The sequence below is a fragment of the Mycobacterium sp. BK086 genome (genome assembly GCA_004362315.1).
Classification (GTDB): domain Bacteria; phylum Actinomycetota; class Actinomycetes; order Mycobacteriales; family Mycobacteriaceae; genus Mycobacterium.
In genome coordinates this window covers 171,249-228,124 of sequence record SNWL01000009.1, presented here as the reverse complement: position 1 = coordinate 228,124, position 56,876 = coordinate 171,249, and the positions used below count along the sequence as shown (strand labels likewise).

Annotated in this window: 53 protein-coding genes (2 of these 53 cut by a window edge); 15 read left to right on the top strand and 38 right to left on the bottom strand. The window is 66.0% G+C overall.

The genetic code is table 11. The features are described 5' to 3' along the window. The 13 genes from EV580_RS30345 to EV580_RS30285 form a co-directional block, all read right to left on the bottom strand. On the bottom strand, positions 1–670 hold the 5' portion of the coding sequence (locus tag EV580_RS30345) for a hypothetical protein (RefSeq protein ID WP_133696352.1). It extends 53 nt beyond the left edge of the window; only the first 670 of its 723 coding nucleotides appear in the window; its start codon is at positions 668–670; its stop codon lies beyond the left edge, outside the window. Further along, the gene (locus EV580_RS30340) at positions 667–1,362 is read right to left on the bottom strand and encodes an Rv1363c family protein (protein ID WP_133696823.1); all 696 of its coding nucleotides are present in this window, start codon (positions 1,360–1,362) and stop codon (positions 667–669) included. The genes EV580_RS30345 and EV580_RS30340 overlap by 4 nt, the downstream gene beginning before the upstream one ends. A 307-nt stretch (positions 1,363–1,669) precedes the next feature. Further along, the gene (locus EV580_RS30335; RefSeq protein ID WP_133696350.1) at positions 1,670–3,115 is read right to left on the bottom strand and encodes a FadD3 family acyl-CoA ligase; all 1,446 of its coding nucleotides are present in this window, start codon (positions 3,113–3,115) and stop codon (positions 1,670–1,672) included. Continuing rightward, entirely contained in the window at positions 3,112–4,302 is a 1,191-nt protein-coding gene (locus tag EV580_RS30330; RefSeq protein ID WP_133696349.1) for an amidohydrolase family protein, read from the bottom strand. Before EV580_RS30330 ends, EV580_RS30335 begins: the two co-directional genes overlap by 4 nt. Positions 4,303–4,347: 45 nt before the next feature. Next, positions 4,348–6,735 (bottom strand): CaiB/BaiF CoA transferase family protein, encoded by a 2,388-nt coding sequence (locus EV580_RS30325; protein WP_133696347.1) that lies wholly within the window; start codon positions 6,733–6,735, stop codon positions 4,348–4,350. A gap of 2 nt (positions 6,736–6,737) precedes the next feature. Then, positions 6,738–7,733, bottom strand: coding sequence for an enoyl-CoA hydratase/isomerase family protein (locus EV580_RS30320; RefSeq protein ID WP_133696345.1), 996 nt, complete (start codon positions 7,731–7,733; stop codon positions 6,738–6,740). Further along, positions 7,726–8,874: a M24 family metallopeptidase gene (locus EV580_RS30315; protein ID WP_133696344.1), complete on the bottom strand. Its 1,149-nt coding sequence runs from the start codon at positions 8,872–8,874 to the stop codon at positions 7,726–7,728. The genes EV580_RS30320 and EV580_RS30315 overlap by 8 nt, the downstream gene beginning before the upstream one ends. Next, positions 8,864–10,132 carry a M24 family metallopeptidase gene (locus EV580_RS30310; protein WP_133696342.1) on the bottom strand — a complete coding sequence of 423 codons (1,269 nt, stop codon included), beginning with the start codon at positions 10,130–10,132 and terminating at the stop codon, positions 8,864–8,866. Before EV580_RS30310 ends, EV580_RS30315 begins: the two co-directional genes overlap by 11 nt. Further along, a complete protein-coding gene (locus EV580_RS30305; protein ID WP_133696340.1) occupies positions 10,129–11,295 on the bottom strand; it encodes an amidohydrolase family protein in 1,167 nt (388 codons plus the stop codon). The genes EV580_RS30310 and EV580_RS30305 overlap by 4 nt, the downstream gene beginning before the upstream one ends. A 35-nt stretch (positions 11,296–11,330) precedes the next feature. Beyond that, positions 11,331–12,569 (bottom strand): cytochrome P450, encoded by a 1,239-nt coding sequence (locus EV580_RS30300; RefSeq protein ID WP_133696339.1) that lies wholly within the window; start codon positions 12,567–12,569, stop codon positions 11,331–11,333. 3 nt (positions 12,570–12,572) lie between these two features. Next, positions 12,573–12,767 carry a ferredoxin gene (locus EV580_RS30295; RefSeq protein WP_133696337.1) on the bottom strand — a complete coding sequence of 65 codons (195 nt, stop codon included), beginning with the start codon at positions 12,765–12,767 and terminating at the stop codon, positions 12,573–12,575. Positions 12,768–12,772: 5 nt separating this feature from the next. Beyond that, positions 12,773–13,462, bottom strand: coding sequence for a TetR/AcrR family transcriptional regulator (locus EV580_RS30290; protein WP_370581591.1), 690 nt, complete (start codon positions 13,460–13,462; stop codon positions 12,773–12,775). A gap of 23 nt (positions 13,463–13,485) precedes the next feature. Further along, positions 13,486–14,301 carry an SDR family NAD(P)-dependent oxidoreductase gene (locus tag EV580_RS30285; protein WP_133696335.1) on the bottom strand — a complete coding sequence of 272 codons (816 nt, stop codon included), beginning with the start codon at positions 14,299–14,301 and terminating at the stop codon, positions 13,486–13,488. A gap of 353 nt (positions 14,302–14,654) precedes the next feature. On the opposite strand from EV580_RS30285, the gene EV580_RS30280 reads away from it, so the two are divergent. The 3 genes from EV580_RS30280 to EV580_RS30270 are packed head-to-tail and all read left to right on the top strand — an operon-like array spanning position 14,655 to position 18,899. Continuing rightward, on the top strand, positions 14,655–15,860 hold the full coding sequence (locus EV580_RS30280; protein ID WP_133696334.1) for a cytochrome P450: 1,206 nt from the start codon (positions 14,655–14,657) through the stop codon (positions 15,858–15,860). A gap of 34 nt (positions 15,861–15,894) precedes the next feature. Next, positions 15,895–16,734: a mycofactocin-coupled SDR family oxidoreductase gene (locus tag EV580_RS30275; protein WP_133696332.1), complete on the top strand. Its 840-nt coding sequence runs from the start codon at positions 15,895–15,897 to the stop codon at positions 16,732–16,734. Beyond that, the gene (locus tag EV580_RS30270; protein ID WP_133696330.1) at positions 16,722–18,899 is read left to right on the top strand and encodes a molybdopterin-containing oxidoreductase family protein; all 2,178 of its coding nucleotides are present in this window, start codon (positions 16,722–16,724) and stop codon (positions 18,897–18,899) included. Before EV580_RS30275 ends, EV580_RS30270 begins: the two co-directional genes overlap by 13 nt. Positions 18,900–19,010: 111 nt before the next feature. Here EV580_RS30270 and EV580_RS30265 read toward each other — a convergent pair whose 3' ends face one another. The 9 genes from EV580_RS30265 to EV580_RS30220 form a co-directional block, all read right to left on the bottom strand. Next, positions 19,011–20,315 (bottom strand): alpha/beta hydrolase fold domain-containing protein, encoded by a 1,305-nt coding sequence (locus EV580_RS30265; RefSeq protein WP_166654957.1) that lies wholly within the window; start codon positions 20,313–20,315, stop codon positions 19,011–19,013. A gap of 742 nt (positions 20,316–21,057) precedes the next feature. Beyond that, the gene (locus tag EV580_RS30255; RefSeq protein ID WP_133696327.1) at positions 21,058–21,885 is read right to left on the bottom strand and encodes an alpha/beta fold hydrolase; all 828 of its coding nucleotides are present in this window, start codon (positions 21,883–21,885) and stop codon (positions 21,058–21,060) included. Then, complete coding sequence (locus tag EV580_RS30250; RefSeq protein ID WP_221220304.1) at positions 21,882–22,862, bottom strand: cyclase family protein; 981 nt, start codon at positions 22,860–22,862, stop codon at positions 21,882–21,884. Before EV580_RS30250 ends, EV580_RS30255 begins: the two co-directional genes overlap by 4 nt. A gap of 14 nt (positions 22,863–22,876) precedes the next feature. Further along, positions 22,877–23,698, bottom strand: coding sequence for a coniferyl-alcohol dehydrogenase (locus EV580_RS30245; RefSeq protein ID WP_133696325.1), 822 nt, complete (start codon positions 23,696–23,698; stop codon positions 22,877–22,879). 2 nt (positions 23,699–23,700) lie between these two features. Beyond that, positions 23,701–25,005: an LLM class flavin-dependent oxidoreductase gene (locus EV580_RS30240; protein ID WP_133696324.1), complete on the bottom strand. Its 1,305-nt coding sequence runs from the start codon at positions 25,003–25,005 to the stop codon at positions 23,701–23,703. Next, positions 25,002–26,720 carry an FAD-binding protein gene (locus EV580_RS30235; protein WP_133696322.1) on the bottom strand — a complete coding sequence of 573 codons (1,719 nt, stop codon included), beginning with the start codon at positions 26,718–26,720 and terminating at the stop codon, positions 25,002–25,004. The genes EV580_RS30240 and EV580_RS30235 overlap by 4 nt, the downstream gene beginning before the upstream one ends. Next, complete coding sequence (locus EV580_RS30230) at positions 26,717–27,664, bottom strand: 3-carboxyethylcatechol 2,3-dioxygenase (RefSeq protein WP_133696320.1); 948 nt, start codon at positions 27,662–27,664, stop codon at positions 26,717–26,719. The genes EV580_RS30235 and EV580_RS30230 overlap by 4 nt, the downstream gene beginning before the upstream one ends. Further along, the gene (locus EV580_RS30225; protein ID WP_133696318.1) at positions 27,591–29,270 is read right to left on the bottom strand and encodes a bifunctional 3-(3-hydroxy-phenyl)propionate/3-hydroxycinnamic acid hydroxylase; all 1,680 of its coding nucleotides are present in this window, start codon (positions 29,268–29,270) and stop codon (positions 27,591–27,593) included. Before EV580_RS30225 ends, EV580_RS30230 begins: the two co-directional genes overlap by 74 nt. A 2-nt stretch (positions 29,271–29,272) precedes the next feature. Further along, complete coding sequence (locus EV580_RS30220; RefSeq protein ID WP_133696317.1) at positions 29,273–30,136, bottom strand: alpha/beta fold hydrolase; 864 nt, start codon at positions 30,134–30,136, stop codon at positions 29,273–29,275. Positions 30,137–30,307: 171 nt separating this feature from the next. On the opposite strand from EV580_RS30220, the gene EV580_RS30215 reads away from it, so the two are divergent. Both EV580_RS30215 and EV580_RS30210 read left to right on the top strand, forming a co-directional pair. Continuing rightward, positions 30,308–31,009 carry an IclR family transcriptional regulator gene (locus EV580_RS30215; protein ID WP_133696315.1) on the top strand — a complete coding sequence of 234 codons (702 nt, stop codon included), beginning with the start codon at positions 30,308–30,310 and terminating at the stop codon, positions 31,007–31,009. Between the two features lie 143 nt (positions 31,010–31,152). Then, the gene (locus tag EV580_RS30210; RefSeq protein ID WP_133696313.1) at positions 31,153–32,754 is read left to right on the top strand and encodes an FAD-dependent oxidoreductase; all 1,602 of its coding nucleotides are present in this window, start codon (positions 31,153–31,155) and stop codon (positions 32,752–32,754) included. Positions 32,755–32,804: 50 nt separating this feature from the next. On the opposite strand, the gene EV580_RS30205 is transcribed toward EV580_RS30210, so the two are convergent. Continuing rightward, on the bottom strand, positions 32,805–34,337 hold the full coding sequence (locus tag EV580_RS30205; protein WP_133696312.1) for an AMP-binding protein: 1,533 nt from the start codon (positions 34,335–34,337) through the stop codon (positions 32,805–32,807). A gap of 79 nt (positions 34,338–34,416) precedes the next feature. Here EV580_RS30205 and EV580_RS30200 point away from each other — a divergent pair, with 79 nt between their 5' ends. Continuing rightward, complete coding sequence (locus tag EV580_RS30200) at positions 34,417–35,133, top strand: enoyl-CoA hydratase/isomerase family protein (RefSeq protein ID WP_133696310.1); 717 nt, start codon at positions 34,417–34,419, stop codon at positions 35,131–35,133. 5 nt (positions 35,134–35,138) lie between these two features. On the opposite strand, the gene EV580_RS30195 is transcribed toward EV580_RS30200, so the two are convergent. The 6 genes from EV580_RS30195 to EV580_RS30170 are packed head-to-tail and all read right to left on the bottom strand — an operon-like array spanning position 35,139 to position 40,964. Next, positions 35,139–36,347: a DUF1214 domain-containing protein gene (locus EV580_RS30195; RefSeq protein ID WP_133696309.1), complete on the bottom strand. Its 1,209-nt coding sequence runs from the start codon at positions 36,345–36,347 to the stop codon at positions 35,139–35,141. Further along, positions 36,334–37,167, bottom strand: a complete 834-nt coding sequence (locus EV580_RS30190; RefSeq protein WP_502703950.1) for a sugar phosphate isomerase/epimerase family protein — start codon at positions 37,165–37,167, stop codon at positions 36,334–36,336. The genes EV580_RS30195 and EV580_RS30190 overlap by 14 nt, the downstream gene beginning before the upstream one ends. Before the next feature lie 2 nt (positions 37,168–37,169). Next, the gene (locus tag EV580_RS30185; protein ID WP_133696307.1) at positions 37,170–38,339 is read right to left on the bottom strand and encodes a sulfotransferase family protein; all 1,170 of its coding nucleotides are present in this window, start codon (positions 38,337–38,339) and stop codon (positions 37,170–37,172) included. Next, positions 38,336–39,463, bottom strand: coding sequence for an LLM class flavin-dependent oxidoreductase (locus tag EV580_RS30180; RefSeq protein WP_133696306.1), 1,128 nt, complete (start codon positions 39,461–39,463; stop codon positions 38,336–38,338). The genes EV580_RS30185 and EV580_RS30180 overlap by 4 nt, the downstream gene beginning before the upstream one ends. Then, positions 39,463–40,281, bottom strand: coding sequence for a TauD/TfdA dioxygenase family protein (locus tag EV580_RS30175; RefSeq protein WP_133696816.1), 819 nt, complete (start codon positions 40,279–40,281; stop codon positions 39,463–39,465). The genes EV580_RS30180 and EV580_RS30175 overlap by 1 nt, the downstream gene beginning before the upstream one ends. Before the next feature lie 41 nt (positions 40,282–40,322). After that, positions 40,323–40,964, bottom strand: coding sequence for a TetR/AcrR family transcriptional regulator (locus EV580_RS30170; protein ID WP_133696304.1), 642 nt, complete (start codon positions 40,962–40,964; stop codon positions 40,323–40,325). Positions 40,965–41,025: 61 nt separating this feature from the next. Between EV580_RS30170 and EV580_RS30165 the strand changes: the two genes are divergently transcribed. The 4 genes from EV580_RS30165 (at position 41,026) to EV580_RS30150 (ending at position 44,491) form a co-directional block, all read left to right on the top strand. Further along, the gene (locus EV580_RS30165) at positions 41,026–41,526 is read left to right on the top strand and encodes a nuclear transport factor 2 family protein (protein ID WP_133696302.1); all 501 of its coding nucleotides are present in this window, start codon (positions 41,026–41,028) and stop codon (positions 41,524–41,526) included. Further along, the gene (locus EV580_RS30160) at positions 41,523–42,638 is read left to right on the top strand and encodes an NAD-dependent epimerase/dehydratase family protein (protein ID WP_133696301.1); all 1,116 of its coding nucleotides are present in this window, start codon (positions 41,523–41,525) and stop codon (positions 42,636–42,638) included. Before EV580_RS30165 ends, EV580_RS30160 begins: the two co-directional genes overlap by 4 nt. 105 nt (positions 42,639–42,743) lie before the next feature. Next, on the top strand, positions 42,744–43,529 hold the full coding sequence (locus EV580_RS30155; protein WP_133696299.1) for an SDR family NAD(P)-dependent oxidoreductase: 786 nt from the start codon (positions 42,744–42,746) through the stop codon (positions 43,527–43,529). Beyond that, on the top strand, positions 43,526–44,491 hold the full coding sequence (locus tag EV580_RS30150) for a phosphotransferase family protein (protein ID WP_133696815.1): 966 nt from the start codon (positions 43,526–43,528) through the stop codon (positions 44,489–44,491). Before EV580_RS30155 ends, EV580_RS30150 begins: the two co-directional genes overlap by 4 nt. Here EV580_RS30150 and EV580_RS30145 read toward each other — a convergent pair. Genes EV580_RS30145 through EV580_RS30135 form a run of 3 tightly spaced genes read right to left on the bottom strand, consistent with a single transcriptional unit; the run spans position 44,488 to position 47,786 of the window. Beyond that, positions 44,488–45,780 carry an acyl-CoA dehydrogenase family protein gene (locus EV580_RS30145; protein ID WP_133696297.1) on the bottom strand — a complete coding sequence of 431 codons (1,293 nt, stop codon included), beginning with the start codon at positions 45,778–45,780 and terminating at the stop codon, positions 44,488–44,490. The genes EV580_RS30150 and EV580_RS30145 overlap by 4 nt on opposite strands. Before the next feature lie 18 nt (positions 45,781–45,798). Next, positions 45,799–46,572 (bottom strand): enoyl-CoA hydratase/isomerase family protein, encoded by a 774-nt coding sequence (locus EV580_RS30140; protein WP_133696296.1) that lies wholly within the window; start codon positions 46,570–46,572, stop codon positions 45,799–45,801. Continuing rightward, positions 46,572–47,786, bottom strand: coding sequence for an acetyl-CoA C-acetyltransferase (locus EV580_RS30135; protein ID WP_286171950.1), 1,215 nt, complete (start codon positions 47,784–47,786; stop codon positions 46,572–46,574). Before EV580_RS30135 ends, EV580_RS30140 begins: the two co-directional genes overlap by 1 nt. A 171-nt stretch (positions 47,787–47,957) precedes the next feature. Here EV580_RS30135 and EV580_RS30130 point away from each other — a divergent pair, with 171 nt between their 5' ends. After that, the gene (locus tag EV580_RS30130) at positions 47,958–48,350 is read left to right on the top strand and encodes an Rv2576c family protein (RefSeq protein WP_255497881.1); all 393 of its coding nucleotides are present in this window, start codon (positions 47,958–47,960) and stop codon (positions 48,348–48,350) included. On the opposite strand, the gene EV580_RS30125 is transcribed toward EV580_RS30130, so the two are convergent. Next, entirely contained in the window at positions 48,266–48,952 is a 687-nt protein-coding gene (locus EV580_RS30125; RefSeq protein WP_133696292.1) for a TetR/AcrR family transcriptional regulator, read from the bottom strand. The genes EV580_RS30130 and EV580_RS30125 overlap by 85 nt on opposite strands. Positions 48,953–49,091: 139 nt before the next feature. Here EV580_RS30125 and EV580_RS30120 point away from each other — a divergent pair, with 139 nt between their 5' ends. Then, positions 49,092–50,369, top strand: a complete 1,278-nt coding sequence (locus EV580_RS30120; protein WP_133696291.1) for a cytochrome P450 — start codon at positions 49,092–49,094, stop codon at positions 50,367–50,369. A 56-nt stretch (positions 50,370–50,425) separates the two neighbouring features. Here EV580_RS30120 and EV580_RS30115 read toward each other — a convergent pair whose 3' ends face one another. Continuing rightward, positions 50,426–50,830 (bottom strand): hypothetical protein, encoded by a 405-nt coding sequence (locus EV580_RS30115; RefSeq protein ID WP_133696289.1) that lies wholly within the window; start codon positions 50,828–50,830, stop codon positions 50,426–50,428. Between the two features lie 155 nt (positions 50,831–50,985). Between EV580_RS30115 and EV580_RS30110 the strand changes: the two genes are divergently transcribed. From EV580_RS30110 to EV580_RS30100, 3 genes are all read left to right on the top strand, one after another. After that, the gene (locus EV580_RS30110; protein WP_133696287.1) at positions 50,986–51,750 is read left to right on the top strand and encodes an Rv1363c family protein; all 765 of its coding nucleotides are present in this window, start codon (positions 50,986–50,988) and stop codon (positions 51,748–51,750) included. Positions 51,751–51,816: 66 nt separating this feature from the next. Further along, a complete protein-coding gene (locus EV580_RS30105; RefSeq protein WP_133696286.1) occupies positions 51,817–52,329 on the top strand; it encodes a hypothetical protein in 513 nt (170 codons plus the stop codon). Positions 52,330–52,331: 2 nt separating this feature from the next. Beyond that, positions 52,332–52,784, top strand: coding sequence for an Rv2576c family protein (locus EV580_RS30100; RefSeq protein ID WP_133696284.1), 453 nt, complete (start codon positions 52,332–52,334; stop codon positions 52,782–52,784). A 3-nt stretch (positions 52,785–52,787) separates the two neighbouring features. On the opposite strand, the gene EV580_RS30095 is transcribed toward EV580_RS30100, so the two are convergent. The 4 genes in view from EV580_RS30095 to EV580_RS30080 are tightly spaced (at most 13 nt apart) and all read right to left on the bottom strand, a layout consistent with a single transcriptional unit that may run on beyond the window. After that, positions 52,788–53,297 (bottom strand): Rv2253/PknI dimerization domain-containing protein, encoded by a 510-nt coding sequence (locus EV580_RS30095; protein ID WP_133696282.1) that lies wholly within the window; start codon positions 53,295–53,297, stop codon positions 52,788–52,790. 13 nt (positions 53,298–53,310) lie between these two features. Then, a complete protein-coding gene (locus EV580_RS30090; protein ID WP_133696281.1) occupies positions 53,311–55,014 on the bottom strand; it encodes an MCE family protein in 1,704 nt (567 codons plus the stop codon). Beyond that, the gene (locus tag EV580_RS30085; protein WP_133696279.1) at positions 55,015–56,367 is read right to left on the bottom strand and encodes an MCE family protein; all 1,353 of its coding nucleotides are present in this window, start codon (positions 56,365–56,367) and stop codon (positions 55,015–55,017) included. Further along, positions 56,364–56,876, bottom strand: the end of a protein-coding gene (locus EV580_RS30080; protein ID WP_133696278.1) for an MCE family protein. The gene runs 915 nt beyond the window's last position; only the last 513 of its 1,428 coding nucleotides appear in the window; the start codon falls outside the window, past its right edge; it ends in the stop codon at positions 56,364–56,366. Before EV580_RS30080 ends, EV580_RS30085 begins: the two co-directional genes overlap by 4 nt.

The window sequence follows — 56,876 nt, the reverse complement described above, 5'->3', positions numbered from 1 at the left end:
TCACCACCACGCTGCTGGTCGCCAGCGCCGGGTCGGGCCGGTCCTTGCTCGTCGTCACCTGGTTGACGAACACCAGCACCACCGCATTGTCGGGATGCAATTCCGAGACCGCTGCGCGGGCGACGGTCGCCTCGGTCTTGACGCCCTTCTGCTTGGCTGCCGGCGCCACGATCTGGTCGGTGAATTGGCTGTAGTACTTGAGGAATTCGCCGGTGAGGTGCGCCTTGGCGTTGGCCAGGTCCTTGTCGAGGGTCTCCGGCGCGTAGGACAGCAGGGCGACGGTGCCCCCGCTGGCCGCGTCCTTGACCTCTTTCTGCCGCTCCTGGATCTTGCTGTCGACCGAACCCACGCTGAAGGGGTTCAGGCCGAAGGCCCGCTGATCCGGGCGGTAGAGCCACCAGTACACCGAAGCCGAACCGGCGATGGAGGCCACCAGCAGCACCACAAGGACGATCGCTGCGATCAAGCGACCTTTGCCGCGCGCTTCCTGGAATTCCTGTCCCGGCGCGACGAATTCGGCGGCATCGTCCTCGTCGCTGTCCGTCGACTCGTCGCCGTCAGCCGCCTTCGTCAAACTGATCTTGTCGGCCTCCGGGGCGTCGATCTCGGTCGCGGAGCTCTCGGTGATCTCCGCCTCGGTGGCGTCTACGTCTTTGTTGTCACTGCTCATGGCACGAACTCCACATTCGACATCTTGTATTTGTCCCCATCGCGCGCCACTGTGACGCTCATTCGCCAGGCGCGCGGATCCTGATGTGCCCCATTGGCATTGGTCACGGTCGAGGACGCCGCCAGCAACACCACTCCGCCGTCGGGGGTTTCCTTCTCCAACGAAGCCGACTTGATCGATCCGACCGTCACCGCTTTGGACTGCTGTGCGGTCTTCACGAAATCGTCGGCACCCCTGGAGAAATCGTCCCTGAAGGTTCCGGTCGACAGATCGATCACGTGTTGGACATCCTGCTGGGCGCGGTTGTAGTCGATCGACAACAAGGCCGTCACGCCCGTGCGTGCGGCGTCGACGAGCTCGGCCTGATGGTCCCGCTGGGCGGTGACCTTCTGATGGCCAACCACCATCAGGCCCGTCATCACCAGCGATGCGATGGCCACCACCGCCACCACGACCACCGCGACCAGCACCGCGCCGATCCGCGACCACCAGCCACGGGGCTCGAGCTCTACATCCTCGATGGGCTCAGCCGCTTCGGTGTCTTCGGCGGTGTCTTCTTCCGGCTCCGAACCGCGCAGCCGTGCGGCGGTCGCTTTGGCGCGCGCCGCCTCGGCGCGGGCTTCGGCCTCGGCCGCTTCGGCCTCGGCGAGTTCGGCCAGCACGGCGGCCTCTTCGTTGACGTCAGCCACCATGGCACTCACACATGTCACACGTGCTCGGCACGCGGCGCGCTGCAGCAGCTATGCGTCGCATGTCGAACTCCTCTCTGGTCCAAACATCCCGCCAGCGTACGGGCGGGGGCTGAGCGGTCTGCCCTGGCCGCCGCTCATTGTCGACGACGCACCGGCAACGCCGGGCGCAATCACGCCGACACGCGCGGCCGGCGCGGGATATCTGGTGAGAATGACATTATCACCAGGCGATAAGTTGGTCGGTCGCACTGGCGTCGATGCGGCTTGAATTCCGCCATCATGGTGCGGAAATGATATTTCCGGCAATTCAGCGCAACTGGTCCTTCATCACCTTGCCGGTCGCATTGAGCGGCAGCGCGTCGACGAAGGCGACGACCCGGGGCACCTTGAATCCGGCCATCCGGTCCTTGCTCCAGCTGATCAGACCCTCGGCAGTGAGGTCCGCATCCCCCTTGAGCACCACGAACGCCTTGCCCACCTGGCCGAGCCGTTCGTCGGGAATGCCGATGACCGCCGCCTGAGCCACGGCGGGATGCTCCATCAGGAAGCCCTCGATCTCGGCCGGGTAGGCATTGAACCCGCCGACGATGAACATGTCCTTCTTGCGGCCGACGATCTTGAGTCGTCCGGATTCGGTGAAGCTGCCCAGGTCGCCGGTGTGCAGCCAGCCGTCCGCGTCGATCGCCTCGGACGTGCCGGCCGGATCGTCGAAGTAGCCCTGCATCACGCTGTAGCCGCGCACCAGCACCTCGTCGTCGTCGGCGATGCGCACCTCGACCCCGTCGCAGGGCAGGCCCGCCGTGGTGGCGACGTCTTCGAACGAGTCCCCGGGTCGCGACAGCGTCGCCGTGCCCGCCTCGGTCAGTCCGTAGCCGGTGGCCAGCGTCTGGAACGGCAGCTCTTCGTGCACCCGCCTGATGAGTTCGACGGGGATGTCGGCGGCACCGGTCACCCCGGCGCGCAGCGTGGCCAGCGCGCTCTTGTCCGGCACTGCCAGCAGCGAGTGATACAGCGTCGGCGGGCCGGGCAGCATGGTGATGCGCTCGGTGGCGATCAGCTCGACCACGCGGTCGACATCGAACACCGAAACCGGCACCATCGTGGCGCCACGGATGAACGTCGCGATGCAGCCGGCCTTGTAGCCAAAGGTGTGGAAGAACGGATTGACGATCAGATAGCGGTCACCGCGGCGCAGGTCGGCCAGATCGCACCACTCAGCGTACATCCGCAGGTTCTGCAGATGATTCATCATCACGCCCTTGGGCCGGCCGGTGGTGCCGGATGTGTAGATGATGTCCGCGATGTCGGTCCCGCTGACGGGCCGTTCGAAAGGGCTCCCCGACTCCAGGAAGCCGGACTTCAGGTCGATCGCGGGAACGCCGGGCGGAGTGGCGAAATCCTGCCCCAGGAAACCCTTCTCGATCAGCACGGCCTTGGCGCCGCTGCGGGTGATGATGTCGGCGGCTTCGGCCTGCTTGTAGCGGGTGCTGACCGGGACGACGATGCCGCCTGCGGTGAGCACACCGAAGGCGGCGATCATCCACTGCGCGGAGTTGGGCGCCCAGATCGCGACCCGGTCGCCCTTGTCGACGCCCAGCTCGGCGAATGCCCCTGCGGCACACCGCACCCGCTGAGCGACCTCGGTGAACGTGAGACGCAGCGGACCGTCGACGACTGCTTCAGAGTCGCCGAACCGGTCCGCCGCGCTCAAGACCATCTCGGGGATGGTCTGCCAGGTTTGACTGTCTGTCACACCGTGACGAGGCGAGACAGGTTGCCGCCCATGATCTTTGCCTGATCATCGACAGACAGGTGCTCCAGTGCCGTCACATAGTGGGTCGGTTCGGCAAGCCCCTCCGGGTGCGGCCAGTCCGAGCCGTACAGCACGTTGTCCACGCCGATCAGGTTGACCAGCTGGTCGATGCCCTCTTCGTAGAACGGGCTGACGTAGATGCGGTTCTTGATCTCTTCGATCGGGTTGCCCAGGAAGGCTTCCGGCGCCTTCTTCCACACCTCGGCCATGGAGTCCAGCAGCGGGAACATCCACTTCGAGCCGGCCTCGACGATGCCGACCTTCAGCTTGGGGTGCCGGAAGAGCGCGCCGTGGATGACCCAGGAGGCCACCGCGTCCTGGATCGGGCGCCACTCGTTGAGGATGCCCATCGCGTTGGTCTGGAACGGCAGCATCTCCTGCACCGAGCCGTCCCATTCCGAGGTGTAGCGCGAGTAGCCGCTGTCCGAGGAGTGCATGCCGACGAACACGTCATGGTGAACGACGCGCTCCCAGAAGGGATCGAACTCCGGCAGCGCGAACGAGCGCGGCCCGCGGAAGCCGGGCACCGGTGCGGGACGGACCAGGATCGCGCGGGCGCCGCGCTTGACGCACCACTCGAGCTCCTCGATCGCCTTCTCGACGATCGGCAGCGTGATCACCGGCGTGGTGAAGATGCGGTTCTGGTAGTTGAAGCCCCACACCTCGTCGAGCCACTGGTTCAGCGAGTGGATCAGGACGTGGATGGCGACCGGATCGTCGGCGAGGCGCTCCTCGATGAGGCTTGCCAGCGTCGGGAACATCAACGAGCGGTCGATGCCGAGCTCGTTCATCACCTCGAGGCGCGGGCCGGGCTCGAAGAAGGCCGGGATGGCACGCATCGGCTCGCCGAACAGCTCGCGCTTGCTCTTGCCGTCGGGGTTGCCGAACTTGAAGTACTCCTCCCACGCACCCGGCTTGGCGACCACCGAGAACGTCGGGTTCGGGATGTAGTTGCTGATCTGGCCGCGCAGCGCGATCTTGGTACGCCCGTTGACCTCGACGTACTGGACCAGGTCCTTGTACTCCTTGGGGAGGTACTTGGTCAGCGCCTCCGGCGGCTCATAGAGATGGTTGTCCGCGTCGAACAGCGGAAACGGAATGTCCACCCGGTGCGACAGCTGCCCCATGAAATCCTCCTAAGTTTCTCGTGAGAACGATATTCTCATTATGGACTAACCGCAATACCCAGCGCCGATGACCCCCTCGGTTTCCAGCGCTGCGATCTCCTCTGGAGACAGGCCGAGGGCGGTGAGTACCTCGTGGTTGTGCTGACCGAGCAGGGGTGCCGGCGAGCCGTGCACGGGCCGCCGCCCGCGAGAGAGCTGGAACGGCATGGTCGTGAACCGGGCCGGCGCGCTGACCGGATGGTCCAGGATCTCGAAGAATCCGCGTGCGCGAAGTTGTTCGAGCTCGGGTTGCCGGTGGGGCTGCATCACCTTGGCCACCGGGACGCCAGCCGGCCACAGGGCGGCCACGATCTCGTCACCGGTTCGCTCGCGGCACCACGCACCGATGAACTCGTCGACAAAATCTTCACGCGCACGCCGGCCACTCGCGGTGTCCAGGTCGGGGTCGGCGGCCCAGTCCGGGTCGCCGAGGACGCCGCGCAGAGACTGCCACTGCTTGTCGGTGGCCACCGCGATGGCGATCCAGGAGTCGTCGCGGCCGAACTCGTCGATGTCGTTGGTCTGGTAGAGGTTCTGCGGTGACGCGATCGGCCCCCTGTTGCCCGCGCGCTCCAGAACCGAACCGTAGGCGCTGTATTCGACGATCTGCTCGGCGGCGATGTTGAGCGCCGCGTCCACCATGGCCGCCTCGATGAGCACACCTTCACCGGTGCGCCTGCGGTGCTCGAGCGCCAGCAGCACCGCGTTGAGTGCGTGCAGTCCGGCGTTCGGATCGCCAAGGGAGTACGGCTCGTAGGGATTTCGGTCCGGGTAGCCGGTGAGCCAGCTGATGCCTGCGGCGGCCTCGATGACATAGGCGAATGCCGGGTTGTCCCGCCACGGTCCGTCCAGCCCGAAGCCGGGCATCCGGACCATCACCACATCGGGCCGGATCTGTTGCACAGCCGGGTAATCGAGGCCGAGGGATTCCAGCACCCTCGGGGTGTAGTTCTCGGCGACGACGTCGGCGGTGGCGATCAACCGGTGCAGGAGCTCCCGGCCGCGTTCGGTGCCCAGGTCGAGCGTGATGTCCTTCTTGGTGGTGTTCAGCGCCGCGAAGATCGGCTGCTTCTCCCACCATTGGTCTTCGGTCACCGGGACGCCGGCGATCATCCGGGTGCCATCCGGCCTGCGGGCCGATTCGACGTGGATCACCTCGGCGCCGAGCAGGGCCATCAGATGCGTGCACGACGGACCGGCCCAGAACGTGGTGAGGTCGACCACCCGAATTCCACTCAGCGGCAACCGATCCGGAGCGATTCCTGCGGACCGTGGATTGCCTGGCGTGTCGCGGTACAGATCGGTGTGTTCGCCCAGTCGGGGCGCGAGCGACGGCGGGCGCAACGCCACTCCGGCGATCCGGTAGGGAGGGGCGGGTTGGCGGAAGCCGGCCGGGTGGCTGACGAACGCTTCACGGGCGGCGAAGTGCTCCAGCGACTCCACGGTGTCGGGGGTGGCCACCGGGGCATTGGGGATGCGGAAGGCTGTCGCGAGATCGCGCACCTCGTCACCGGTGCGTTCGGCCATCCAGGCGTACAGCTCACCGGACTTCTCGTTGGCCTGTTCGGTGATCGTCAGCGGCGCGTCCTCGTCGATCCAGTCTTCATGGCCGGTCATGGCGCACAGGTCGAACCACTGCTGGGCGGTGCCGCAACCGACGTCGACCAGCCCGTCCTTGACCCGGGCGATACCGGGCACGGTCAACTTGCGGGAGTCGCGCCACGGCCGGCCCAGCATCTCGAAATACGTCACCGGGTAATACGTCAACCCCATGACGTGGCTTTCGAGCATCGACAGGTCGATGAGCTCACCACCCCCGCCGCCGAGTACCCGCATCCGGGACGCCAGGATCGCGGCACTGGCATAGGAGCCCGACAGATAGTCGCCCACCTGTCCCCCGACGTACACCGGCGCGCGGTCCGGTGCGCCACGTCCCAGTCCGACAATCCCGCCGGACCAGGCCTGCAGCGTGAATTCGGTTGCAGCACAAGCACTCCAGGGGCCGTGCAGGCCGAACGGAGTAATCGCGGCGACGATCAGGTGCGGGTGCGCGGCGTGCACCTCGGCAGGCGCCAACGCATCGGCCAGAGGTGAGCCCGGCGACCACACCACGGCGTCGGCGCAGGCCAGCAGGTCGTTCACCATCGCCAGATCCTCGGCGGGATCCGCGACCACGCTGCGCTTGCCGCCGGCCAGGAAGCTGAACAGCGCCCCGTCCTCCCCCGGTCCGATCGCCGCGCCCGAGGCCGACCATCGGCGCAGCGGATCCCCTTCGGGAGCCTCGACTTTGATCACCTCGGCACCGCCGTCGGAGAGCAGCTTGGTGCAGTAGCCGCCGGCGATCCCGGTCGACAGGTCGACCACGACGAAACCGGTCAGTGGTGAATCGGCCATCACTACTTCTTCTTTTTCTTGGGCTTGGCGTCTTTGTCGGCCTTGGCTTTCTTGCGGCCGGACTTCGACAAGCGCCACTCCGGCGGGAATTTACTGTCGTTGTCCTTCACCGCACCGGCAAGACCGGTGCCCAATCCCTCGTGCATGTCGAACTCGTCCTCGTCACGGGCCGCCACACCGCCCAGCGACTCGAAGGTGCTGCCGAGCAGGCTGCCCAGGTACTCGCCCTGGAACTGTTTGAACACCTCGAAGAACATCTTCTGCTGAAAGACGGTGTCGGTTGGCCGATTTCGCGCGCATGCCAGCGCATACCGCTCGACCTCGACCTCGAGCTCCTCGCGGGTCACCACGCTGTTGAGGAAGTTGCACTCGTACATCTCGTCGGCCGTGAACGGCCGGCCGGTGTAGACCATCTCCTGGAACTTCCGAATGCCCATCATCTGGGTCCACCACCACATCCGGGGACCCCAGCCGTAGTAACGGAACGACGGATGGCCGAACAGTGCGTCATCGGAGGAGATCACCAGATCCGCGTCGGCCGCCTGATAGAAGTGCCAGCCGTAGCAGTACCCCTTGACCTCCAGGATCGAGATCTTCTTGAAGTCCTGCAGGGTTCGGATACCGGACTGCGGGCTTGCGTACCAGGCTCCGACCGACGCGCCACGCCGAAACGTCCCCGGCGGTGGGTATTTCACGTCGCCTGGCGGGATCCGGAACTCCGAGAGCCGTCGTGTCTGGTCCTCGTCGTTCTGCACTTCCATGAATTCGGGAAGGTCGGCGCCGCTGCCGAGGTCTTCGCCGGCACCTCGGATCACCAGAACCTTGACCTGATCGTCTACCCCGGCCCGGTAGAGCAGATCCGAATAACGCAGACGCGCTTCGATCGTCGGCGCGTTGAGGAACTCGGGCCGGTTGAAGGTGATCGTGGCGATCTTGGTCTTCGGGTTCTTGTCGTAGAGGATGATCTCCTCGGCCGATGGTCGCGTGCTCTCAGCCATTGGCTGGGCCGACGCTCGCCGCGGCGCTCCACGCCGGGCTAGACGTCAGTACCTCGCACCCGTCGGCCGTGATCAGCACAGCGTCCCGGGTGACCACCGAACCGACCGACTCAGCCCAGACGTGGGCGGTGACGGCCAACACCATTCCGGCCTCCAGCACTTCGGCGTCGGCGGTCACCCGCAGCTGGGGTGAGACGACCGGTGGGTCGAAGCCCAGACCGAGGCCGTGGGCCACCGGCATGACCGGCAGTTGCTCGCCGGCCTCAGCGTAGGCACCCAGCAATGCGCTCGCAGGCATCCCGGGCCGACAAGCCTCGATAAGCCTGTCCCACAGGGCATCTCTGCGACGGAAGAGCTCGCGCACGGCGTCAGTCGGCTCACCGACGTAGAACGTGCGGGCCACTTCAGCCACGTAACCGTCGGCCAGCACTCCGGCCGACAACACCACCAGGTCATCCTCGCGTATCGCTCCACCGCCCCCGGTGTGCCGCCATGGATGTTCCTTCGATGTCACCCAGGCGGCCTCTTGAGTTGCGGGCGTACTCACCCCGCCGGCGGCCTCCGCCTCCAACACCGCAGCGGTGAGGAACTTTGCGGTGGTTCCCGCACGGAGCGCCGCCACCCCCGCGGCCAGGCCCTCCTCGGCGATCGCCAGCGCGTGCCGCAAGGCCTGCACTTCCTGCGGAGTCTTGATCCGCCGGGCAGCCTGCATGGCCTGCTCAGCGTCCACCAACTCCGCGTTCGGGAACGCCATGGGCAACAGTTTGGCGAAAGTCGGTGTCAGCGCATCAGTTCCGACTCGGCGCGCGGTATCGGCGCCCTTGATGCCCTTCAGGATTTCGACCAATGTCATCGGGTTCCAGGCGAACCCATACAGATTCTCGTGCGGGATCTCCTCGGGAATGCCCTCATCCCACGTGCTGTTGAGATGGATCTCGCCGGTGGCGCGCACGAATTCGCAGATGGGCCCGAACGGGCGGGTGCCCACTACCCACAGCTGGGGGGCACCGGAAATGTAGCGGACGTTGGCCTGACGGCCGAGCACCAGCACGTCAAGGTCGTGGGCCTCCATCTGGGCCAAGGCCCGCTCACGGCGGCTCAATCGCAGAGCCCGGGCATCGGCCTCGATCTCAATTCCCATTGGGCACCTCATAGGGATCGTATGGATAGGCGGTCAGTGGCATCCATCCACCATCGGTGACCACCACGATCTCCTCGCCGCGATAGCCGCCGGTGCCGTCCTCCCACACCACCGGCTCGAAAACCAACAGCATGCCGGACGGAAAGACGAAGTTGTCATCCCACTCCTGGCCGAGATCCGTTCCGATCATCGGCATCTCGGCCGCACTCGTTCCGATTCCATGGCCAAGGTAGAAATGTGGCAGCCACGGCTTCTCCCCGCCGGCGGCGGTGATCGCCGCGCGCCCCAGGTCACCACAGGTGGCGCCTGCCTTGGTCACCGACAGCACCCCGTCGACGACGCGGCTCCACTTCTCGAACTGATGCTGCTGCGCCTGCGTCGGTTCCTGACCCACGATCCAGGTGCGCCCGTGGTCTGAGCAGTAGCCGTGGTAGGAGATGGACACGTCGGTCCACAACACGTCGCCTTGCGCCAACGCGCGCTCGGTCGTCAACAGCGGCAGGGCTAGATCGCCGGTGGTGGTCCAGGTCCCCTCGGCCTTCGATGCGGGCATGACCTGCCAGATCGAGTCGAACATGTTCGTGGTCGCGCCGAGTTCGAAAGTGCGCCGCACGAATTCAGCAGAAAGGTCGATCTGACGAGCACCCGGCGCCAGCGACTTCTGGATCTCGGCGACGGCCAGTTCGGTGATCTGGCAGGCTCGCCGGATGCAGGCGATCTGGTCGAGCGTCTTGACCAGTTTCGCCGCACCGACGGTCGGCGCGGCGTCGACCGGCGCGCTGGGGAACAGCGCACTGCCTGCCCGTCGCATCGCCCCGGTCAACTCATCGGTCGCCACCGTCGCACCCGCCGGGATCAGTCCGGCCAGGATCTTCGCGAATTGCGCTACACCCTCGTCGAATTCGAGATAGACCGGCCCGTGCAGATGGTCATCGGGCAAGCCGGATTCCATCGCCGCACCCTCACGAAACGGCAGGAAAAGGTGCGGGTGCTCGTCGTCGGCCAGGATCACCGCCACCGGCCGCTCGACATGTGACAACCCGGCATCGGCCAGCGGCCAGCTGATACCGGTGGCGTACATGACATTGCTGTTACCCAGGAGCACCAGTGCGTCCACGCCCTGATCGGCCATCGCGGCGTGCAGTCGCACGCCGACTTCGCGGCGCATCCGGGCGAAATCGGGCTCCTGCGGGATGTCCAGCCACGTATACCCGGTTCGGGCGATCTGGGTGACGCCGGAATGGGTAGATGTCGTCACTGGACGCCCAGGAAATTCTTGATGTTGCTGCTGCAGATCTTCACGGCATTCTCCGGGCCCACCGCCTCGACCACGGTAGCTAGTGACTTCTCCGAGTAGCCGAAGGTCGACTCGTTGTGCGGATAGTCCGACGACCACATCACGTTGTCCACGCCGATCTTGTCGATGAGCTCCAAGCCCAGCGGGTCCACCATGAACGAAGCGCACATGTGGTTGTCCCAGTAGTACCGGGGGTCGTGGCTCAGTTCGTGGTTGAACATGTGCCGGTACGACGCCAACAGATGCTGGGCGTCCTGTAATGCCGTTGGTACCCAGGCAATTCCGCCCTCGAACCAGCCAACACGCAGCTTCGGGTGCCGGTCGAGGATTCCCGAGAAGACGTACTTGGCGAACTGTTCGCGGAACGAGTCGACGTTGACCATCATCCCGACGACGACGCTGTTGTTCTCGCACGGTGTCTTCGGCGGCGTCTCACCGATGTGGTGAGTGACGGGCACGCCGGAGTCTTCGATCTCGTCCCAGACCGCATCCATCGACGCCGAGCCGTAGTCGTAGATATTGCCGTCGTCATCCTTACCCGGGTTGAGCGGCAACAGGAAGGTCTTGAGCCCCAGGGCCTTCAGTTCCTCGAGGTTCTGGCGGGTTCCCTTGGGATCCCACCAGTTGATCAGGCCGACACCGTAGAAGTGACCCTTGGACTGCTCCTGAAGGTCGGCCATCACCTCGTTGTAGATGCGGAAAACCCGCTCCCGCAGCGCCTTGTCCGGGTAGTGGAACAGCGCGAGGACGGCGTTGGGGAAAGCGAGCTCCTTGTCGATGCCGTCCTCGGCGAGTTCGCGGACGCGAGCAGCCATGTCGTTGGTCGACGCCCCGGCCAGATCGTCGTACTGCATGAGCACGCGGCCGAAGTCACCACCCGTCCACGCCTTGCCCTTCATGCCGACCATGTAGGCGCCGTCTTCGTACCAGATCCGCGGTGCCTGGCCCTTGAGATCCTCGGGGAACTTCTCGTAGAAGATGTCCTGGGCCACCGAGATGTGGTTGTCGGCCGAGAAAACTTCAGTGCCGACGGGCAATCCGAAGTCACCCGTGGCGTGACCCTTGCGGTTCTTGGGCGCGCCGAAACCTTCCGGCGGGTAGAGCGTGGCAGTCAACGTAGACATCGTGGACACTCCAATCGATTAGGGCTGAGGGCTTTTCACCAGGTAACGGGAAGCTCGTAGACGCCGTATGCGAGGCGGTCTTCCGCGAACGGCACCTCGTCGAACGGGATCGCCAGCTTCATATCGGGGATCCGGCGCAGGACCGTGGGGAACACGATCTGCATCTCGGCACGGGCCAGTTGCTGGCCGACGCATTGGTGGCGGCCGTAGCCGAAGCCCAACTGCTGGCTGGCGTCCCGGGTCAGATCCAGCGTGCCGGGATCGGCGTACATCGCGGGATCCCAGTTCGCCGGTGCTAGATCCAGGATGACACCCTCATTGGCCTTGATGGTCTCGCCACCGATCTCGATGTCCTCAAGGGCGACCCGGCGCTGACCGGTCTGAATGATCGACAGGAAGCGCATCAACTCTTCAACCGCGTTGGCGATGAACTTCGGGTCGTCGGAATCACGCAGTAACGCAGCCTGTTCGGGGTTCACCAGCAGGGCACACAGACCGAGCCCGATCATGTTGGCGGTAGTCTCGTGACCCGCGATCAGCAGGCCGGTGCCCAGCTGGGCGGCCTCTTTGACGCTGATCTCACCGGCGGTGACGCGTTCGGCGAGATCGGAAATGGCGTCCTCGGCGGGCTCTTTCTGCTTCTTCTCCACCAGGTTGATCAGGTACTGGTGCAGGCTCATCGCGCCCTTCTGCATGGCGTCAGCGGCCGCGTTGCGGGCCATACCCGCATTGGCATGTTCCTGGAAGAACTCGTGATCCTCGTAGGGCACCCCGAGCATGTCGCTGATCACCCGCGTCGGCACCGGCAGGGCGAGCTTCTTGATCATGTCGGCGGGCTTGGGCCCGGCCAGGATCTCGTCGATGCACTCGTCAGTGACCTTCTGGATCACCTCGCGCAGCGTCTCCACCCGGCGGAACGTGAACGGCTTGGACAACATCCGCCGGAAGCGCGTGTGCTCCTCGGCGTCGGACGTGAATACCGAACGGGGCCGTTTGTTCACGGTGGCGAGCATGTGCGCGTTCCAGTGCGGGAAGCCGTCGATCCGGTCGTCGACGCTGATCCGCGGGTCGGCGAACAGCGTGCGGGCCGCCTCGTATCCGGTGACCAGCCACGGGGTGCTGCCGTCCCAGATCCGCACCCGCGACAGGGGTTTGGTCTCGTTCATCGCGAGAATCTGGGATGGCGGCGCGAACGGGCATCCAGCCGCGCGCTCCATCGGGTAGTCCGGGGCTGCGGGGGCTGCCTGAGTGTCAGAAGTCAAAGTGTCCGACATGTGTCACTCCTCGACGTGGATGGCTTGCGCGGGGCAGGCCGCGGCGGCCCGGCGCGCATTGTCTTCTTGATCGGCTGGCGGTTCAGTCTCGAGAAGGACGACGACGCCGTCCTCGTCGCGCTGATCGAAAACCTCGGATGCGTTGAGCACGCACTGGCCCGAGGAGACGCACTTGTCCTGGTCGACGCTGACCTTCATGGTGTTCAGCCCTGTCGTGTCACGGGGGCCAGCCACAACCCGACGATCGCATCGACAAGCCCGGAAGCGGCTGTGCGCCAATTGGTTAGGGGTAAAGATGTGCCCTCGGCGAGGGCTCGTTCGTATTCCGCGCAGGTATGGATCAGCAGATTGCGGCCCATGATCTTGCGTTCCGCGCGGACATGTGCCGGCAGATCGGGCAGGCAGCGGTTGATGCCCTCGAGAACGGTGATCAGGGCCGGCAAGGTGAGCGCGTCGCGGCTGACGGTCTGCTGGTAGGCCGGATCGGCCATCACCTGCGCGGCGAACCGGGCGTACCACGTCGGGCTACCCATCGCGGTCAGGTGATCGGTCAGCGGAAGTACCAGGCACTCGACCCAGTCGCGCAGCTCGGTGCTGGAGCCCAGCACGGCCACCCGCTCCTGGCGCAGCTTCTCCACGGGGATCGCGTGCTTGTGCTCGATCGCCCGGACCAGATCGGTCTTGGTGCCGAAGTGGTAGCCGACGGCGGCATTGTTGCCCTGGCCCGCAGCCTCGCTGACCTGCCGATTCGACACCGCGAACACGCCGTGTTCGGCGAAAAGCCGCTCGGCGGCGGTCAGGATCGCCTCACGAGTCAGGCTCGCCCGATCCGTACGGGTGCCGCGAGAAGGAGAAGTTGCGGTCGTCATCGTCTCGTCAGTCAACTCTGCCATCATGATTAAGTCAAGCGATTGATTTAAGAATCCTGCGGCTTCTTTTTCTTCGGTATGGGCTTGCCCGCCGCGGTGCCGCCGTCAACCGGCAGAACCGTGCCCGTGACGTAGGGCGAGCGGTCCCCGGCGAAGAAGAGAATGGCCTCGGCGACGTCGGCGGCGGTCCCCTCCCGCTCGAGCGGCCGGTCCTGCCGCATGGTCTCCCGGATGCCGGCCTCGAACTTCGCCACCTGCTCGGCATCCATGCCGTGTGCGGACTTCGACACGATCGCCGTCCGAATATGGCCCGGCGCAAGACAGTTCACCCGCACCTCGTACTTCGCCAGCTCGATCGCCGCGCACTGCGTGAAATGGATGACCGCGGCTTTGGAGGCCCGGTAGCTCATCACCCCGCCGCCGGCCTGGATTCCGCCGATCGAGGTCAGGTTGATGATCGAACCCCCGCCGGAGTCCCTCATGTGCCGGGCGGCGTCGCGCGTGCCGGCCATCACGGCCTTCAGGTTGACGGCCATGACCTTCTCGAACTCGGCGAGATCGTCGTCGAGAAAACTTCGGTGCATCTTGTGTGAGATCCCGGCATTGTTGACCATCACGTCGAGGCGGCCGAACTTCTCGACCGCGGAGTCGATCAGCGCGGAGAGCTGTTCGGTCGCGGCGACGTCGGTCGGCAGGAAGAGTGCCTTATCGTGCGAGTCGGCCAGCGCCTGGCCCTGTTCCACGTCGATATCACCGAAGACGACACTCGCGCCCTCGGCGAGAAATCGCTCGACGATGCCGGCCCCGAGACCCGATGCGCCGCCGGTGACGACCGCGACCTTGCCTGCCAATTCGTTGCCCATGACGGCCCAATCCCTCTCGTCCGCACGCCGATCGGTGCGCGTACGCAGTCAACTCGCTGGGTCCGACGGAAGTCAAGCGCGTGATTTAAATGTGGCCCGGCGGCGATGCCCGGACAGGCCGCGCAGCCAGGGCGCCGAGTGTGCAGCCAGGGCGGGAATCCGCCGGGAACTGCGCCCTGGACGCACACTCGAAGCCGCCTCCGCACAGTCGCCCGCACGGCTCCGGAAACCGTTTAGTGCGACTAAACGAGCGACATGAGAACCATGTTCTCTCACTTGGCCAGCAAACCTTGCGCAATCCGGGCATGGCATTGACACGTTTTGAACGGAACTGCAATGGTTGCTCACACCCAATGGCCCATGGGAGGAAATTTCTGGTGACCGTCAGTGCCGATACGGACCTTCATTACGACCCTTACGACGTCGACCAAAACATCAATCCGTACCCGATGTTTGCGCGTCTGCGCGAGGAAGCTCCGCTGTACTACAACCCCGAGCTCGACTTCTACGCGCTGAGCCGGTTCGACGATGTCAACAAGGCCGTCATCGACCACGAAACGTTCATCTCCGGCCGGGGCGCGTTGCTGGAGATCATCAAATCCGGAATGGAAATTCCGACCGGTACTTTGATCTTCGAGGATCCGCCGATCCACAACATCCACCGCAACCTGTTGTCGCGGGTGTTCACCCCCCGCAAAGTTGCCGCGCTGGAGCCGCAGATCCGCGAGTTCACCACCCGGTGCCTCGATCCGTTGATCGGCTCGGGCCGGTTCGACTTTGTCAACGATCTCGGCGAGCAGATGCCGATGCGCGTGATCGGCATGCTGCTGGGCATTCCGGAGGATCGGCAGCGCGCGATCACCGATCACGGCGAAGCGACGCTGCAGAAGAAGGAAGTCGATCTCCTGGCTACCGGTGAGGTCTTCGCCGAGTTCATCGACTACCGCCGCGAGCACCCGTCGGACGACATCATGACCGATCTGCTCAACGCCGAGTTCGCCGACGAGACCGGCACGGTGCGGCGCCTGCACCGCGAAGAACTGTTGCTCTATTTGACCGTGATCGCGACCGCAGGGTCTGAGACCACGACGCGCCTGATCGGTTGGGCCGGAAAGACATTGGCCGAGTATCCGGACCAGCGCCGGGAACTGGCCGAGAATCCCGCGCTGATCCCCCAGGCCGTCGAGGAGATCCTGCGCTGGGAGCCGCCTGCGTTGCAGATCGCCCGCTACGTGGCTCGCGACACCGAGTACTACGGACAAACCGTGCCGGAGGGTTCGGCGATGCTGATGCTCGTCGGCTCGGCCAACCGCGACCACCGCCGGTTCGCTCCCGACGGCGACGTGTTCGACATTCACCGTGAGCTGAAGTCGCACATGACCTTTGGGGCTGGCACCCACTTCTGCATGGGCAACGCGCTGGCCCGGATGGAGGGGCGCATCGCGCTCGAGGAAATCCTCAAGCGGTTCCCGACGTGGGACGTCGACTGGCCGAACGCGGTCAAATCCCAAACCACTGCGGTCCGCGGCTGGGATGCCATGCCGACGATCGTTCCCTGACATCCACCAACTACGACAAGAGGACTGAAGAACCATGGCAGGACGGGTAGAGGGCAAGGTCGCATTCGTCACCGGCGCGGCGCGCGGACAGGGTCGCGCGCACGCGGTCCGGCTGGCTTCGGAGGGTGCCGACATCATCGCGGTCGACATCTGTAAGCCCATCGACACGGTCGACAAGATCGCGGCGTCGACCCCCGAGGACCTGGCCGAGACCGCCGACCTGGTCAAGGGCCACAACCAGCGGATCTACACCGCCGAGGTCGACGTCCGTGACTACGACGCTCTGAAGGCGGCCGTCGACGCGGGTGTCGAGCAGTTCGGCAAGCTGGACATCATCGTCGCCAACGCCGGCATCGGCAACGGCGGCCAGACGCTGGACCAGACCAGCGAAGTCGACTGGACCGCCATGATCGACATCAACCTCGGCGGCGTGTGGAAGACGGTGAAAGCCGGTGTGCCGCATATCCTCGCGGGTGGCAACGGCGGCTCGATCATCCTGACCAGCTCCGTCGGCGGACTCAAGGCGTACCCGCACACCGGTCACTACGTCGCCGCCAAGCACGGCGTCGTCGGCCTGATGCGCACCTTCGCCGTCGAACTCGGCGCCCAGAACATCCGCGTCAACTCCGTGCACCCGACCAACGTGAACACGCCGCTGTTCATGAACGAGGGCACGATGCGGTTGTTCCGCCCCGATCTGGAGAACCCGGGCCCCGAGGACATGAAGGTCGTCGGGCAGCTGATGCACACGCTGCCGATCGGCTGGGTCGAGCCCGAGGACATCGCCAACGCGGTCCTGTTCCTCGCGTCCGACGAGGCCCGCTTCATCACCGGTGTCACTCTGCCCGTCGACGGCGGCAGTTGCTTGAAGTAACCCCCACTCCGCCGCAGACCGTCCACACGTTCTGCCGGTACTGCCTTGCCTCGTGCGGTGTGGAAGTCACCGTCGAGGCGGGGCGGGTGGTGAAAATATCAGCGGACAAAGAGAATCCGCATAGTTGGGCCGACTTCTGCGCGAAGGGCCGCACTGCCGCCCAGCTCGTCGACCACCCGCGCCGGATCACCCGTCCGCTGCGGCGGGTGGGCGAGGAGTACGTCGAAGCGACCTGGGACGAGGCGATCGCCGACATCGCCGCACGGATGTCGGCGGTCATCGACGCCGGCGGTCCGGATGCGGTCGCCACCTACACCGGCAACCCCGCGGGGTTCTCGTCGTCGAACCTGTTGTTCATGACGGGCTGGCTCGATGCCATCGGCAGCCAGAACCGCTATTACGTCGGGTCGGTGGACCAGAACAATCTGCACGTGGTCGCCCAAGCCATGTACGGCTCGCAGTTGTTCGTGCCCGTCTCCGACGTCGACAACTGCGACTACTTCCTGCTGGTCGGCGCCAATCCCGCTGTCAGCGCGTGGAATTGGGTGGAGTCAGTGCCGGGCGGCTGGAAGCGGGCACTGGCGCGGCAGCGCCAGGGCGCCAAGATCGTGGTCGTCGACCCAGTTCGGACCGAGTCCGCAGAGAAGGCCGACATCCATGTGGCGATCCGGCCCGGGCAGGATTGGGCTCTGCTGCTCGGGATGGTCAAGGTGATCGTCGACGAGGGTCTCGAGCATCGCGCGGACTGCGCCGATCTGGCCGTCGGCATGCCGCAGTTGCGCAGTCTGGTCGCGACCGCCGACCTCGACGATCTGGCCGCTCGCTGCGATCTCCCCCGGGCCGATATCGAGAGTTTGGCAAGGGATTTCGCCACCGCGCCCGGCGCCATGGCGATCACCCGAACCGGGGTGTCCCTGCATCTGGCCGGAACCATCGGCGAGTGGCTCGGCCACGTGCTGAACGTCGTCACCGGCAGGATGGACCGGCCTGGTGGCCGTCGCTTCGAGCGCGGGTATGTCGACGCGCTGAAGCTGGCCGCCTTGGCCAAGCCCGTCGATCACCGCAGCAGGCTGCAAGGGCGGCCGATGGTGGCCGGCCATCACGGACTCGACGAATTGCCCGACGAGATCACCACCCCGGGACCCGGGCAGATCCGCGCCATGGTCATCAACGCGGGCAATCCCGTCGTCTCGGGACCCGACGGTGCGCGGCTGGATGCCGCGTTGCAGCAACTCGACCTGCTGGTGGTGATCGACTTCCTCCAGCGCGAAAGCCACCGCCATGCGGATTGGCTGCTGCCCCCGGCACATTGGCTGGAGCGCGACGACCTGCTGGCGCTCACCAGTGGCCTGCACGACGAGCCGTACATCCAGTACGGCCGGCGCGCTGTCGATCCGCCGGGTGACGCCCGCCCGGAGTGGCAGTTCTTCCTGGACCTCACGCTGGCGATGAAGCGACCGTTCCTGGGGATGCGGGGTGTCAACGGGTTCGTCAAGGCGACACGGGCTGCCGCCAAGCTCACCCGCCGGCCGTCGGTGGCGTTCGGTCCGCACTGGATCGACCGGATCATCGTGGCGACCAGCCGCGGGATTAGCTGGCGCGCGGTCATGGAGCACCCGCACGGCTGGGTGTTCGGAAAACGCGAATTCGGGCAGTTGCGCAAGGCTTTGCGTACCGAGGACAAGAAGATTCACATCGCGCCCGACGAGTTCGTGGCGCGCACCCACGAGCTGCTCGCCGAGCCGTATCCCGTGGCGCCCGCAGGTCTGCCGTTCCAGCTGGCGAACAGCCGGCGCAGGCATTCGATGAACTCGTGGCTCAACGACATTCCGGGCCTGCACCCGTCGGGCAAAGACAACCACGCGGTGATCAACTCGAAAGACGCTGCCGCGCTGGGCATCACCGACGGCGATCGCGTCCGGGTCTTCTCCCCCGTCGGCGAGGTCGAGCTCGCCGCCGAGGTCAGTGACCGGCCCAGGCCCGGCGTCGTCATCGTCGACCACGGCTGGGGATCGCGGGTGTTCGACCCGCGCGGCGGTGCGGAGCCAATCTCGTTCGGCGTCAACCGGAATCTGTTGGTCGACGGCTCGCCGGTGGACCCGCTGTCCCAGACGCCGGCGTTGAGCTCGGCCTACGTGGGTATCGAGCGCATCGACCCCGTCTAGCCCTTCTGCCCACACCGACATTTCGCCGGGGAGGTGCGAGAAGAACGCACCATTTCGTCGATCTCGGGGGGTGGGCAGTGCACCGCGTTGGCACGGGACACAGTCATCCGCTCAGTTGGCGGCGTTAACGGCGTGTGGCAGCAGGCCGAGCTGACGATAGATGTCGCGGCGCACCAGCGGTGCGGCCGAGTTGACCGGCAGGCCTGAGAGAGGCCAGTCGTGATACTGCCCCCGGCCCACCACCAGCGAGATCGGCGCCCCGATGTCGACCGCGCGCTCATACAGCAGCAGGTTGGCGGGTAGCAGGATCTCCTCGGTCCCGACATACATCGTGGTCGGTGGCAGCGCCTGCAGGACCTCGGTCTCCATGCGCAACGGGCTTATCCGCGGATCCTTGTCGACGATGCCGTCGAAGGTGTGGAAGCGAGTGAAGTAGTCGGTGGTGACCTGGTTGAAGAACGGGTCGTCGATGCCCGCGCCGGTGTTCTCGGTCGAATAGTCGGCTTGGCCAGACACCACGACCATGCTCGCGGGCACGTCGTCACCGCGCAGGATCAGCTCCCGGGCCGCGGCGAGCGCGTAGGTGGCTCCCTCCGAGTCGGCGTAGATGCTGACATTCTCGGCGCCGCGGTCGTCGATCACCTGCGAGATGTAGTCGGTCATCCCGGGCGTGACATTGAGCAGGGAACCCGCCTCGGTAAACGCGAGCGGGTACAACGGCACGAGCACCGTCGCCCCGGTTTCCCGGGCCATCTGCGTGTAGTCGATCCAGTGCAGGATGTTCGGTTGGTAGACCGCCCCACCACCGTGGATCGCGATCACGGTGGCGCCGGTCGGATTGGGCGGTTCGAATTCCCACACCTTCCAGACGTCTCCCGGCGATACCTCGACCTCGGTCTTGTGTGCGTGCAATCCCCCCGTCAGGAAGAACGGCGGATCCGCGCTGGTGATCAACTGCGAGAAGACGGCGACCCAGGGGATCCCCAAGAAGCCGGTGACGTCACGCACCAGGCGCAGGCTCGCGAGCGTCAACTGGTCGATGATCGTCGGGGGCGGTGTGTAGGTCAGCGAATTCGCCACCGCCTGCGCCTGAAGCCCCGCGACCGGGGTGTCGGTAACCATTGTCTGGGTCGGGGTCAGCGCAGTCTCGAACTCGCGGCGCGCGAACGCCAACAGCGACCACGCAGCCGGCGCGCCGAGTGGCGTTTCGGGCGCCCTGCCGGAAACCAGATGGAGCAAACTACTGAGCACATTCGACACCACACCGGCTATCACCTCGACAGGCCTGGCGTGAGCGGCCACTCCAGGGGCCTGCGCCGTGTTCGTGCTCTGTGCGGTCGGTGCCGCCGCCGAAACGCTCGCGAGGGAAACATCACTGATCGTCGCCGTCAGCGGTGACAATGCAACGCTGGGCATGTGCACTTGCTGCACAGCCGTCGACTCACTCACCCGAGCGGCCGACGTCATTGTCGAGTTCCGCGTCGAAGGCGTCCTGATGTTGGTGCCGGAATGCGCTTTGCCGCTGGGTTGAAGCAGGGACGCCGTCGCAGGAGAATCCGGCGAGGTCCGGTCCTTCGCTGTCGTTGGCTCAGCAGTGGAGGGGGCGCTCGACGGCGTGGAGCTGCCACGGGAATGGGCGGTCCTTGCGGCTCTGCTCGGAGCGTGTGGCGATGTCTGCGCGCCAGTGGATGTCGAGGTTCCCGACGAGGGATCAGACGACGTACCTGACGGTTCGGCTCGCGCGAGCCCTTGCCCGGAAACGACAGCCGCCCCGACACCCAGCGTGATGGCCAGACCAGCGAATCGACTCATATCTCGCACCGCCTTCTCGGCGAGGGATGTCTCCACCCCGAAAACAACCTCGCTGGCAACAGAAAACACCCGAGCTGGGTCAATTTCTCGACTTCGGTCAATTTAGTGCGCACTGTCGGTGCGGATTTTGATGAGGGCGGCTCGAAGGTCGTCGGGTCACGACGCGGTGGCGGCGGGCGTTCGCGACGAACCTCTTGATGCTGCAACCGCTTTGGGCTTCGATGTGGTGGCTGACGGCCATCGCGGCGAACCACGATGCTCAGCTGGGCCCCACAACCCAGCCAAGACAACAAGATATCCCAGGTCAGAGTCCTGTGGCGTCGTCATCCGGGAGATGACGCCGGTGTCAGCCGGCCTGTTCGGCGAAGAACCCCAGCAGCACCTCGGCCAGTGCGTCGGGCTGCTCGATCTGCGGGCAGTGCCCGGCGTCGTGGACGACCACCGACTGCCCCCCGGTGATCTGCCCGGCGATCTCGGCGGCCCAGCCGGCCGGCAGCAGCTTGTCCCCTGCGCCCTCGACCACCAGGACCGGGACGTCGATGCGCTCATATGCGCGCTTGCTCGACGGGGTCGCCGGCGCGTCCAGGCCGGGCCTGCGAAAACGCGCCGCCGCCAATGACTCCCACGCCCCCGGTGCGATGCTCGACTCGTAACGCCGTCGCACATAGTCCTCGTCGGCGGGATAGGACGGATCGAAGAACAGTGCCTCGACAATGGCCCGCATCGCCTCGAAGGAGGCGTCGTACTCATACAGGGCCGTGGTGTGCCGGTTCTTCTGGATGTCGCCGCCACCGCAGATCGTGACGGCGCTGCGCACCGGCAACACCGGGGCCGGCGACGTCAGGTCCACCAACAGGTTTATGGCGCCCATCGAGTTGCCGACGAAATGCGCCGAGTCGATGCCGAGCAGCGCACAGAACCGGGCGATGTGTCGGATCCGCATGCCGCGTCCGTCGGTGAAGTCGACCACCTTGGCCGAGTCGCCGAAGCCCAGCATGTCCGGGGCCAGCACCCGATAGCGTTGCGCGAGCAGGGGAATCAGCTTTTCCCAGCCGATTTCGGCGCTGACCCCGAATTCACCACCATGCAGCAACACGACGGGGTCGCCTTCGCCCGCCTCAAGGAAGTGGGTGGCCAGTCCGTCGACGACAAGCGTCCGGTGCTGGGCGCTCACTTGATCGCGATCGGGTTGACTGGCGAGCCAACCGCACCGGTGACGCTCAAAGGCGGTGCGACGAGCTGAAATTCGTAACGTCCGTCGGCCGCGCAGTCCGCGGCCAACTCGGTGAGATTCCAGTACTCACCCAGCATCAGCCCCATATCGCGAAGGCACAGCATGTGCATCGGCAGGATCGCGCCGTCGACCGCCGACACCGGGTTCTCCACCATCAGGTTGTCGGCCGCAACGGCAGCCACCTGATGGTCGGCCAGCCACGACGCACACGTCCAGTCCAAGCCGGCACCCGGCTCTGCCCCGTCACCCGTCTCCAAAAAGCGTGCCCACCAGCCGGTTCGGACCAGCACGATATCGCCGGACTCGATGCTCACACCCTGCGTCCTGGCCGCCTCGTCGAGTTCGGCCGGGGTGATCGGCTCACCGAGCTCGCAATACGTCTGCACCCCGCGCAGCTTGACGATGTCCAGCAGTACTCCGCGAGAGGTGATGCCCTTGCTGTCGACCTTGTCGATGCCCAAGTAGTAGGCCCCCAGGCTGGACACCGAGTCCGAGGGAAAACCGTTGTACAGCTTGTCCTCGTAGTAGACGTGCGACAGCGCATCCCATTGGGTGGCGGCCTGCAGCGGCATGATGATCATGTCGTCGTTGAAGCGCATCGGCCCGGCCGTGCTGTAGCCACTCAGCTGCACGGCTGACGGGTTCTGCAGCCACTTGGGCCCGTACTCCATCAGCGTCTTGGCGTCGCCGCCGTCGATCGTCATCACGTGGGTGGGGTTCTGCCGGTACTGGAACGCTCCCTGCGGACCTGACGAGCCGAAGTCGACGCCGAGCGGAAACACCTTGCCGTGCTGCACCGTTGACGCCGCCTGCGCGATCTTCTCGGGCGTGATGAAGTTCAGCGTGCCGAGTTCGTCGGCGTCTCCCCATCGGCCCCAGTTGCGGACGTCGTCGGCGACCCGACGAAAGTCGCTCATATCGGCCACGCTGGTCATCCCTTCTCGTAGTCGGCGGCTTGGCGCGCCGCGATGGTTCCGCCGTCGGCCCAGATCACCTGTCCGGTGATGTAACCCGCGGCCCCGCTGCCCAGGAACACCAACACCGCAGCCTGCTCGGCCGGGTTCGACACCCGCCCCAGCGGTTTGGGGATGTCGTCGAGCAGACCCTGTCCGTAGGCCGACCGCAGCTGATCGAGGATCGGGGTCTCGGTCACGCCGGGCCCGGTGCAGTTGATCCGGATGCCCTTGGCCCCCAACGGGACGGCGCCCTTCACCGTGTAACCGATGATCGCCTCCTTGGACAACCGGTAGCCGCCGTCGGCCAATGCGTCGGGATGGTCGTGGCACCATGCGATGCCCTCGGCCATCGAACCCGTCGCCAGCAGACCGGCCGCCTGCGGCAGGTTCTCACGGTAGTGCTGCGCGGCCAGCGACGAGACGAGATTGATCGAGGAGCCAGGGCCCAGCTTGGGCAGCAACGCCTCGGTGAGGTGCCGGGCGCCAAGGAAGTTGATCGTGACGACCAGCAACGGGTTCCCGATCCCCGACGACACCCCGGCGACGCTGAACAGCGCATCGATCGGGCCGCTCACCGCGGCCGCGGCTCGATCGATGGAATCGCTGTCAGCCAGATCGACTTCGACGAATTCGCTCAGCTCGACCGCGCCGGGCGCCGGGGGTCGCACGTCGAGGCCGACCACCTCGGCTCCCAGATCGGTGAGCTGACCGCACAGCTGTGCGCCGATTCCCGACGCGCAGCCGGTGACCACCACCCGGCGGCCGTCATAGCGCAGCAGATCGTCGATGTGAGCCACGTTTACTTGGCTTCCCGCTTCTCCTTCTCCAACTGCGCGGCCTTGACCCGTCCCTCGTTGATCTCGGCCATCGCCTCGGGAATCTCACCGGCGGTGAACTTGTTGCGACCGGTCGGCAATCCGCCGAAGGAGTAGGTTTCATCGAACATCGGTGCCTCCGAGGGCCGTCGGCGCGCCTCGACCTTCTCGATCACCGGCTCCAGCCGCTTGGCCTTGTCGGCCACGGCCTTGGCGTCCCGTTCGATGAACTCGGGCAGGATCTCCTTGCCCATGATCTCGATGGACTCCATCGTGCCCTCGTGACTGCGTGGGTTGAGCAGCAGGATGATCTCGTCGACGCCGCTGGCCTCATAGCCCCGCAGGAATTCGCGCACGGTCTCGGGCGAACCGATGGCACCACGGCCCGGGCCGTAGGCCAGGGTCGGGTCCTCCTTGACGGCCTCCTCGTAGCGCTCCCAGACCTTGGTCCGGCCCGGGGTGTGCATGCCGGTCAGGTAGTAGTGCATGATGCCGAACGAGAAGAAGCCGCCGCCGATCCCGATCTTCGCCAGGGCTTCCTCGTCGGACTTGGCCACCATCATCGACAGGTCGCCGCCGATGGCCAGGATGTTGGGGTTGATCGCCGGGGTGATCGGCGCGCCCTGCTCCGCGAAGTCACGGTAGTAGCCGTCAACCCGCTCCTTGAGCGCCTCCGGGCCGGTGTAGGCGAAGCTCAGTGCGCCGATGGCTTTCTGAGCGGCCATCTCGACCGACGACGGGCGGGTGCAGGCCACCCACACCGGCGGGTGCGGCTTCTGCAGCGGCTTGGGAACCACGTTGCGGGCCGGCATCTCGACGTGCTCGCCCTTGAACCCGGTGAACGGCTCCTCGGTCATGCACCGGATCGACACCTCGAGCGCCTCTTCCCACTGGGCGCGCTTGTCGGCAGGGTCCACGTTGAAACCGCCGAGCTCGGCGACCGAGGAGCCCTCGCCGGTGCCGTACTCCACACGACCGTTGGACAAGTGATCGAGGGTGGCGACGCGCTCGGCGATGCGCGCCGGCGGATTGATATTCGGCAGCAGGTGCATCACGCCGAAGCCGAGGCGGATGTCCTTGGTGCGCTGGCTGGCTGCGGCTAGGAACATCTCCGGCGCGGTGGAGTGGCAGTACTCCTCCAGGAAGTGGTGCTCGGTGAGCCAGACGGTGGAGAACCCGGCCTTGTCGGCGAGCTCGACCTCGTCGAGACCGTGCTGAAACAGCTGGTGCTCGTCGTCCTCCGACCACGGCCGCGGCAGCGGGAATTCGTAGAACAGCGAGATCTTCATGCGGTTACCTCTCGATTGGAATTGTGGGAGATGTGTTCTGCTGCGACGTATCCGAACGTCATAGCTGGTCCGATGGTGGCTCCGGCACCGGCGTAGCTGCGGCCCATCACCGCAGCCGAGGCGTTCCCGGTCGCATAGAGGCCGCCGATGGCGGTGCCGTCCTCGCGCAGCACCCGGGCGTGCTCGTCGGTGAGCAATCCACCCGAGGTGCCCAGATCGCCGAGGATGATCTGGAATGCGAGATACGGCGCCTTGCCCAGCGGTGCCAGGTTGGGGTTGGGCAGGGTCGGGTCGCCGTAGTAGTTGTCGTAGGCGCTGTCGCCGCGGTTGAAATCGTCGTCGTGCCCCTTACGGGCCAGCTCGTTGAACCGGGTTGCGGTGCGCTGCAACTCGTCTGCCGGTACACCGATCTTGGTGGCCAGTTCACCGAAGGAGTCGGCGGCCACCACGATTCCGGAGTCCAGCCAGGCTTGCGGGATCTTGCGGCCGGTGGGCACCGGAGCGAACGGCACCTTCGGGATGGGCAGGTGTCCGCCCACCACATACCGGTGGAACGACGCGATGTCGGTGACCAGCCAGCACGGGATGTGCTCGATCCCGTTCTGTTGGCCTTCGATCATGGCGTGCGCGAAATCCATATAGGGCGCAGCTTCGTTGATGAACCGCTTGCCTGCGCCGTTGACGACGAACTGGGCGGGCATCATCCGCTCGTTGAGCATGAACTGCAGGCGGCCGTCCGGCCAGCACATGGCGGGAAACCACCAGGCTTCGTCGAGCAGATCGGTGGCAGCACCCACCTTCTCCCCCGCCCGGATACCGTCGCCGGTGGCTGCAGGATTGCCAAAGCTCCAGTCCTTCTCGAGAACCGGCAGGTGCTCACGGCGCCAGGCCATGTCGTGGTCGAACCCACCGGAGGCCACGACCACACCGCGGCGTGCACCGATCCGCAACGGCTTACCGTCACGTTCCACCACCGCACCGACGACGTTGCCGTCGACGTCGGTGATCAGCTCGGTCATCGGCGCCGACAGCCACAGCGGGATGTCCTTCTCCTTGAGCGCCAGCCGCATCCGTGCCATCAGCGACTGTCCGATCGCGGCCATCCGGTCGCCGAACACCCGGGCCCGGAACATCCGCCAGATCAGCTTGAGCAGTACGGCTTTACCGCGCCAGTTCTGCCGTACCTGGTAGAACAGGCGAAGGTCCTTGGGGGCGAACCAAATTCCCTTCGGGGCGAGCGCCAGCGGGGCGAGCAGGTTCTGCTCCTCCTCGCCGAGCTTGCGCAGATCTATTTCGGGCACGTTGATGGTGCTGCCGCGCTCGGACCCGCCGGGCAGCTCCGGGTAGTAGTCGGCGTAGCCCGGCTTCCAGACGAATTCGAACCAGTTGCTGGACTTCTCGAGGAACTCCATCATCTCGGGCGCGGTGTTGACGTAGGCGTGCAGCCGCTCGTCGCTGACCAGGCCTCCGGTGATGGTCTTGAGGTAGTCGAACACCCCTGCCGGGTCCGGCGAGTAGCCGGCCTTGCGCTGCGACGGAGCACCGGGAACCCAGATGCCGCCACCGGAAAGTGCCGAGGAGCCACCGAATTTGGGCGACTTCTCCACGACCAGCGTGTCCAGCCCCACCGCATCGGCCCGCAGCGCCGCGGTCATCCCGCCCGCGCCGGAGCCGACGACCAGGACGTCGACGGAGTGATCGAAGGGCTCGCTCATACAGGTACCGCCGTCCGGATCGCGAAGCCCGCGATCAACTCTGGAGCAGCGCGGTAGTAACGCTGCTGCGTCTGATAGTCACCCTGGACCGCCAGCGCGGCGAAGGCCGCCACCCAGGTTCGGATCTCGTGTGCCGAATTGCCTGCCTCACGCGCGATCCACTCGTTCGTCCAGCCGTCCACCTCGGCCAGCCGATTGGTGTCGATCAGATCCAGCAGGGCCCGATCCCAGTCGGGGTTCAGCGCCTGTAGCGGGCTCTGCCCGTGCGCGAAGTCGTGTGCAGCGGCGATCACCGCCTCCTGCCGCGCCGCCCGTCCTTCCGGCGACATCGGCGCGCCACCGACGATGCGCTCCAACGCGGTAGGCGGAGCGGTCGCCAACGTCGGAACCGGCGGATCATGGGACAGCCCACCCGATCCCACGATCAGCACCCGCTTATCAAGGGTGGCAAGGTAGGAGCCGATGGCGGCGCCCAGCGCACGGGTCCGCTTGAGCGGGCCCAGCGGCGTGGCCACCGAGTTGATGAACACCGGGATTATCGGCGGCGACACCCCTAGATTTTCGGTGCCGAACAGCACTTCGAGCGGCTGCACCGTGCCGTGGTCGACGTCCATCGCCGCCGACAGCGCCACGTCGACGCCGGCCTCCCACACCGCGGCCGCCATCTCGTTGGCCAGTTCGGCGGGCACGCCCAGCGGTCCGGCGTGCGTGCCGTAGTCGCCAACGCCGGAGGCCGCGGTGCCGATACAGAACGGCGGCATCAGACGGTAGAAGAACCCGTTGTAGTGGTCCGGCGAGAAGATGACGACGAGCTCGGGATCGAAACTCTCGACGAACGAGCGGGTTTCGGCGAGCCGGGCGTTGATGTCGTCAAGCAGTTCCGCCGACGGTCCCGGCAGATTCAGCAGCGGGCTGTGCGACATGCAGCACAGGGCCAGAGGCATCGGTTCCTCCTCCCGGGGTCAGGGTGAGCTTGTCGAGCAGGGCCGCGCTCAGCTCCGGAGTGCGTTGCGCGATGCACGCGCCCGCGATACAGCGATCGGGGCGCAGGAACATCACGGATTCTTCGTGGGCGTCGAACCAGGCCTTCAAGGCTCCGGTTCGGTCACCGACGACCACGACATCGGGGTCGTCGTGACCGGTCCAGTGCAGCTGGGTCACCGGGCGCAACGCCACGAAGACCGCGCCCAGCGCCTTCCACTGGGCAAACGCCTTCTCGCCCAGCAGCTCTCGGGGGTTGTTGCTCCAGCAGACGAAGGCGAACCACGGGCCGATGACGTCGTCCAGAAGCACGTTCTGCTGATCTCGGGTGTCGACCCGGGGCTGGATGAACAGGGTGCCGACCGCCGAGGCCGGCGGGCGCGGCTCGCTGTGCACCACCGCGCCCTGCTCGTAGCGGGGCATCGGCTTGAAGCGCATCTCCAGCACATAGCGCTTGAGCGTGGGCACCAGGGACGCCGCGCGGATCACCACGTCGCGTACACCGGCGACGCGGGGGTTGGTCGGTGAGATCACTTTGCCGACCGTGGTCGACAGGTCGATCATGGCGCGGGCGTGCTTGCGGCGCTCGACATCGTAGGTGTCCAGCAGTGCGTCGCCGGCCTGCCCGTTGACCACGGCGGCCAGCTTCCAGCCGAGGTTGGCGGCATCGCGAATTCCGCTGTTGTAGCCCTGGCCTTGCCACACGGGCATCAGATGGGCGGCATCGCCCGCGATCATGATGCGGCCCTTGCGAAATGAGCTGGCGATGCGGGAATGGTGGGTGTAGAGCCGACGACGGATGATGTCGCAGCGGTCCGGATAGGGCACCAGCCGGGACAACATCTGCGCGACGAACTCGGGATCTTCGGCCTGTTCATCGGTCTCATGGCCGTGGATCAGGAACTCGAAGCGACGGATGCCGTGGGCGATGGAGATCGACACGTAGGGCCGGGCCGGGTCCGCGCCGACCTCGCTGTTGGGATGTCCCAGCGGATCGTTGGCGATGTCGACGACCAGCCATCGGGTCGACGACGTCGTACCGTCGAACGACACTCCCATGATGCGGCGGGTCGCACTGCGCCCGCCGTCACAGCCGACGACATAGCGCGCGTTGACTTTTCGTACCTCGGAGCCGGGTGGCGACAACTCCACCGTGACACCGTCGACGGTCTCGGTGATCGACGTCATCGGGTGGCCCCAGGCGATCTGGACATTCTCGAACCGACTGAGTCCCTTGAACAATTCGGCGTCGACAAGGGGCTGGACGAACCCGTTGCGTTTGGGCCAGCCGAATCGCGCGTCGGGCGGCGCCATCTCGGCCAGGAGCCGCCGCTTGCCGTCGTAGAACCGCAGGATCTGGTTGGGCACGGTGTGCGGCAGCACGGCGTCCACCACACCGATCGCCTGGAAGGTGCGCAGCGATTCGTCATCCAGGCCGACTCCGCGCGGATAGTCGATCAGTGCGTCGCGCTCGTCGACCACGAGTGTCCGGACACCCTGCAGGCCAAGGGCATTGGCCAGGGTCAGGCCGCTCGGCCCGGCACCTACGACGACGACGTCGAAATCCATGATCAGCGGCCCAGGAGGAAGTCGATGTGCAGGCGGTCGAATGTCTTGGGGTCTTCGTACTGCGGCCAGTGTCCGCAGCCCTCCATGACCTCGAAGCGCGCGCCGGGGATCATCTCGGAGATCCGGCGGCCCTCGGTGGTGTCGGCGGTCGGGTCGTCACTGGTCCACAGCACCAGAGTCGGGGCGGTGATCGCGCCGTAGTCGCTGGGGCTCATCAGGTTTCGCTGCCGGATCTCGGGGTCCTGCAGAGCCATGATGTCGCGCATCGCGGCCACGAAGCCCGGTTGCCGGTATACCCGCTGGCGGCTGGCGACGATGTCGTCGTAGCCCTTGGACTTGTCGGCCATCAGCCACTTGATCCTGGCCTGCACGGTTTCCCAACTCGGATTCTCCGCAGCGGCCATCGACAGCGTGATGATCCGCTTCATCACCTCGGGATCGGCTTGCGAGCCACCCGCGGTGTTGAGCACCAGACGCTCGACCCGGTCGGGGTGATCGACGGCGAAACGGGAGGCCACCCAGCCGCCCAGCGACTCACCGGAGATGTAGGCGCGCTGCACGCCGATGGTGTCGAGGAACGCCGCCAGGTGATCGACATAGTGCGGGATCTCCAGCAGGTGCCCGGGCTTGTCGGTGTAGCCGTGCCCGAGCATGTCGATCGACCAGGTCGAGAAATGCTCGGCGTGCGACTCGAGGTTGCGCACGTATGCCTCGGCGTGACCACCGGATCCGTGCAGGAGCACCAGGGTGGGTTTGGCCGGATCGCCGGCATGCAGGTAGCGCGTGCGCACTCCCGCGACATCCAGATAACCCTGCGAGAACGCGACGCCCTGCAGATCACTCCAGATGCTTTCGAACTCCGCCACCCCGTGGCCCCTATCGTCGGTGATAATGGGATTCTCGCTTTTCGTAAGCGGTATGTGTAATTATTGAACTATGACGTGCGATAGTTTAAGAGCATCACTCTCGCAGTGCCGTCTGTCAAGGCACTTCGGGGTGACACGCACCCGAATTCGCACCTCAGTCACGGGGACGGTATGACGCAGACACAAGCCGAAAGCCCGGTCAGCGCTGCGCCGGGGTCACAGACCCTGGCCCGCGGTTTGCACGCGTTGCAGCTGGTCGCGGAGGCCAAAGGCGGGTTGACCATCCAGCAGGTCGCCGATCACATCGGGGTCCACCGGACCATTGCCTACCGGCTGCTGAGCACCCTGGCCTCCTACCGGCTGGTGGCCAAGGCAGAGGACGGGCGGTTCCGGGCGGCGGCGGGCCTGGCGGCGTTGGGCGCGTCGTTCGACAACAACGTCCGCGAGCTGTCGCTGCCGACCCTGCGCGGGCTGGCCGACGAGCTCGGAACCACGGTGTCGCTGCTGGTCGCCGAGGGTGACCAGCAGGTCGCGATCGCCGTCATCGTGCCCACCCGGGTGTCGTATCAGCTGTCGTTCCACGAGGGCAGCCGCTATCCGCTCGACCGGGGCGCCGCCGGCATCGCGCTGCTGGCCAGCATGTCGCCGCGCCCCGGCGAACGCCCGCTGGTGACCCGCGCCCGCGAGCAGGGCTGGATCATCACCTACGGCGAGGTCGAGCCCAACACCTACGGTCTCGCGGTTCCGGTTCACCGTCCGCCCACCTCGCCGCACACCTGCATCAACCTGATCTCGCACCGTGAGGACGTCGTGCTGCACGGCCGGGAAGCGGCCATCACGGCAGCCCAACGCCTTTCGGCAGTGCTGAGTTAAGCACCCCGCTGAACTGGGCAAATGGCCTCACGAACGCTTGACACCGCACGAGCGACGTCATTAGCGTGACAACAACGAACACCTGCGTTCGATAAATGCACACGCCAATATCCGTGCGTGGCAACACAAGTGAGGAGCCCGCGATGGCGCACACCTGGGACTCCGAAGCCGATGTCGTGGTGCTCGGCACCGGCGCGGCCGGGCTGACAGCCGCACTGGTGGCCAGCGTCGAGGGCGCGTCGGTGGCGGTGTTCGAGAAGGCGCCGACGGTCGGCGGCACCACCGCGGTATCGGGTGGCATCGCATGGATACCCGCGCACAAGCGGGCCGCCAGCGGCGAACTGGCCGTCGAGGACGCGCTGAAATACCTTGAGGCCCAATCGCTGGGCGTGATGGACCACGACCTGGTCGAGACGTTCGTGCGCACCGGGCCGGAAATGCTGGACTACATCGAAGCCCACAGCGCGCTGCAGTTCGAGGTTGCCGAGGGCTTCCCCGACTACAAGCCCGAACTGCCGGGCGGACAGCCCGGCGGCGGACGCTCGCTGAACGCCAAGCCGTTCGATCGAGCGACCGTCGGCGAATGGGCCTCTCGTATCACGTCATTCCCGATCGACTTCAGCAACGTCGGTATCGACGCCGAGACGCGGGCCCGCATCCACGCCTCCGTCGACGATATGGATGGCGACTACTGCGTCGCCGGTACCGCGTTGATCGCCGGCCTGCTCAAGGGCCTGCTCGATCTCGGCGTCACTCCGGTGACCGAGGCCCGCGCGGTCGAACTGATCGGTTCCGCGGCCGGTATCACCGGAGTACGGATCGCCTTGGGCGACAAGGAGATCCTGGTGAAAGCCAACAAGGCGGTCATCCTGGGCACCGGCGGATTCGAATGGGATGAGCGCCTGGTGGAGGCCTACCTGCGCGGGCCGTTACGAGGCCCGGTGTCACCGCCGAACAACACCGGCGACGGCCTGCGCATGGCCATGGCGCACGGCGCCGACCTGGCGAATATGGGTGAGGCATGGTGGGTGCCGGTCATCCAGATCCCCGGCGACACATTGGGCGGCCGGCCACGCAGCCGCAGCGTGCGGCTGGAGCGCACCCGGCCGCGCAGCATCATCGTGAACCGGGCCGGAAAGCGTTTCCTCAACGAAGCCGGCGAGTACAACTCGATGTCCGGGCCGTTCCACCAACTCGACCCCCGCTCGGGTTACGTCAATGACCCTGCGTGGATCGTGTTCGACGACCAGCACCTCAAGCGGTACGGATTTCTCGGGGTCGAGCCGGGTGGTGAGGCACCCGAGTGGTTCAACAAGTCGGCGACATTGGCCGACCTGGAAGCCAAGACCGGGATCGACGCGGACGGACTCGCCGCCACACTGGCCGCCTGGAACACCGGCGTCGCCGCCGAGGTAGACCCCGAATTCGGCAGGGGGGCAAGCGCATACGACGGCTACTGGGGCGACAATTCAGCGGCCACACCAGCCCTGCAGACCCTCGGCCCGCTGGACACTCCCCCGTACTACGCAGTCCCGGTCGGCATCGGCGCGATGGGCACCAAGGGTGGCCCGCGGACCGACCGCGACGGGCGCGTGTTGCACGTCAGCGGACAGCCGATCCCCGGACTGTTCGCCGCAGGCAACGCGATGGCCGGGGTGACCGGGCGCGCCTACGGTGGCGCCGGCGGAACCCTGGGCCCCGCAATGGTGTTCGGCTACCGCGCGGGGCTCGCCGCTGCACGTTGAGTGAGCATTGACGCCGACATTTCGGCGGAAATTGCGTCCTCAGCGCTCACTCAACGCTCTGCAATGCCCTTGCGCACCAAGTACTTCTGCACCTTGCCGCTGGCGGTGCGCGGGTAGTCGTCGACCTCGTGCAGTTCCTCGGGCCATTTCTGCCGCGCCGCCCCGCACTCCTGGAAATGCGCGCGCACCTCGTCGAGGCTCGGCATGCTGTGCCCGTCTTTGATGCGCAGCACCGCGGCGGTGTGCTCACCCAGGCGGGCATCCGGCGCAGACACCACCACCGCTTCGGCCACCGCGGGCATCGTGAGCAACAGCTCCTCCACCTCGAGCGCACTGATGTTCTCGCCACCGCGGATGATGACGTCCGCCTTGCGGTCGGTGATGGTCAGGTAGCCGTCCTCGTCGAAGACGCCGATATCTCCGGTGTGGTACCACCCGTCGTCGTCGAAAGCCTTCTTGGTCAGCTCGTCGTCGGTGTAGCCCAGGCACAGATCCGGTCCGCGGGAAAGGATTTCGCCGTCCTCGGTCAGCCGCACCTCGACACCGGGCCGGGCGTCGCCGTCGGTGAGCAGCCGCTTGTCCTCGGCGGCATCCGGGCGCGACCCGGTGATCGACGGGTGCTCGGTGCTGCCATAGGACCGGAAGACGTGCACTCCCCGATCGGCCAGCCGGCGAGTTACCGCGTTCGGCACGGTCGAGCCGCCGAGCCCGACATGCTTGATCCGCTCCATGTGGGACTCGGTGAACTTGGGATGGTCGAGCAGGCTGGTGACGAAGTACGGTGGGCCGCCGCCGATCGACATGCCTTCGGACTCCATCAATTCCAGCACCCGACCCGGATCCCAGACGTCGGTCAGGTCGATCGGTGCGCCTTCGAGCACCGGGATCAAGAACGCGCCGACCATGCCGATGAAATGACCGACCGGCGTGGCGGTGATCTGCCTGCCGCGATCGGGCGCGTAGTTCTCCAGCAGCTGACGGGTTTCGAAGCCCAGCGTCTGGTGGCTGTGGATCACGCCCTTCGGGTCGCGGGTGGTCCCGGAGGTGAAGGCGATCAACGCCGGGCTGGCCGGGTCGGTGTGCAGCTCGCCTTCCATGGGCTCATCGGCCAGCAGGTCGTCGAAGTCTTGCCCGACCAGTCCGACGATCGGAATGTCGGCGCACAGATCCGGCTGGAACGTCATGTGACCGAAGTTCTCCGTGGTGATGAAGACCTTGGGCCGCGCGGTCCCGATGATGTGGGTCAGCTCTTTGCGGCCGTAGAAGTGCACGATCGGGACGACGACGGCACCCAGGAACGACGACGCCCAGAACGTCACCGCGGCCTCGACCCAGTTGGGCAATTGAAACGCGATGACGTCGCCCGGCCCGACCCCGCGCGCCTGTAGCCCGGCGGCCAGCCGGCGTGCGGCGAGCTCCACGTCGCGGAAGGTACCGCTGAACGGGCGCACCGCGGAATGCACCCAGAACCCCGTATCGGGGCTGGCGGCCAGTCCACGGGCGAGAAGCTCACCGAGGGTATCGGGCGTCCACCAGCCCTCATCGATGTAGCGTTTGCTCAGCTCAACCGGGATATTGCGCAAACCACCCTCACTTCCGCTCCGCCTGGCGATGCTATTCTCCACCGACGAGAATGCCAATACCGAAATTGGAGAACGAACAATGGTCGACCTTGAGTGGAGCGACGGACTCGTGGTCCTCACGATCGACCGGCCCCATGCCCGTAACGCGATCGCGCTGTCGACCATGGGTGAGCTCGAGGAGGCCCTCGACGCCGCGGCCGGGGCGCAGGCCATGGTCATCCGCGGCGGTGGCGACCGGGCGTTCGTCTCCGGCGGCGACCTCAAGGAGCTTGCCGCGTTGCGCACCACCGAGGAGGCCGCCGCGATGGCGTCGCGGATGCGCGCCATCTGTGACCGGATCGCGGGCTTCCCCGCCCCCGTGATCGCCGCACTCAACGGACATGCTCTCGGCGGCGGAGCCGAAGTCGCCGTCGCCGCCGATATCCGGGTGGCCGCCGACGATGTGAAGATCGGGTTCAACCAGGTGTCGCTGGAGATCATGCCGGCTTGGGGCGGCGCCGAGCGACTGGCCGCGCTGGTCGGCAAGAGCAAGGCCCTGCTGCTCGCGGGATCGGGCACAGTGCTCACCGCCGGCGAGGCCGAACGGTGGGGGCTGATCGACCGGGTGGTCCCCCGCGCGTCGTTCGACGACGAATGGCGCACGCTGGCACGGTCGTTGGCCAACCGCCCGGCTGGTCCGATCAAGAAAGTGATCGCCGGCGTCACACCCGCCGAGGCCATCGACGCGTTCGCCGAGCTCTGGGTTTCCGACGAGCACTGGGCCGCCGCCGATCGGGTGATGAACCGCGGCAAGTAACCGCGTCACAACGGAAACCTGCCGCGCACCCCGTTAAACCGTTCCCAGAGCTGGGCAGTGCGCTCAGAGCTGTTGACCCGCTTGGTATCCGCTGGCAGCGCACCATCGAGCTGTGCCCGCGCCACCAGCCGGGCGCTCAGCACGGCGGGCTGCCCTTCGAGCATGTGGCGATAGGTGAGGTTGCCGCGCTCGAAGCCCTGGGTGTCCAGCCAGTTGTACACGCCCGGGTCGTCGTGGGCGAGAACCAGCCGGATCTTGCCGTCACCGTCGACCGACGTGCGACTCGGCGTGTAGCTCACCGGGCGATACAGGAAGTCCATGCTGGTGAAGAACGCCCCCATATTCGTGACCATCCACAGGCCCTCGTGGGCGTCGAATTCGACGATGAGCGCGTCGTCGGGCCCCAGCTCCCAGTACATGTTCGCCGCTGTCCGGCCGCGCTTGCTGTCCGCATCGCTGGCTTCCATCGCCGGAAACCGATTCGGGTGCTCGCCGTCGACACCGCCGTAGGTGAAGGGGAATTCGGGCCAGCTGGTCATCACCCCCGTGACGAAGTCGCCGGCCCACCCACACGCGTCGACCATCTGCGCGACGCTCGGCATCGGCTTGGGTGAGTCCATGTCGATCCGTTCGATGAGCAGCCGGCCGGGTCGCTCGTCCCAGTGGTCGAAGCCCTGGCGGATGAACAGCTTTCGCGACTCGGCGGTGGTCGGTAACCAGTTCGGCCCGCGCTGCGCTCCCCCGATGTACAGCTCGAAGGTGCCGTCGGATTCGATGTGGAGTTGATGGCCGAACAGGTTGGCCTGCGGCATGTCGCCGAACGGCTCGTGCAGGACGTGCGGCCCGCTCGGCCGGGCACCCTGCACGGTGAGGTTGAAAAACCTGGCGGTTCCCCGTGTTCCGGTGATCCGGTAGGTCGACTCCCCGTCGATCCACGCCTGCTGATAGGTGAAGTCCGCACAATCCCCGCCCAGCTTGCGGGTGGGGTTGCAGAACGCATGGATACTGGGATAGCGCGGATCGCGGGTCTCCAGCGCGAGATCGAAGGCTTGGCCCAGATTCTGGGTCAGAAAGCGGAACGCATCGGTGCGCTGGACGTCAGACGTCGCGTTCAGATCCTTGAACGCATGGGTACAAGCGGCTTTCAACCGATCGCAGAACTCGTTCCACGCGGCCGCCAGCGCCGCGTCGTTCGCACCATCACCGAATGCCACCGGACTCCTCCACATCTGCGCCGCCGAGCCGATCGAGCATCGCGCCGACCACCTCGCACCCCCGACGGGCGGCGGCCAATCTGCCCTCCGCGTCGATACGCGGCCCGAGCAGCTCCAGGTCGAATCCGAACTCGTAGCCGTCGGTCAATGCCTGCGCCACAATGGTTTCGATCGGAATCACACCGTCGCCGGGCACCGCCCGGGCCGGCAATGCGCGGTCACCCAGCACATAGTCGCTCAGCTGAATGAGCCGTGTCCGCGGAAGCGCCGATCTCAGCTGCCCGCCGAGGTCCGCCTCAGCCCAACAGTGAAACAGATCGATACAGATGTCGAGTCCCGCGGTCTCCGCGAGGGTGATGGTGTCGCGCAGACTGTGCGCCATGTGGATGTCTGCGTACAGACTGGACGCGTTCTCGATGGCCAGGCTGACGCCGGCTTGCGCGGCCTCGCGCACACATGGTTCAATCGCGTCGCTGAATCGTTCGGCTGCCTGCTCCCAGCCGAATTCGCCGCGGCCGCCGGTCAGCAGGTAGATACAGGTGGCCCCGGCGGCGGCCGCAGCATCGATCAGACGGGACAGCGCGGCGCGGGCGGCGGCTACCGAAGACTCGTCGGCGGGCACCCGGCCGGCCCCGAACACGTGGCAGATCGCTTGAATCAAATATTCGCCGCCATCGAGCAGGTGCCGGAACTCGGGCTCGAGGAATTGGGTATCGATGACGCTGAGGCGCCGCACGCCGAGCGTTGTCCAGATACGTTGCAACTCGGCCGGTCTCGCCCCGAGGAACGTGACGTCGTGGACCGATACCCGCTCGTGCACCGTCAGCCCCGCTTCTCGATCACCACGCCGAAACGTTCTCGGAACGGCGCGAATTCGGCGTGCAGATCGTCGAGGCTCTCGCCGATATCGGTCAGCAACGAGGTGGAGTATGCGAACTTGCCGTAACGATCGCCGCGGTTGTTGGCCAAGTAGTCCCGCATCGCGGCTTCGGCGTCGGCGGTCAGTGTGCGCCCGCAGAAGGTGTAGTAGCCCCGCACCGTCTCGATCGGGTCGGCGACGAAGTCGGTGTACGGGATGTGCATGATCCGCGGATCGTCCACCATCGGGTGACTCATCGTGTTGGTGATGCCGGCCCTGGTCAGCTCGAGATGCATCTTCGCGGCCGCCTGCAGGTCGATCGGCCCGACGATGCCGTCGAGGATGTCGGCCATCATCATCGTGCGCGACGCCGCGACTTGGACCGGATCGCGATGCAACCACAGCAGATTCGCATCGGGATAGGTGTCGAAAAAGGCGTCCAGCCGAAAACCGTGGAATCCCTTCAACACCCAGTACTTCGGCTCCCGGCGATACTGGAACTGCTGCAGCATCGCCTTGTGGAGGCGGTACTGCGCCGCGGGATCCGTCGGCAGGCCACCGACCACTGTCTGCATCGGCACCCGCCACCACGCGGTGGGCGTCATCACCCGAAAGTCGAAGGCCCAGGTGCGTTCGTCTTCGGGAAGGCCGTCGCCGAGCATGTCGTTGTAGGGGTGGCTGTGCAGCCATTTGGGCATCTTGGCGTTGATCTCGCGCCAGTCCGCGTCGGCTCTGTCGCGGCGGGGATCGTCGGGTCCTGCCAGCCCGGGTGGCGGCGAGGGGTACATCACCTCCCAGAACCGCAGCGCCCGCCCGTGTGGATCCACCGACATCAGCGCGTGCATGAGCGTGGTCCCCGAACGGGGCTCACCCGTGACGAACATCGGCCGATCGATCACCTCGTCGGCAATCGGGAAGCGGGTCCGGTCGGCAAGGAGTTCCAATCGCGAGGTCAGCAGCCAGTGGCACACGCGCTCCGCTTCGGCAATCCCGTTGGCGTCCAGGCCGATACCGTTCAGATGATCGACGGCCGCAGCGAACCGCTCCGGCAGGGTCGGGTCACCGAAGTCGTCGCACCCCGTCTCGGCTCGCGCCCTGGCCAGCAGCCCTGCGGCATCCAGTCCCTCGGTCATGCCCCTTCTCCACACAACGTCAGCAATTCGTCTTCCGTCCTGCGCACATTGGCCGCCGACTCGGCACCGAACTCCAAACCGGCCATCGTGCTGTAGTCCAGGATCTTGGGAACCCGAAGCCCGGCATCGACATAGGACTTGATGATCCGCGCGACCTCGGTGGGGGTGCCATGCGGGACCACCGCCAGGATCGCCTCGGGATCGACACGGCCGAGGAAGTCAAGGATGCGATCCCGGGTCATGGTCACAGGATCGATGTCGTGAAACCCACCCCAGTCCTCCCCCATCGGGTGGTCGAAACCGAAGCCGCGCAGCACCTCGGCCGACACTTGCAGCAGGAAGCTCGCCACCAGGGGCGCGCGCACGATCCGCTCGATCGCAGCGTCATCCGCGCCGATCAGGCACACCTGTACGAAGCACGGCGTGATCACAGAAGGATCGCGGTCGGCACGCTCGGCCGACTTGCGTACCACGCCAAGCATTTCCGCATAGTGCTCGGGCGTCCAGGCGCCGGCCGGCCACCACCCGTCGGCGTAGCGCCCGACGATGTCGAGCATCCGTGGTCCGCTGGCGCCGATCCAGATCGGGGGGACGCGTCCCTCGTAGGGCTCGGTGTCCAACCGCGCGCGCTCGAGGCGATAGAACCGGCCGTCGAAATCCACCGGTCCCGGGCTATCCCAGAGCAGCCGAATGACTTTCAGCGCCTCCTCGAATCGGCTCACCGGTGTGGCGAAGTCGAACCCATACGGCACGATGTTCTCGTTTTCACCGCTGCCCAGGCCCAGAATGAATCGCCCGCGCGACAGATGATCGATGGTCAGCGCACTCTGCGCGAGCAGGGCCGGGTGGCGGCGAACGGTGTCCACGACGCTGGTCGCCAACGGTACGTTCGACGTCAGCACGGCCGCGGCCGCGGCGACCGCCATCCCGTCGAGATGGCGGTGCGGTGACGGCGAAACCGTTGCCAGATCGGTGAATTCCGGTGTCCACAGGGCATCCGGCCAAAAGCTCACCATGTGGTCGGGCAACCACACCGAGTGGTACCGGCCGCTGTCCAGGCCGGTCAGAGAAGACAGATCCAGCGGAAGCGTGGTGCGCAGGAACGCGGCAGGCTTGACGTCCATCAGGCGAACGGTTCCTCGCCTTCCAATTTGGTGCGGTGCAGCAGCCTGCCGGCCTGCGGATCATACGGCGTTGCGCGGTGCATGGTGCCGGTGTTGTCCCAGATGACCAGGTCGCCCACCGACCACGTGTGCCGGTAGACGAACTCGGGTCGAGTGGCCCAATCCCGCAAGCGGACAAGGAGTTCGGTGCTCTTTCGGAAATCCATGTCCACCACGTGGTGCGCGGTACAACCCAGCACCAGCGACTTGCGCCCGGAGCGGTGATTCCACACCAGCGGCAGTTCGCGATCACCGATCGCCATCATCGTCCGCAGGGTCTTGAAGCTCGGCTCGGGCTCGTAGTAGAACAGCGTGTTCCACGCGGAGTGCATCACCCGCAGCGATTCCAGTGCCTGCTTGTCCGCGTCGTCGAGCGCGTCGTAGGCCGCGTAGGTGTTCGCGAACTCGGTGTCCCCGCTGCCGTCCGGACATACGACCTTGCTGGACAGGAGCGAGGCCCGAATCGGCACTTCGTTCATGGTTCCGTCGATGTGCCAGTACAGCGAGCCCTTGAGGTAATCGGCCAGCTGGTTGATGTTTGTGTCCAGGGTGACGGAGTAGACCTCCTCACCGGTGCGCTCGGCGGCGAATGTGCCCAGCGTCCTGGTGAATTCGACCTGCTCAGAATCGGTGAATCCGATTTGGGGGAACACCAGCACGCCGCGCCGTTCCAGCAGGTCACGCAGCGCTTCGGCGTGCACGCCGGCCAGCAGCTCGTCCTTGGTCGCGAGGACCTCCGAGGCGATATGGGGTGCGAGGTCGGTGACCGGGAGCGTCATTGCCACGCCGTAACCATACCCCGGCGTAAAGTTTTTCGGAACTAGCGGGCGAGCACTCCGTGCAGGAAGAGATCGACCGCGTGCAGCAACCGGCGCCGCGCCTCCTTGCGGGTGCGATAGAGGCCGAAATCGGCCAGTCGGGCGGGCAAGACCTCGACCATGGCCAGGAAGTGCTCGGCCGTCAGCTCGATATCCTCGACCTCGATGGTGCCCGCCTCGGCGTGGCGCCGAAGGAGGTCCATCACCTGCTGCTGGCGGCTTGCCCAGCCGAGTGACTCAGCGCTGAGCTTGAATTCGGGAAACCGGTGCGCCTCGTTGCGGGCGATCTTGTGCAGCTGGACGATGTCGGGGTTCAGCGCGTGCCGCAGCGCGCCCTCGCCGACGGCCACCAGAGCGCTGCGCAAGTCCTCATCGTCGGCCGCGTCCGGCGTATCGACCTGCACGGCGCGGCTGAAGGCCCAGGGAATGACGTCAAGAAACACCGCGCGCTTGTCGGGATAGCGCGCATACAGCGTGGGTTTGGTGATTCCGGCGGCCTCGGCGATCGCCACCATCGTCGTCGCGTCGTAGCCGTTCTCCAGGAAAGTCTTGACCGCCGCTTCTCGCAGGCGTTGGTGAAGGGCCGCGGCCTCGGCCTGCGTGGGCCGACCGCCCCGCCGCTCCGGAGACGATGCCTTTGCCATTCGGATGAGTTTAATCGGGTTGCTCAGTGTCCCAAAGGAGGCCGTTCGCTAGCCTGTTGCGATGACCGACGCGGATGACTGGGCAGATGTCGAAGCGATCAAGCAACTGAAAGCCCGATACTGCCGCCTGCTGGACACCAAGGACTGGGCGGGCTGGCGGGGCGTTTTCACCGACGACTTCGTCAGTGACACCACGCCGTCGGGCGGGGTCGTCATCACCGGCGCCGACAACATGATCGCATTCATCAAGAAGACCCTCGGCAAGCCGTCACAGCCCACGGTCCATCAGGTCCACGCGCCGGAGATCCACCTGACGTCGCCGACCACCGCGACCGGCATCTGGGCGCTCAACGACATCGTGCGGCTGGCCCCCGGAGTCAACCTGCAGGGTTACGGCCACTACCACGAGACCTATGAGAAGACCGACGGTCAGTGGCGGATCAAGACGTCCACCCTGACCCGGCTGCGTGAAGACGTCTTCAATCCCCTTTTCTCCCTGAGAATTTCACCACGCCTGCGGGACTCCGCGGCGCGGCTGGCACGAAAGCGAGGCATGGTTTGATGTCACACACCGTTCTGGTCACCGGAGCATTCGGCCAAGTCGGTTCACGCTGCGCCGAGATCCTGTTGCAGCGCGGGCATACCGTGATCGCGACCGACCTCGAGACGCCGGCATCCGCGGCGCTTGCGGACCGGCTCGCCAACGCGGGCCACCCCGGGACTTTCGTGCCGGTCTACGCCAACCTGACCGACGCCGACGCGGTAAACCGTCTGGTCGCCGAGCATCCACCCACTGCGATCGTGCATCTGGCCGCGATGCTCGCGCCTGCGTCGTACCACAATCCCACGTTGGCCCGCCGGGTCAACGTGGGTGGTACGACTGCCCTGGTCAAGGCTGCCGCCGCTCTGCCGACACCGCCGGCGCTGCTGTACGCATCCAGTGCGTCCGTCTACGGCTCACGCAATCCGTATCGCCACCCCGAACTGATCACCCCGCAGACGCCGGTGAATCCGATCGATCAATACGGCGAGGACAAAGTGCTCGCCGAAAAGGTGATCACCGACAGCGGACTGCCCTACGCGATGTTCCGACTGGCCGGAGTGATCTCCCCCGACGCGGCGGGCTCGATGAACAGTGACTACCTGGTCTTGATGCGGGCGACCCCCGGGGACAACCGGTTGCACACCGTCGACGCCCGAGATGTCGCGTTGGCCTTCGCCAACGGGGTCGAGCGGACCAAGGCGATCGCCGGCAAGGTGCTGCTGATCGGCGGCGACGAGTCCCACGTGCACACGCATCGCGACGTGGAAGACGACATGATGTCGGCAATGGGACTGGGCCGACTCGGCCCGACGGCCAGCTTGCCGGGCGATCCCGACGACGACCGGGGCTGGAGCTTCACCGGCTGGTATGACACGACGGAATCACAAGCGCTGCTTGACTTTCAAGAGCATCCCTGGCCCGAGACGGTGGCCTGGGTGGCCGGAGCGCAGAACGGTGCGTTGAAGACGGTGCTCGGACTGGCTGGCCCGGTGATCAGGCCGGTCATGCGACTCGTGTTGGCCGCGCAGCGGCGCCAGGAAGGCCGGGGACGCTACGCCGACCCGTGGACCTTCATCGAGGGCAAGTACGGTCCGGACGTCCTGGCCGGGGCCGCCGACCGCCGGCCTTAGCACTGCGCCGACTGTCGGGCCTGTGCCTGCGAAATCGCCAAATTGCTTGCATAACCCCCACACTCGCGGCAACATCACCTCTCGGCAGCTGCGGAAGGAGCCGACATGACTGGACGGTGTGCGGGCAAGGTGGCATTGGTGACCGGCAGCAGCCGCGGCCTCGGCAAGGCGATCGCGCAGCGGCTCGCCGGCGAGGGAGCCACGGTGGTGCTGACCGCCCGCACGGCCGAACCCGATCCGAAGTACGACGGCTCACTGGTCCAGACGCAGGAAGAGATCGCCGGAGCGGGCGGCACCGCGGTGGCCATCGCCGCCGACCTGTCCAGCCCCGAGGATCGGGAACGGTTGTTCGCCGAGGCGGTGGCGCAGGTCGGCTCCCCCGACATCGTCGTCAACAATGCCGCGGTGACGTTTCTGCGTCCGCTGGACGGCTTTCCCGACAAGCGGGTGCGGCTGATGTTGGAGATGCACGTAGTGGCGCCGCTGCATCTGACACAGCTCGCCATTCCCGCCATGCGCGAACGCGGGCGCGGATGGGTACTCAACCTGACCTCGGTCGGGGGGGACCTGCCACCAGGCCCGCCGTTCTCCGAGTTCGACAGCACCGCCGGCTTCGGGATCTACGGCACGGTCAAGGCGGCGATGAACCGGATGACGAAAAGCCTTGCCGCCGAACTGTATGCCGACGGCATCGCGGTGAACGCCGCCGCACCGACCAACCCGGTCGCCACCCCCGGCGCCGGCACCCTGGACCTGGCGAAGACCGATACCGAGGACATCGAGCTGATCACCAGGACCGCACTCGAGTTGTGTACGGGCGACCCGGCGACGCTGACCGGACGGATCGCGCACACGCAGACGTTCCTGCGGGAGATCGGCGCGCTGAGCTGACCGCCGAACTCCTCGACGAGCTGTCCCGCCGGCTTGCGCCCCGGGATGTCTCGGAACTGCGTCCGCTGGCCGGCGGCGCCTCCAGTCTCACGTTCGCCGGCGAACTCGGCGACCGCCGCGTCGTGGTGAAAGTGGCCCCGCCCGGGTTGCCACCCGTCGCGCATCGCGATGTCCTTCGGCAAGCCAGGATTGTTCGCGCACTGTCGGACAGCCCGGTCCCCGTACCAGCGATCCTCCTCGACGACCCTGGCGAACCGCCCGGCGTCCCACCGCTGTTCGTGATGTCGTTCTCCGAGGGGGTTTCCGTCGAGCCGTTGTTCGACGCCGACGAGGCCGGGCCGGCGGCAATCGTGGCCGACCGCTTCCGGCATGCCGCACGAACCATGGCCGCGCTGCACACGCTGTCCCCCGCCGAGCTCGGGCTCGCCGACGAACCGGTCGTCGCTCCGGTAGCCGAGGTCGACAAGTGGTGTCGCACCTTGGCCACCGTCGACCCGGACCTGGCGCCGGGCTGGCGCGAGGTCGCCGACACCCTGCGCGAATCCACCCCGCCCGCAATGCCTCCGGCGATCGTGCACGGCGACTTCCGGCTGGGCAACCTGCTGGCCGACGACCGGGGTATCACCGCGGTCATCGACTGGGAGATCTGGTCAATCGGTGACCCGCGCGTCGACGCCGGTTGGTTCCTGATCAACTCCGACCCGGACACCTACGATCGGACCACTCCCTACCGCGGGACGACACCACCGGTCACCGAGCTGATCACCCAGTACCAAAAGACGTTGGCGTGCGAGGTATCTCACCTGGAGTGGTTCCAGGCGCTCGCCTGCTTCAAGTCCACGGCCACCTGGTCGCTGATCGTCAAACACAATCGACGCCGGGCGACACCCGACCCAGGTCTGGAGGCGATGGCCCTGCGACTGCCGGCGCTGCTGACGCAGGCACGGGGCTATCTGAGCTAGCGCGGAATCCCGGCCAATTTGTCGGCGAACTTCTCCTCCGCCGCCTGCCGTAACCGCAAGAGGTGTTCGGAGGGAAAGAGATCCGGTGCCGGTTCACGGTTCTTGAGCAACAGTCGCGCCAGGGTGACCTTGTGGACCTCGGTGGGGCCGTCGGCCAGACCCAGCACGAACGATTCGGTCAGGTACTGCACGAACGGCATTTCGTGGCTGGTGCCCAGCGAGCCGTGGATCTGCAGGGCACGCGCCGACACATCGTGCAGCACCTTCTGCATCATCGCTTTCACCGCCGAGATGTCGGCCCGCACCGCGGCGTAATCGTTGTGCTGGTCGATCTTCCATGCCGTCTGCAGGGTCAGCAGGCGGAATGCCTCGATCTCCATCCACGAGTCGGCGATCATCTCCTGCACCAGCTGCTTGTCGGCGAGAACGCTGCCCTGGGTATACCGCGACACCGCCCGCTCGCAGATCATGTCGAAGATTCGCCGCACCAAACCGACGGTGCGCATCGCGTGGTGGATGCGGCCGCCGCCGAGGCGGGTCTGCGCCACCACGAACGCACCGCCGCGCGGGCCGAGCATGTGATCGGCTGGCACGCGGACGTTTTCGTAGCGAACGTAGCCTTCTCGCCCGCCGCCGACCGGTTGGTAGCCGAGGCCGACATCGCGCAGAACATTGATACCTGGCGTCTCGCCGGGCAGCACGAACATCGAATACCGGTTGTACGGCGGAGCATCCGGATCCGTCATCGCCATCACGATGATGAACGACGCCTTGGAGGCGAACGACGAGTACCACTTCTCGCCATTGATGACCCAGTGGTCGCCGTCCTGCACCGCAGTGGTTTCGAAGATCTTGGGGTCGGCGCCGCCCTGCGGCTCGGTCATCGAGAAGCAGGAGATGATCCGGTTGTCCAGCAGCGGTTCGAGGTAACGAGCCTTGAGCTCCGGCGTGCCGTAGTGGGCCAGGATCTCACTGTTGCCCGAATCCGGTGCCTGCGAACCGAACACGATCGGCGCGCATTCTGACCGGCCGAGGATCTCGTTGAGCAGCGCCAGCTTCATCTGGCCGTAGCCCGGGCCGCCGAGGTGCGGACCCAGATGGGTCGCCCACAGCCCGCGTTCCTTGACGATCTGCTGTAGCGGCGGAATCAGCGCCTGACGCACCGGGTCGTCGAGGTCATGGGATTCTTTGACGATGTAGTCGATCGGCTCGCACTCCGAGCGCACGAAGTCCTCGACCCACTTCAGCTGATCCGCCCATTCCGGGTCGGTGGAGAAATCCCACGACATCTGTTTCGTCCCTTCGGCTCAAGACCAGGTCGATCGACGGGTTGCCGCATCATCGGTCGCGTGGCTGAGAACCTGGTTGCGATTCTCCAGCTCCAGCGCCGGCCCGAGGCCCGCGGCGGCGATGTTGACCTGCAGCGCCCGTTTTGTCAGCTGAACGCCGAGAGGCGCCAATTCCGCTACGCGTGAGGCGATTTCGACTGCCTGATGCACGAGTTGATCGGGTTCGACCAACTGGCTCACCAATCCCCGCCGGTCGGCCTCTTCGGCCGAGACGGTGCGGCCGGTGAGCATCCAGTCGGCGGCGACCCCGGCCCCCACGATGCGGGGCAGGTGATAGCTCATACCCATTTCCGCGCCGGACAGTCCGAGCAGAATTGCGGCGTTGCCGAATGTGGCTGCGGTGGAGGCGATCCGGATATCGGCGGCAAGGCTCAACGCCAGACCCGCGCCCACGCAGGGTCCGTTGATCGCCGCGACGACCGGCTGCGGCAGATCCGCGAGCGCCCGCACCAGAGCCGCCATCGCCTCTTGGAAGCGCAGCCGATCGATCGCCGGAGCGGTGGCCTCCAGCATGCCGGGGCCGAAGTTGCGGATGTCGATACCCGCACAGAATCCACGCCCGGCGCCGGTGAGCACCACCGAGAGCACATCCGTGTCGTTCGCCACTGTTGCCAGCGTGTCGGCGATCTCGTCGCGCATCACTTCGTTGATCGCGTTGAGCTTCGTGGGGCGGTTGAGCCGGATCAATCGAACACCCGGGGCGGGTGTCTCGATCTCGAGGGTCTCGGGCATCAGAGTCGCTCGATGATCGTCGCGGTGCCCATGCCGCCGCCGGTGCACATGGTGACAAGACCCGTGGTCAGGTCGCGGCGCTCCAGCTCGTCGAGCACGGTGCCGATCAGCATGGCGCCGGTCGCGCCGATCGGATGGCCCAGCGCGATGGCTCCGCCGTTGACGTTGACCTTCGCCGGATCCAGGTCCAGATCGCGAATCGTCTTGAGCGGCACCGCCGCAAAGGCCTCGTTGATCTCCCACAGATCGATGTCATCGATTGTCATGCCCGCCTTGTCCAGACAACGCTGCGCGGCCGGGCCGGGGGCGGTGAGCATGATGATCGGTTCACTGCCGATCGCGGCGGCCGCGCGGACACGGGCACGCGGCACCGCCCCGTGCGCCGTGGCCCATTCGCCCGAAGCGACGACCACCACCGCCGCACCGTCGACGACGCCCGAGGAGTTACCCGCGTGGTGGACGTGGTCGATGCGCTCGACCTCGGGGTAGCGCCTGCGACAGATCTCGTCAAAGGTGAGGTTCTCACCGTCCAGGCTGGCCGCGCCCATGCGCTCAAAGGCGGGCGGCAGGCCCGCGAGCTTCTCCAAAGTCGTTCCCGCCCGGGGATGTTCATCGCGGTCCGCGACAATCGCGCCATCGCTGTCCCGCACAGCGATGATCGACCGGTCGAAATGGCCTGCCGCGATCGCCGCTGCCGCACGCTCCTGACTCGACACGGCGAAGGCGTCGACGTCCGTGCGGCTGAAGCCTTCGAGGGAGGCGATCAGATCGGCCGAAATACCCTGTGGCACCGTCGGATAGAGCTTCCGAAATTCCGGATTGGCGCCGTCGATCGTCGGTGCGCCGACGGTGACATTCCAGCGGGACATCGATTCCACGCCACCTGCCACCACCAGGTCCTGTTGCCCGCCGGCGATCCCGGCGGCCGCGACCGTGACGGCCTGCTGTCCCGATCCACAGAACCGGTTCAGCGTCATGCCGGGGACGGTTTGCGGCCACCCGGCCAGCAGTAGCGACAGCCTGGCGATGTCATCGCCGTGCTCACCGGCCAGAATCCCGTTGCCGGCAATGACGTCGTCGACGTCGGCGGGGGCGAAACCCACGCGGTCGGCCGCCGCTGAGAGGCACTGCGCCAACAGGTTCTGCGGGTGCACGCCATGCAGTGCGCCACCGGCACGGCCGCGTCCGCGAGGGGTGCGCACCGCGTCGAGGATGAGCGCGTCTCTGATGTCCAGCCCCCTTCATTGGAACGCTGCCTTCCGATAAGTGAGAATAATGTTCTCACCGCGCCTGTCAATGAAGGGCCCCTGGGTGGGACAAACGCCGCCCATGACGAGCCCGCCATGCCAAACTGAGCCATGAGGTTCGTCCAGGTGGGGTCGGCAATGGCCCTGGCAGCCATCTGTGTGGCGGGTTCGTCGGCTCCGGCCGGCGCCGACGAGGGTGTCGTCATGCACCAGGTCACCTACAGCGTGTTCGCCGAACAGCCATTCCGCGCGGCCGACATCTACTACCGGGATACCGAGCCGGTGAACTGGTCGGACTACAGCCACGACCCATACGTGTTCAGCCCCAAGGTCGAGGCCGATGTCGGCCCGACCCAGAAGTGGGTGCTGAATGTGCAGCTCGCCAACCCTGACGAATGGGCGATGGTGGCGGCAACCAGCGGGCTATCGAGAACCCCGCCGAATTTTCACTGCGTGCTGGCCGTCGATGGCGTCGTCGTCGCGGAGAACTCCGGCCCCAAGGGCGCGCTCTGCTCGCTGCGCCACTGGTGAGCTGACGCGTCCGCCGACTGCAGCGGACCCTCCATCACCGTCAGGTACTTCTCGACCAGTTCGAGGGTTTCGGCATGCCCTGAGGTGACCCCCAAAGCCTCGCCCAGCATGACCACCGTCGACAGGCCCGTGAGCAGAATCGACCACACCACCGGCGGCACCTCGGCAGGCAACACCCCGTAGCGGTCCAGGGCGGTGACGAACACTTCGCGCTGTTGCTCGCGGAAGCGCTCGGCGTAGCGGGACATCTCCGCGCGAAGGGCCTTACGGTGATTGGCCAGTGCGGCCATCTCCATCGTCAGCCTGCCGGCCTCGGGATTGATGCCGAACCGCCACAGCGCCCACAACGGCTGCGGCGACGCCAGCGCATACTCGAGCGCTGCCATGCCCTGGTCGGCGTAGCGCCGGAAGACCTCGAGAAACAGGTCGTCCATCGTGCGGAAGTAGTAGTGCACCAACTGCGGCTTGAGGCCCGCCTTCTCAGCCACCCGGCGCGAGGTCACCGCCGCGTAGCCCTCCTCGATCAGCAGCTGTTCGGCGGCATCGAGCAGCACCATGCGGTTCTTCGCATCGGGCGCACCGATCCGCCGCGGCGATGCCATGTGCCACCTCGTTCCCGTTTGTGCGCCGATTGAACACGCCGATAGTACGTGGGCCGATGAGATCCAGCCTTGACCACGCACTTTACGCCATGCTAAGCAGGTGCACAGCAATCAGCCCGCTTGGAGGAAAAACCCGCTTATGACCGATTTCGCCACCGTTGACTTCCTCACCGATCAGTCGCTGGTTCCCAACCCGTATCCGTACTACGACTACCTGCGCGAGCAGAGCCCCACGTTGCGCCTGGAACCGCACGGTTTCGTGGCCGTCACCGGGTACGAAGAGGCGCTCGAGGTCTACAAGAACCCCGAGGATTTCTCGAACATCGTGGCCCTCGGCGGCCCTTTCCCTCCCCTGCCGTTCACCCCTGAGGGCGACGACCTCAACGCCCAGATCGACGCCCACCGGTCGTACTTCCCGATGAACGAGCACATGGTGACGATGGATCCGCCGGACCACACCAAGGCCCGCTCGCTGCTCAGCCGTCTGCTCACCCCCAAGCGGCTCAAGGAGAACGAGGACTTCATGTGGCGGCTGGCTGACCGCCAGCTCGACGAGTTCATCTCACTGGGCCGCAGCGAGTTCCTCGCCGAGTATGCAAAGCCGTTCTCGCTCTTGGTGATTGCCGATCTGCTCGGCGTCCCCGAAGAGGACCACAAGGAATTCCGCACGGTGCTCGGCGCCGATCGGCCAGAAGCGCAAGTCGGTTCACTCGATCACCAGTCAGTCGGCATCAACCCGCTGGAGTTCCTCGACGAGAAGTTCAGCAGCTACCTCGAGGACCGCCGTCGCGATCCCCGCGACGACGTGCTGACCGAGCTGGCGGCCGCCAAGTACGCCGACGGGTCGACCCCGGAGATCATCGACGTCGTCCGCACCGCCACGTTCCTGTTCGCCGCCGGCCAGGAGACCACCGCCAAGCTGTTGTCCGCCGCGATCAAGGCACTCGTCGAACAGCCCGGCCTGCAGCAGGCGCTGCGCGAGGACCGCAGCCTGATCCCGACGTTCGTCGAGGAGTCACTGCGGCTGGAAAGCCCGGTCAAGAGCGACTCGCGGCTGGCCCGCCGGACGTCGAAGGTCGGCGACATGGACATCAAGGCGGGCACCGTAGTGATGGTCCTGCCGGGCGCGGCCAACCGCGATCCGCGGCGATTCACCGATCCGCACGAGTTCCAGGTCCGGCGCCCCAATGTGCGCGAGCACATCGCGTTCGGCCGCGGTGCCCACTCCTGCCCCGGTGCACCGCTGGCGCGGGTCGAGGGTCGGGTGTCCCTGGAGCGCATGCTGGACCGGATGGGCGAGATCACCATCGACGAGGAATTCCACGGACCGGCCGATGACCGCCGGTACAACTACGAGCCGACCTACATCCTGCGGGGGCTCGCCGATATCCACGTGCAGTTCACCGGGCGCGGCTGACGCAAGCAAATAGCCCCAGGCCGCCATGCGGTCTGGGGCTATTTTTCGTCCTCCGGCTAGGCGTCGCCCTGAACCCAGCGGGTCGCCCCGCCGGTCGCGATGCACGTGAGGAACATGCCGTCGGGTGCCTGCGCGACGGAGTTCTCGTAACCGGTGCAGTCGTCATTGAAGTTCTTGACGCCCACCATCGGCGGCGAGCGGAAGTAGCGCGGCGCATACCGTCGCGGCGACCCGCAGAAGATCAGGCGGCCCCAGTTGTTCCGGGTGTCGACACCGAACACGTAGTACGTCGTGTTGTCGCACGGGGCACCGAGTTCGACGCCCGGCGTGATGCCGGGCGTACAGAACGCGTCATTGCACTCGTTGGCGTTGATCGGCGGCGGCGCAGGGTCCGCGGAGGCCGACGCCGGAAGCACCAGCGACGTCAGGATGGCAGCAATAACTGGCACGGTCGATCGCACCCGAATACTTTCGCATACTCGGTAAGCGAATTCTCCAGCTCAGAGAAGAAACTCCGAAGACAGCCCCGAACAGGGTGGAACTGCCACTGTGGAATGCTGGCCGGCAGTGCTAGCGTCGCTCTTCGCCATGCGACCGTGATGGACGAGGAGGTCCCATGCCGGGCAAAAGTGAATCCGAGGCGCCCGACGACGCCGTTTCCGCCGAAGCCGCGGAAGCAGCCGCCGCCGCGGCCGAGGCACGCGCCGAGGCCGCCCGCGCCCGGGCAAACGAATTGCGCCGCAAGCTGGAAGCCTCCCGCGACGAAACACCGGCAGCCGCAGAACCAGTGGCCGACAAAGCGATCATCGACGTGCCCGGCGACGCCCAATCCGACGTGGTCGAGGACACCGTGGAGCCCGTCATCGGTGTCGCACCCGCGCGGCGGCGCGGCCTGCACTGGGCGACCCTGGCGGCCAGCATCGTCGCCGTTCTGGTCATCGTTGCCCTGCTTGGCTTCACCGGCAACATGTGGTGGCAACACCGCAACGCCCAAGCGCAACAGCATCGCTCGGCCGAGTTCTCGGCGGCCGCGCGCCAGGGCGTGGTCAATCTGATGTCACTGGACTACACCCACGCCAAGGAAACCGTCCAACGCGTCATCGACGATTCGACGGGCAAATTCAAGGCGAATTTCGAAGACGGCTCAGGCGATTTGATCAAAGCGCTTACCGACGCCAAGATCATCACCAAAGTCACCGTCAATAACACCGCCGTCGAGTCGATGGACAAAGACACGGCAACCGTCCTGGTCGCGGCGACGTCGCAGCGCACCGGGCCGGATGCGCCCAAGGAAGATCAGCAGCCACGCGTGTGGCGAGTGGTGGTCAGCTTGGTGCGCGAGGGCGATCAGCTGAAGGTCTCGGATATCGAATTCGTCTGACGGCGGGCAGAACCTGCGAAACCCTTTCTCCGGAAAGCTCAGAGACGGTATTCTCCGATCACGAGAATGCCAATCTCGCAGCGTACTGCGCTTGGCCTGAAGGTGGAGGAAGCCGGTTTGAAGTCGCTCGTCATGACCACGGCACTGGTGGCATCCGCGGTGATGTTCGCCCCGCCCGCCACCGCCGAGATGTACCTGGGCAATTACGAGCTGATCATGCCCGACCGCAGGGACTTTCACACCTGGGTATGGTCGGCGGTTACACCGTGCAAACCCCCGAACTCCAACGACAACATCCCCGACTGCATTCACGTCCTCACCTTGCCGCGACCGATCGCCAAGGCCGTGCAGACCGACGTCGATGCCCATCTGGTCAACGGGCAGTACACGATGGCAATCGACGATCCATTCGGCCTGCGCTGCGGTGATATCTATTACGGCCCAACGATTCCCACCCACGACGTGTACACCTGGGATGCGAACACGCTCGCGGGATCGATGGTGTCGACGTTCGACACCGGATGCGACGGCGCCCCGGGTGGCGCTTTCACGTATCCGTTCAGCCTGGTCAGGATGTGACGATGCGACCCTCATTGACGATCTGCGCCACCCTCGCGATGCTCTGTACCGCAACGAGTCTCGCGTCGCCGGCGCTGGCCGATGATCCGCCCCCCGGCGACCCGCCTCCCCCGCCGGCGTTCAACGTGCGCTACACCGTCACCGCCGACAAACCGGTCAACGCCGAGATCTACTACCGCGACACCGATCCGCCCACGTTCTCCGATTACAGCCACGACCCGTTCGTGTTCAGCCCCAACGCCGAAGCGACTGTCGGACCGGACAAGCCGTGGGTTCTCGAAGCCACCCTCACCGATCCCATTCAGTGGGGCATGGTGCTCGTCCAGGCCCAGAGCGCACTGGGCGCGGTGCCCAAGGCCGCGGCAGGCTTCAACTGCACGATGGCGATCAACGGTGTTGTCGTCAAACAAGACAGCGGACCCAAGGGTGCGCTGTGCTCGTTGCGAAACTGGTAGCGGCTAAACCTTCTTCATGTAGATCGGCATCGAGATCACCGGCCACTGATTGCGCCCGCAGGAGCCGCTCGGGCCGATCACGCGGTTCTGGCCGGTGTATTCGTCCGAGTGCAGGTCATAGTGGCCGTCCGTACCGACCGGGTAGATCTTGTACTCCTGGAATCCCTCGATCGCCGCACCGTCAGCGCAAAACCGCCAGTTGGGAATCGTCCGCTTGACGTACCACAAGCTGTTCGTCGTGTAGATCGGAGCGGTCCACCCCGCATCGCTCGTCACGGTCCCGGTGCACTCGGACGGTGAAATGCACGAGGTCTGGATCGTCCAGATGTTGCGCTCGGACGGCTGGTTTTCGTAGCGCTCGTTGACCTTGGCCCAATCACCGTTCGACGAGATCTCGAACGTGCCGTTGATACCCCAATTCTCGTCCGCCGCAGCGGGTGCGGCGCCAGTGAGCCCGACGAGTGTGGCGGCTGCGCACACTGCCGTCAGTACCGGTAAGCCTCGGATCGGCATCGACATACCCCTTTCAGCTCTGAAGCATGTCCTGCCAAGACGTTGCCGGCTTGGACAAATTGGTCTGGCGGTAGAGCGAGCCGTCGCTGCCCATGTACTGGCCCGTTCGCGGGTCGTACTTGGCAACCTGCAGCGCGGGTGCCTGCTGACCGGCGCCGTTGAATGCGCTCGGAGCCGCTTGTGGCGCAGCGCCATCCGCGGGCGGCAGGAGATCAGGTGCCACCATGTTGCCAGGACCCGGCAGGTTGATCGGGGCCGGCCCGACATTGCCCTCCGGACCGGGCGGCGTCACCGGTGGCGTCTGATAGAGCGGCTGGCCGGGCAGCATCGACCCCGGATTGGTACCGGCGAAGTTCGGTGGCGGCGGGTCCACCGGCGGAGCACCCGGCGGTGGCGCGGTGACGCCCGGCGGTAACGGCGTGCCCTCCAACGGGCCGAAGATGTTGGAATCCGGCAGGGCTCGGCTGTCGATCGGAACGCCCTGGGCAACCAGGTTCGGGTCGATCGGGTAGGGGCCGAGCACGTGCTGACGCTGGGCGAGCGGCTGGAAACCATTGGGGTCGTTGCACAATTCGACCGTGGGGGCCCGCTTCCCCGGATGCTCCATGCACGGATAGTTGCGCGCGCCGCGCACAGCCACCGGAGAGTCCTGCGGCAGCTTGCAGTAGAGCCCGTCCGGGGTGTCGATCACGGAGGTGTCGGCAGGGTTGCGCCACGACGACGGCGGGAGGAACCCGACCGTACAGGCGGCGGGATCGCCCAGACCGAGCGAGAAGTCACCGTTCGGTAGACCCGTGGGGTTATTGGTCGGCGCGTACGTCTGGATCTGCGCGACGAACGGCGGCACCAGGACCAGCAACTGCTCGATCGACGGGTTATAGGTCAGGAAGATCTGACCGAACGTCGTCAGATTCGCCAAAAGCACTGGCAGCGTTGGCTTCAACTGTGCCAGCAGCTGCGAAGTCTCCTGGGCGAAGCCCGGCCCGTTTTTCAGGATCGACCGGAATTGCGGGTCGTTGTTCGCGACCTGTTCGGTGATACCGGCCAGGCTCTTGGCCCAGGTCCGAATCGAATCGGCGGTCTGCGCCTGTCCCGCGATGAACGGCCGTGCATCGTCGACCAGGGCACGGGTTTGATCCGATATCCCGTTGGCGTCCCTGGTGATGGTCGCGCCCGAGTCGATCAGCGAACCGAAGTCGTAGCCGGTCCCGTTGAAGGCCTGATACGACTCCCCCAGCAGTTGGCTCAGCTTCTCTTTCGGAATGCTGTCGACCAGCTTGCTGACCTGATCCAGCATCGGGCCCACCGACTGCGGGATCGACGTATTGCCGACCGGGATGACCGACCCGTCCTGCAGATAGGGCGCTTTGTCGTTGCGCGGCAACAGTTCGACGTACTGCTCGCCCACCGCCGACATGCTGCGCACCTCGGCCTTGAGGTCGGCGGGAATCTTCGGCGACGTGTCCAACGACAACGTCGCCTGGGCACCGGTGTCGGTCAACTCGATCGAGGTGACCTTGCCGACCTGCAAGCCCCGATAGGTGACGTTGCTGAACTGGTAGAGACCACCGGTGGCCGGCAGGTCCAGCTTGACGGTGAGACGCCCCAGGCCCAGCAGGGTGGGGATCTGGATATATGCGAACAGCATGATCCCCACACCGACGATCGAGGCGATCGTGAAGATGATCAGCTGGGTCCGGACAAAACGCGTCAGCATTTAGCCACCCCCTCCCGTCGGCGGAGCCGGCGGCGCAGCGGCCGGCGGATTAGGTTGTGCGCCATAAGGTCCTGCGAAGATCGGCTTCACCCCGGTCGCAGCCAGTTGCGCCTCGGTGTAAATCTGGGTACCCGGTGCAGCGATCGGCGCGGGTGGCACGAACGGCAGGATCGGGCCGATGTCCGCGACCGCCGTCGGCGGCGGCGCTTGGGGCGGCTGATCGTCGAACGCGTCCGGCGGGGGCGGCACGACGCCGGTCTTGAGGGGGTCGTACGTGTAGTTCAGGTACACCGGATCACCGGGCGCCGGAATGAGCTGGGCGCCTTCCTGTCCCCATCGCGTACCGAGGAACAGTGTGCGCTTCAACCGCGGGACGGTCAGGTCGATGACCGCGAACAGGTTGTAGTAGTCACCACGGATCGCCCGGTCCATGAAGCTCTGGGTGAACGGGAAGTGGATGGCATATTCAAGGAGCGCATCCAGGTCCGGACCGACATCGGCGAATGCCTTGAAGGCCGGCTCCAGGTTCTTGAGGTTGGCCACCAGGTCGGCCTGGGATTCGTTGACCAGCCGGTTGGCAGTGTTGCTGAAGGTCCCCAGCTTCTCCAACGCCGTTGTCAGCGTGGGCCTTTCCTTGATCAGCACATCGATCGCGGGCGGGATCTTCTCCAGCGCGCGGGTGAGGTCGTCGCGTTGCCCGGCGAATGTGGACGCCATCCGGTTCAGCGACTGAATGGCCGAGACGATGTTGTCACGCTGGCCGTCCAAGGTTCCGACGAAGGTGTCCAGCCGGGTGATCAGGTCGCGGAACGCGGCCTCGTTGCCGTTGACCGCCGTACTGAAGTTGTGGATGACATCGCCGATCTGCCCGAGACCACCGCCGTTGACCACGGCGGCCAACGAGGCCAGGGTCTGCTCGGTGGTCGGATACGTCGACGACGCGTTCAGCGGAATCGTCCCGCCCGGGTTGAGCTTTCCACTCGGCGACTGACCGATCGGAGTGTTCAACGACAGGTGCATCGAGCCCAGAAGGCTGGTCTGGCCAACGCTGGCCACGGCGTTGGCCGGCACCACGACGTCGGGCTTGACCGAGAACTCCACGTCGGCATGCCAGTTCTTGACTGTCAGCTTGCGCACGCTTCCGACGACGACGTCATTGATCATCACCGGCGAATTCGGTTCCAGTGTGGCGATGTTCGCGATCTCGGCGTGGTAGACGCTGGCGTCGGACCCTCGGCCCACGGTACCGGGTAGCGGCAGCGAGTTGACGCCCTGGAAGGCGCAGGCACTGGTGGTCACCGCGACACACGAGCCGGCGATCACCGCCCGTCGCAAGGACTTTCCGCCGATCATGGCGTCCCTCCTGCTTCTGCGGCCATCGGGGGTCCGCCGGGTGCCGGACCGGGTGGCGCCCCCGCCGGGTTCAACATGCTGGGCAGCGACGAGATCACGCTCGGGATCTGGGCCGGTGCTCCACCGGGCAGCAACTGAGCCGCACCCGGCGGGGTCTCCCCCGGCGCACGTCCGGTGAACGGCGGCGGGCCGGGAGCCACACCCTCGTACGCCGAGATGCTCGGTGGGATCGGCGGCACGTCCGGCTTCGGTCCACCCGCGCCGGGAGCCAGGTTCGGCTCGGAGTAGATCAGGTCGTCGGGGTTGGCCGCCGGCATCAGGTAGGGATCGATGCCAAGAGGCAGGTAGTTGAAGTTCAGCAGGCGAAGGGCCGGGCCCAGGTACTGGCTGCACAGCTTCGCGGTCTCCGGGGCGGTGGTGTTCTCGATCGCACCGATTGCGCCACAGACGAACTCGGTCGGATTCGAGAAGTTGTTGAGCACGAACTGACCCACCGCACTACCAGCCGA

What these genes read in the sequence shown, in the direction of transcription:
- EV580_RS30230 (WP_133696320.1), bottom strand. Translation starts at nt 27,664, where the DNA reads ATGCCTCTGGCCCTGTGCTGCATGTCGCACAGCCCGCTGCTGAATCTG.
- EV580_RS30210 (WP_133696313.1), top strand. Translation starts at nt 31,153, where the DNA reads ATGGCGCACACCTGGGACTCCGAAGCCGATGTCGTGGTGCTCGGCACC.
- EV580_RS30140 (WP_133696296.1), bottom strand. Translation starts at nt 46,572, where the DNA reads ATGCCCGAGACCCTCGAGATCGAGACACCCGCCCCGGGTGTTCGATTG.
- EV580_RS30130 (WP_255497881.1), top strand. Translation starts at nt 47,958, where the DNA reads ATGGCCCTGGCAGCCATCTGTGTGGCGGGTTCGTCGGCTCCGGCCGGC.
- EV580_RS30125 (WP_133696292.1), bottom strand. Translation starts at nt 48,952, where the DNA reads ATGGCATCGCCGCGGCGGATCGGTGCGCCCGATGCGAAGAACCGCATG.
- EV580_RS30280 (WP_133696334.1), top strand. Translation starts at nt 14,655, where the DNA reads ATGGCCCATGGGAGGAAATTTCTGGTGACCGTCAGTGCCGATACGGAC.
- EV580_RS30325 (WP_133696347.1), bottom strand. Translation starts at nt 6,735, where the DNA reads ATGGCCGATTCACCACTGACCGGTTTCGTCGTGGTCGACCTGTCGACC.
- EV580_RS30105 (WP_133696286.1), top strand. Translation starts at nt 51,817, where the DNA reads ATGCCAATCTCGCAGCGTACTGCGCTTGGCCTGAAGGTGGAGGAAGCC.
- EV580_RS30250 (WP_221220304.1), bottom strand. Translation starts at nt 22,862, where the DNA reads ATGAGCGACTTTCGTCGGGTCGCCGACGACGTCCGCAACTGGGGCCGA.
- EV580_RS30295 (WP_133696337.1), bottom strand. Translation starts at nt 12,767, where the DNA reads ATGAAGGTCAGCGTCGACCAGGACAAGTGCGTCTCCTCGGGCCAGTGC.
- EV580_RS30155 (WP_133696299.1), top strand. Translation starts at nt 42,744, where the DNA reads ATGACTGGACGGTGTGCGGGCAAGGTGGCATTGGTGACCGGCAGCAGC.
- EV580_RS30240 (WP_133696324.1), bottom strand. Translation starts at nt 25,005, where the DNA reads ATGAAGATCTCGCTGTTCTACGAATTCCCGCTGCCGCGGCCGTGGTCG.
- EV580_RS30175 (WP_133696816.1), bottom strand. Translation starts at nt 40,281, where the DNA reads ATGACGCTCCCGGTCACCGACCTCGCACCCCATATCGCCTCGGAGGTC.
- EV580_RS30170 (WP_133696304.1), bottom strand. Translation starts at nt 40,964, where the DNA reads ATGGCAAAGGCATCGTCTCCGGAGCGGCGGGGCGGTCGGCCCACGCAG.
- EV580_RS30185 (WP_133696307.1), bottom strand. Translation starts at nt 38,339, where the DNA reads ATGACCGAGGGACTGGATGCCGCAGGGCTGCTGGCCAGGGCGCGAGCC.
- EV580_RS30305 (WP_133696340.1), bottom strand. Translation starts at nt 11,295, where the DNA reads ATGTCTACGTTGACTGCCACGCTCTACCCGCCGGAAGGTTTCGGCGCG.
- EV580_RS30320 (WP_133696345.1), bottom strand. Translation starts at nt 7,733, where the DNA reads ATGGCTGAGAGCACGCGACCATCGGCCGAGGAGATCATCCTCTACGAC.
- EV580_RS30215 (WP_133696315.1), top strand. Translation starts at nt 30,308, where the DNA reads ATGACGCAGACACAAGCCGAAAGCCCGGTCAGCGCTGCGCCGGGGTCA.
- EV580_RS30180 (WP_133696306.1), bottom strand. Translation starts at nt 39,463, where the DNA reads ATGGACGTCAAGCCTGCCGCGTTCCTGCGCACCACGCTTCCGCTGGAT.
- EV580_RS30315 (WP_133696344.1), bottom strand. Translation starts at nt 8,874, where the DNA reads ATGGGAATTGAGATCGAGGCCGATGCCCGGGCTCTGCGATTGAGCCGC.
- EV580_RS30265 (WP_166654957.1), bottom strand. Translation starts at nt 20,315, where the DNA reads ATGCCCAGCGTTGCATTGTCACCGCTGACGGCGACGATCAGTGATGTT.
- EV580_RS30110 (WP_133696287.1), top strand. Translation starts at nt 50,986, where the DNA reads ATGCCGGGCAAAAGTGAATCCGAGGCGCCCGACGACGCCGTTTCCGCC.
- EV580_RS30275 (WP_133696332.1), top strand. Translation starts at nt 15,895, where the DNA reads ATGGCAGGACGGGTAGAGGGCAAGGTCGCATTCGTCACCGGCGCGGCG.
- EV580_RS30340 (WP_133696823.1), bottom strand. Translation starts at nt 1,362, where the DNA reads ATGGTGGCTGACGTCAACGAAGAGGCCGCCGTGCTGGCCGAACTCGCC.
- EV580_RS30285 (WP_133696335.1), bottom strand. Translation starts at nt 14,301, where the DNA reads ATGGGCAACGAATTGGCAGGCAAGGTCGCGGTCGTCACCGGCGGCGCA.
- EV580_RS30235 (WP_133696322.1), bottom strand. Translation starts at nt 26,720, where the DNA reads ATGAGCGAGCCCTTCGATCACTCCGTCGACGTCCTGGTCGTCGGCTCC.
- EV580_RS30200 (WP_133696310.1), top strand. Translation starts at nt 34,417, where the DNA reads ATGGTCGACCTTGAGTGGAGCGACGGACTCGTGGTCCTCACGATCGAC.
- EV580_RS30165 (WP_133696302.1), top strand. Translation starts at nt 41,026, where the DNA reads ATGACCGACGCGGATGACTGGGCAGATGTCGAAGCGATCAAGCAACTG.
- EV580_RS30085 (WP_133696279.1), bottom strand. Translation starts at nt 56,367, where the DNA reads ATGATCGGCGGAAAGTCCTTGCGACGGGCGGTGATCGCCGGCTCGTGT.
- EV580_RS30330 (WP_133696349.1), bottom strand. Translation starts at nt 4,302, where the DNA reads ATGGGGCAGCTGTCGCACCGGGTGGACATTCCGTTTCCGCTGTTCGAC.
- EV580_RS30290 (WP_370581591.1), bottom strand. Translation starts at nt 13,462, where the DNA reads ATGGCAGAGTTGACTGACGAGACGATGACGACCGCAACTTCTCCTTCT.
- EV580_RS30145 (WP_133696297.1), bottom strand. Translation starts at nt 45,780, where the DNA reads ATGTCGTGGGATTTCTCCACCGACCCGGAATGGGCGGATCAGCTGAAG.
- EV580_RS30225 (WP_133696318.1), bottom strand. Translation starts at nt 29,270, where the DNA reads ATGGATTTCGACGTCGTCGTCGTAGGTGCCGGGCCGAGCGGCCTGACC.
- EV580_RS30100 (WP_133696284.1), top strand. Translation starts at nt 52,332, where the DNA reads ATGCGACCCTCATTGACGATCTGCGCCACCCTCGCGATGCTCTGTACC.
- EV580_RS30300 (WP_133696339.1), bottom strand. Translation starts at nt 12,569, where the DNA reads ATGTCGGACACTTTGACTTCTGACACTCAGGCAGCCCCCGCAGCCCCG.
- EV580_RS30095 (WP_133696282.1), bottom strand. Translation starts at nt 53,297, where the DNA reads ATGCCGATCCGAGGCTTACCGGTACTGACGGCAGTGTGCGCAGCCGCC.
- EV580_RS30120 (WP_133696291.1), top strand. Translation starts at nt 49,092, where the DNA reads ATGACCGATTTCGCCACCGTTGACTTCCTCACCGATCAGTCGCTGGTT.
- EV580_RS30090 (WP_133696281.1), bottom strand. Translation starts at nt 55,014, where the DNA reads ATGCTGACGCGTTTTGTCCGGACCCAGCTGATCATCTTCACGATCGCC.